Annotated in this window: 50 protein-coding genes and 1 tRNA gene; 24 read left to right on the top strand and 27 right to left on the bottom strand. The window is 60.5% G+C overall.

From position 1 onward, the window contains the following. Window positions 1-313: 313 nt before the first annotated feature. The 6 genes from EI293_RS14585 to EI293_RS14610 form a co-directional block, all read right to left on the bottom strand. On the bottom strand, window positions 314-1,504 hold the full coding sequence (locus EI293_RS14585) for a glutathionylspermidine synthase family protein (protein ID WP_125439100.1): 1,191 nt from the start codon (window positions 1,502-1,504) through the stop codon (window positions 314-316). 63 nt (window positions 1,505-1,567) lie between these two features. Beyond that, a complete protein-coding gene (locus tag EI293_RS14590) occupies window positions 1,568-2,257 on the bottom strand; it encodes a hypothetical protein (protein WP_125439102.1) in 690 nt (229 codons plus the stop codon). Window positions 2,258-2,298: 41 nt separating this feature from the next. Continuing rightward, window positions 2,299-3,135 carry a glutamate racemase gene (murI, locus tag EI293_RS14595; RefSeq protein ID WP_125439104.1) on the bottom strand — a complete coding sequence of 279 codons (837 nt, stop codon included), beginning with the start codon at window positions 3,133-3,135 and terminating at the stop codon, window positions 2,299-2,301. Window positions 3,136-3,318: 183 nt separating this feature from the next. Then, window positions 3,319-5,244: a RecQ family ATP-dependent DNA helicase gene (locus tag EI293_RS14600; RefSeq protein ID WP_125439106.1), complete on the bottom strand. Its 1,926-nt coding sequence runs from the start codon at window positions 5,242-5,244 to the stop codon at window positions 3,319-3,321. Between the two features lie 299 nt (window positions 5,245-5,543). Then, complete coding sequence (locus EI293_RS14605; RefSeq protein ID WP_125439108.1) at window positions 5,544-6,344, bottom strand: hypothetical protein; 801 nt, start codon at window positions 6,342-6,344, stop codon at window positions 5,544-5,546. Window positions 6,345-6,725: 381 nt separating this feature from the next. Beyond that, window positions 6,726-7,382 (bottom strand): ABC transporter ATP-binding protein, encoded by a 657-nt coding sequence (locus EI293_RS14610; RefSeq protein ID WP_110979954.1) that lies wholly within the window; start codon window positions 7,380-7,382, stop codon window positions 6,726-6,728. Window positions 7,383-7,530: 148 nt separating this feature from the next. On the opposite strand from EI293_RS14610, the gene EI293_RS14615 reads away from it, so the two are divergent. The 3 genes from EI293_RS14615 to EI293_RS14625 all read left to right on the top strand — a co-directional run bounded on the left by EI293_RS14615 (window position 7,531) and on the right by EI293_RS14625 (window position 11,034). After that, window positions 7,531-8,637 carry a glycoside hydrolase family 113 gene (locus tag EI293_RS14615; RefSeq protein WP_125439110.1) on the top strand — a complete coding sequence of 369 codons (1,107 nt, stop codon included), beginning with the start codon at window positions 7,531-7,533 and terminating at the stop codon, window positions 8,635-8,637. A gap of 178 nt (window positions 8,638-8,815) precedes the next feature. Continuing rightward, window positions 8,816-10,021, top strand: coding sequence for an ADP-forming succinate--CoA ligase subunit beta (gene sucC, locus EI293_RS14620; RefSeq protein WP_125439111.1), 1,206 nt, complete (start codon window positions 8,816-8,818; stop codon window positions 10,019-10,021). A gap of 128 nt (window positions 10,022-10,149) precedes the next feature. Then, a complete protein-coding gene (locus EI293_RS14625; RefSeq protein ID WP_125439113.1) occupies window positions 10,150-11,034 on the top strand; it encodes a transglutaminase-like domain-containing protein in 885 nt (294 codons plus the stop codon). Between the two features lie 96 nt (window positions 11,035-11,130). Here EI293_RS14625 and EI293_RS14630 read toward each other — a convergent pair whose 3' ends face one another. Beyond that, window positions 11,131-11,619, bottom strand: a complete 489-nt coding sequence (locus EI293_RS14630; RefSeq protein WP_125439115.1) for an organic hydroperoxide resistance protein — start codon at window positions 11,617-11,619, stop codon at window positions 11,131-11,133. 148 nt (window positions 11,620-11,767) lie between these two features. Between EI293_RS14630 and EI293_RS14635 the strand changes: the two genes are divergently transcribed. The 3 genes from EI293_RS14635 (at window position 11,768) to EI293_RS14645 (ending at window position 15,627) form a co-directional block, all read left to right on the top strand. Continuing rightward, window positions 11,768-11,839 (top strand) — tRNA-Arg (locus tag EI293_RS14635). 754 nt (window positions 11,840-12,593) lie between these two features. Next, window positions 12,594-13,085, top strand: coding sequence for a fasciclin domain-containing protein (locus EI293_RS14640; protein ID WP_246010689.1), 492 nt, complete (start codon window positions 12,594-12,596; stop codon window positions 13,083-13,085). A 211-nt stretch (window positions 13,086-13,296) separates the two neighbouring features. Then, a complete protein-coding gene (locus tag EI293_RS14645; RefSeq protein ID WP_125439119.1) occupies window positions 13,297-15,627 on the top strand; it encodes an endonuclease in 2,331 nt (776 codons plus the stop codon). Window positions 15,628-15,805: 178 nt separating this feature from the next. Here the strand turns inward: EI293_RS14645 and EI293_RS14650 are convergent, their stop codons facing one another. Next, on the bottom strand, window positions 15,806-16,693 hold the full coding sequence (locus EI293_RS14650; protein WP_125439121.1) for a universal stress protein: 888 nt from the start codon (window positions 16,691-16,693) through the stop codon (window positions 15,806-15,808). A 104-nt stretch (window positions 16,694-16,797) separates the two neighbouring features. After that, window positions 16,798-17,088 carry a GNAT family N-acetyltransferase gene (locus EI293_RS14655; RefSeq protein ID WP_170170386.1) on the bottom strand — a complete coding sequence of 97 codons (291 nt, stop codon included), beginning with the start codon at window positions 17,086-17,088 and terminating at the stop codon, window positions 16,798-16,800. Window positions 17,089-17,230: 142 nt separating this feature from the next. On the opposite strand from EI293_RS14655, the gene EI293_RS14660 reads away from it, so the two are divergent. The 3 genes from EI293_RS14660 to EI293_RS14670 all read left to right on the top strand — a co-directional run bounded on the left by EI293_RS14660 (window position 17,231) and on the right by EI293_RS14670 (window position 19,162). Next, window positions 17,231-17,695: a hypothetical protein gene (locus tag EI293_RS14660; RefSeq protein ID WP_125439125.1), complete on the top strand. Its 465-nt coding sequence runs from the start codon at window positions 17,231-17,233 to the stop codon at window positions 17,693-17,695. A gap of 46 nt (window positions 17,696-17,741) precedes the next feature. Then, window positions 17,742-18,014, top strand: coding sequence for a hypothetical protein (locus tag EI293_RS14665; RefSeq protein WP_125439127.1), 273 nt, complete (start codon window positions 17,742-17,744; stop codon window positions 18,012-18,014). A gap of 326 nt (window positions 18,015-18,340) precedes the next feature. Continuing rightward, window positions 18,341-19,162 (top strand): universal stress protein, encoded by an 822-nt coding sequence (locus tag EI293_RS14670; protein ID WP_170170387.1) that lies wholly within the window; start codon window positions 18,341-18,343, stop codon window positions 19,160-19,162. Between the two features lie 89 nt (window positions 19,163-19,251). Here EI293_RS14670 and EI293_RS14675 read toward each other — a convergent pair whose 3' ends face one another. Then, a complete protein-coding gene (locus EI293_RS14675; protein WP_125439130.1) occupies window positions 19,252-19,752 on the bottom strand; it encodes a GNAT family N-acetyltransferase in 501 nt (166 codons plus the stop codon). A 106-nt stretch (window positions 19,753-19,858) separates the two neighbouring features. Between EI293_RS14675 and EI293_RS14680 the strand changes: the two genes are divergently transcribed. Further along, complete coding sequence (locus EI293_RS14680) at window positions 19,859-21,016, top strand: Gfo/Idh/MocA family protein (protein WP_125439132.1); 1,158 nt, start codon at window positions 19,859-19,861, stop codon at window positions 21,014-21,016. A 186-nt stretch (window positions 21,017-21,202) separates the two neighbouring features. On the opposite strand, the gene EI293_RS14685 is transcribed toward EI293_RS14680, so the two are convergent. Continuing rightward, the gene (locus tag EI293_RS14685) at window positions 21,203-23,326 is read right to left on the bottom strand and encodes a TonB-dependent receptor family protein (RefSeq protein ID WP_125439133.1); all 2,124 of its coding nucleotides are present in this window, start codon (window positions 23,324-23,326) and stop codon (window positions 21,203-21,205) included. A gap of 136 nt (window positions 23,327-23,462) precedes the next feature. Next, window positions 23,463-23,945, bottom strand: a complete 483-nt coding sequence (locus tag EI293_RS14690; protein WP_125439135.1) for a hypothetical protein — start codon at window positions 23,943-23,945, stop codon at window positions 23,463-23,465. Window positions 23,946-24,192: 247 nt separating this feature from the next. Here EI293_RS14690 and EI293_RS14695 point away from each other — a divergent pair, with 247 nt between their 5' ends. The 3 genes from EI293_RS14695 to EI293_RS14705 are packed head-to-tail and all read left to right on the top strand — an operon-like array spanning window position 24,193 to window position 26,898. Beyond that, window positions 24,193-24,927, top strand: a complete 735-nt coding sequence (locus EI293_RS14695) for a hypothetical protein (RefSeq protein WP_125439137.1) — start codon at window positions 24,193-24,195, stop codon at window positions 24,925-24,927. Window positions 24,928-24,938: 11 nt separating this feature from the next. Continuing rightward, on the top strand, window positions 24,939-25,613 hold the full coding sequence (locus tag EI293_RS14700) for a hypothetical protein (RefSeq protein ID WP_125439139.1): 675 nt from the start codon (window positions 24,939-24,941) through the stop codon (window positions 25,611-25,613). A 58-nt stretch (window positions 25,614-25,671) separates the two neighbouring features. Further along, complete coding sequence (locus EI293_RS14705; protein WP_125439141.1) at window positions 25,672-26,898, top strand: PQQ-dependent sugar dehydrogenase; 1,227 nt, start codon at window positions 25,672-25,674, stop codon at window positions 26,896-26,898. Between the two features lie 207 nt (window positions 26,899-27,105). Here the strand turns inward: EI293_RS14705 and EI293_RS14710 are convergent, their stop codons facing one another. From EI293_RS14710 to EI293_RS14735, 6 genes are all read right to left on the bottom strand, one after another. After that, a complete protein-coding gene (locus EI293_RS14710) occupies window positions 27,106-28,569 on the bottom strand; it encodes a hypothetical protein (protein ID WP_246010657.1) in 1,464 nt (487 codons plus the stop codon). Between the two features lie 205 nt (window positions 28,570-28,774). After that, on the bottom strand, window positions 28,775-30,103 hold the full coding sequence (locus EI293_RS14715) for a dicarboxylate/amino acid:cation symporter (protein WP_125439143.1): 1,329 nt from the start codon (window positions 30,101-30,103) through the stop codon (window positions 28,775-28,777). A 137-nt stretch (window positions 30,104-30,240) separates the two neighbouring features. After that, a complete protein-coding gene (locus tag EI293_RS14720) occupies window positions 30,241-31,617 on the bottom strand; it encodes an MFS transporter (RefSeq protein ID WP_125439145.1) in 1,377 nt (458 codons plus the stop codon). A 314-nt stretch (window positions 31,618-31,931) separates the two neighbouring features. Next, on the bottom strand, window positions 31,932-33,212 hold the full coding sequence (locus EI293_RS14725) for a sensor histidine kinase (RefSeq protein ID WP_125439147.1): 1,281 nt from the start codon (window positions 33,210-33,212) through the stop codon (window positions 31,932-31,934). A gap of 214 nt (window positions 33,213-33,426) precedes the next feature. Beyond that, complete coding sequence (locus EI293_RS14730; RefSeq protein WP_125439149.1) at window positions 33,427-34,107, bottom strand: response regulator transcription factor; 681 nt, start codon at window positions 34,105-34,107, stop codon at window positions 33,427-33,429. A gap of 113 nt (window positions 34,108-34,220) precedes the next feature. Further along, entirely contained in the window at window positions 34,221-35,036 is an 816-nt protein-coding gene (locus EI293_RS14735; protein ID WP_170170388.1) for an energy transducer TonB, read from the bottom strand. 70 nt (window positions 35,037-35,106) lie between these two features. Here EI293_RS14735 and EI293_RS14740 point away from each other — a divergent pair, with 70 nt between their 5' ends. Then, window positions 35,107-35,931, top strand: coding sequence for a hypothetical protein (locus tag EI293_RS14740; protein WP_125439153.1), 825 nt, complete (start codon window positions 35,107-35,109; stop codon window positions 35,929-35,931). A 69-nt stretch (window positions 35,932-36,000) separates the two neighbouring features. Then, window positions 36,001-36,552 (top strand): hypothetical protein, encoded by a 552-nt coding sequence (locus EI293_RS14745; protein WP_125439155.1) that lies wholly within the window; start codon window positions 36,001-36,003, stop codon window positions 36,550-36,552. 26 nt (window positions 36,553-36,578) lie between these two features. Here EI293_RS14745 and EI293_RS14750 read toward each other — a convergent pair whose 3' ends face one another. After that, window positions 36,579-37,031 (bottom strand): energy transducer TonB, encoded by a 453-nt coding sequence (locus EI293_RS14750; protein WP_125439157.1) that lies wholly within the window; start codon window positions 37,029-37,031, stop codon window positions 36,579-36,581. A gap of 183 nt (window positions 37,032-37,214) precedes the next feature. Between EI293_RS14750 and EI293_RS14755 the strand changes: the two genes are divergently transcribed. The 5 genes from EI293_RS14755 (at window position 37,215) to EI293_RS14775 (ending at window position 41,086) form a co-directional block, all read left to right on the top strand. Continuing rightward, on the top strand, window positions 37,215-37,553 hold the full coding sequence (locus EI293_RS14755; RefSeq protein WP_125439159.1) for a hypothetical protein: 339 nt from the start codon (window positions 37,215-37,217) through the stop codon (window positions 37,551-37,553). A gap of 246 nt (window positions 37,554-37,799) precedes the next feature. Then, window positions 37,800-38,744 carry an alpha/beta fold hydrolase gene (locus EI293_RS14760; protein WP_125439161.1) on the top strand — a complete coding sequence of 315 codons (945 nt, stop codon included), beginning with the start codon at window positions 37,800-37,802 and terminating at the stop codon, window positions 38,742-38,744. 52 nt (window positions 38,745-38,796) lie between these two features. After that, window positions 38,797-39,915: a sensor histidine kinase gene (locus tag EI293_RS14765; RefSeq protein ID WP_125439163.1), complete on the top strand. Its 1,119-nt coding sequence runs from the start codon at window positions 38,797-38,799 to the stop codon at window positions 39,913-39,915. Between the two features lie 15 nt (window positions 39,916-39,930). Further along, a complete protein-coding gene (locus tag EI293_RS14770; RefSeq protein ID WP_125439165.1) occupies window positions 39,931-40,680 on the top strand; it encodes a LytR/AlgR family response regulator transcription factor in 750 nt (249 codons plus the stop codon). A gap of 214 nt (window positions 40,681-40,894) precedes the next feature. Further along, entirely contained in the window at window positions 40,895-41,086 is a 192-nt protein-coding gene (locus EI293_RS14775) for a hypothetical protein (RefSeq protein WP_125439166.1), read from the top strand. A 149-nt stretch (window positions 41,087-41,235) separates the two neighbouring features. On the opposite strand, the gene EI293_RS14780 is transcribed toward EI293_RS14775, so the two are convergent. The 3 genes from EI293_RS14780 to EI293_RS14790 form a co-directional block, all read right to left on the bottom strand. Continuing rightward, on the bottom strand, window positions 41,236-41,934 hold the full coding sequence (locus EI293_RS14780; RefSeq protein WP_125439168.1) for an SCO family protein: 699 nt from the start codon (window positions 41,932-41,934) through the stop codon (window positions 41,236-41,238). A 157-nt stretch (window positions 41,935-42,091) separates the two neighbouring features. Further along, on the bottom strand, window positions 42,092-42,610 hold the full coding sequence (locus EI293_RS14785) for a toxin-antitoxin system YwqK family antitoxin (protein ID WP_125439170.1): 519 nt from the start codon (window positions 42,608-42,610) through the stop codon (window positions 42,092-42,094). A 31-nt stretch (window positions 42,611-42,641) separates the two neighbouring features. Beyond that, on the bottom strand, window positions 42,642-43,391 hold the full coding sequence (locus EI293_RS14790) for a YHYH protein (protein ID WP_125439172.1): 750 nt from the start codon (window positions 43,389-43,391) through the stop codon (window positions 42,642-42,644). Between the two features lie 478 nt (window positions 43,392-43,869). Here EI293_RS14790 and EI293_RS14795 point away from each other — a divergent pair, with 478 nt between their 5' ends. Both EI293_RS14795 and EI293_RS14800 read left to right on the top strand, forming a co-directional pair. Then, window positions 43,870-46,698, top strand: coding sequence for a S8 family peptidase (locus EI293_RS14795; protein WP_125439174.1), 2,829 nt, complete (start codon window positions 43,870-43,872; stop codon window positions 46,696-46,698). Between the two features lie 260 nt (window positions 46,699-46,958). Continuing rightward, window positions 46,959-47,207, top strand: coding sequence for a hypothetical protein (locus tag EI293_RS14800; protein WP_125439176.1), 249 nt, complete (start codon window positions 46,959-46,961; stop codon window positions 47,205-47,207). A gap of 174 nt (window positions 47,208-47,381) precedes the next feature. On the opposite strand, the gene EI293_RS14805 is transcribed toward EI293_RS14800, so the two are convergent. Further along, window positions 47,382-48,101, bottom strand: coding sequence for a carbonic anhydrase (locus tag EI293_RS14805; RefSeq protein ID WP_125439178.1), 720 nt, complete (start codon window positions 48,099-48,101; stop codon window positions 47,382-47,384). Between the two features lie 72 nt (window positions 48,102-48,173). After that, window positions 48,174-48,866, bottom strand: a complete 693-nt coding sequence (locus tag EI293_RS14810; RefSeq protein ID WP_125439180.1) for a TIGR02117 family protein — start codon at window positions 48,864-48,866, stop codon at window positions 48,174-48,176. Between the two features lie 152 nt (window positions 48,867-49,018). Between EI293_RS14810 and EI293_RS14815 the strand changes: the two genes are divergently transcribed. Beyond that, on the top strand, window positions 49,019-49,426 hold the full coding sequence (locus EI293_RS14815) for a hypothetical protein (RefSeq protein WP_211339593.1): 408 nt from the start codon (window positions 49,019-49,021) through the stop codon (window positions 49,424-49,426). A 14-nt stretch (window positions 49,427-49,440) separates the two neighbouring features. On the opposite strand, the gene EI293_RS14820 is transcribed toward EI293_RS14815, so the two are convergent. The 3 genes from EI293_RS14820 to EI293_RS14830 form a co-directional block, all read right to left on the bottom strand. Further along, window positions 49,441-52,317, bottom strand: a complete 2,877-nt coding sequence (locus tag EI293_RS14820) for an MSEP-CTERM sorting domain-containing protein (RefSeq protein ID WP_125439182.1) — start codon at window positions 52,315-52,317, stop codon at window positions 49,441-49,443. Between the two features lie 204 nt (window positions 52,318-52,521). Further along, the gene (locus EI293_RS14825; protein WP_125439185.1) at window positions 52,522-52,998 is read right to left on the bottom strand and encodes a hypothetical protein; all 477 of its coding nucleotides are present in this window, start codon (window positions 52,996-52,998) and stop codon (window positions 52,522-52,524) included. A gap of 142 nt (window positions 52,999-53,140) precedes the next feature. Then, window positions 53,141-55,423, bottom strand: coding sequence for an aconitate hydratase (locus tag EI293_RS14830; protein ID WP_125439187.1), 2,283 nt, complete (start codon window positions 55,421-55,423; stop codon window positions 53,141-53,143). A 231-nt stretch (window positions 55,424-55,654) separates the two neighbouring features. Here EI293_RS14830 and EI293_RS14835 point away from each other — a divergent pair, with 231 nt between their 5' ends. Then, the gene (locus EI293_RS14835) at window positions 55,655-56,992 is read left to right on the top strand and encodes a TlpA disulfide reductase family protein (protein ID WP_125439189.1); all 1,338 of its coding nucleotides are present in this window, start codon (window positions 55,655-55,657) and stop codon (window positions 56,990-56,992) included. Window positions 56,993-57,096 lie beyond the last annotated feature (104 nt).

Genomic DNA, 57,096 nt, shown 5'->3' on the forward strand with positions numbered 1-57,096 from the left:
GGCTCGCACGCGAGAGGCGCTGGAAAGCGTCATCCAAACTGCCATCGACTGGATAACCGAACAGGACGCAAAAAACTGGTTTGACCATTGTGGCTACCATGTACACTAACCTGAAATCTGCTCTAGGTCCTATTTCGCTGCCTCAACACCGTAGTTTTTGGGTTGGTATTCGAAACGGTTTTTTGGGAGAGTCCCATACTGGTGACAGCAGGGTAGCTAACCGAAAGACAGCGGGAAATGAATAAACAGGAAAAAGCCCGGTCTCATATCTGGCTAGCGCAGATATGGAGCTATACTTTCTGGTCAGCAGCCCTCATCCTAACAAGTGGGGTACAAACTCTGATAGGTTCGTAATAATGCCCGCCTCGCGCCGAAAACCAATGGCGCAGCCGGAGCCGGCCCAGAACACACCGGCCTGGTAGCGTCGGTGTGCGGTATCGAAGGGCAACTCGGCGAAGCGCTGGTAAATCATCCGTTGCGTGGCGTAGTCGCCTTCAGGAACTGGTGAGCCGGCAGTTTCCCCGCCCAACTCTACTACGTCCTGGCCCTCCCGGCCCAGCACTGGTTTACGCACCTGATGCCCCGGCATCTCTCCCAGACTGGCTTCCAGCAGCAGCGGATGGTGCGGAAAGCATTGCCAGAGCCACGCCAGAATAACTTTGCTTTGAAACAGCAGCGTGTAGGCCGGATTGGCAATAATCAGGTCACGGCTGCGGAGCAATTCCGTCAGGTCGCGGGTGAGGTCGGGTTCCTCTTCGGCCAGTAGTTCCCACGGCACCAGTTTGAACAGGAAACTGAAACGCTGCCACTTCTCGGGCCCCGTTTGTGCCCACGCGCCCCGATCTTCGCCGGTTACAGTTACCTGCATGGCATCCACGGCACATACATGCGTGTACAGGAACCCTGCTTCGCGGGCAGCCTCGGCCAGTATGGCGCAGTTGGTAGCATCTTCGGCGCTGCCAGGCAGATGCGCTAGCAGGAGGCTGGGCTCCAGATCGGGGTTCAATTCCCGCCACTGCGCCAGTTGTGCCTGGAGCCCTTCAAACAGCCCATTGGCCTGCCGGTCATCATCCGCTAAGCCGGCGGCCATCAGGCTGGCCCACTGAATAACGGCCGTTTCGGGGAGGCTGGTGGCGGTGTCGGCGTTGAATTCGAGCAGTTTGGGGCCGTCGGGGGTGGAGGCTAGATCGAAGCGGCCGTAGAGGTGCCAGTGCCGGTCGTCGTTCCAGGAGTGACGGACGGCTTCCCAAAGCAGCTCCGGAATGGCCAGTTCGCGCAGCAGCGTGTCGGGAATGGGGTCCGGAATGCTTTGCACCAGCAGCTCGTAGAGCGTGTCGGCGGCTTGCAGCAACTCGTCGGCGGTGGCTTCGGGCAGCCGAACGGCTTCGCGGGCCACGTAGTTTTCGCAGGCATCTTCCACGGCCCAGTCCCAGCCCAGTTCCCGGATGGCGGGTTCCACGTTGCCGGCCAAAGGTACCAGCTCGATTGTCGGCGGCTGTTTCATATCAGTATGATAATCGGGAACATATGGCAAAAAGGTCCGTCGGAAAAGCTGAACACGCTGTGCTTACCCCCCGAAGCCCCGGCCCCCGTAACCCCGGCTCCCGAAACCCGAGCTACGGCCGGAACTGGGCGCACTGCTGCGGATGCTGCTACGGCCGTAGCCGGTGCTGCGCGTAACGGTGGTACTGGGCCGGATACCAACGGAAGTCGGCGACTGGCGGCTGCCGGTGAAGCCCCGACCAAAGAAGCTGGAGCCACGCTGGCGCTCATCGGCCACCCGGTTGCGCCAGCCCATATTTTGCTGCATCAGGCCGGGGTTGGCGTAGTAGCTGGGCTGGGGCGTGAGGAAGCGGCCGGCCATATACCCGATACCGCTCCACATCAGCACATCCATCATCCCGGTACTCCGGACGCGGTTTTCGGGGTACTGGCGCGAGTAGTCCTGCATCTGACGCTGCAATGCCTGGCCCTGCAGCGTATCCACGCGCCCATCCAGGTGGTGCAGGATAGCGGCTACTTCTTCCTTCCCAGCGGGCCGTTCGGCGGTGATTTTCCAGTCGTCGGGCTTTACCTCCGTCATTTCGGTGATGACACCTTCCGAGTACGAGTCATCGGCCGTCCACTCCTCCCCTGCCGATTCTGCGGTACCGGCGTTATCGGAACAGGCGGGCAGCCCCAGGCCTAAGCTGGCCGCCGCCGTGACCAGTAACACATTGCGACGCCAGTCGCCGAGGCAGTAATAAGGTTTAGCCATTGGGAAAGGAGGTTGCGGGTGGAAAGGAATAAATATAGCGGTTACTCCCATAGCGGGTAATGCTCCAGATGTACCTCCTGCTCAAAGAAGATGCGGGTGCTTTCCTCGAAGGAGCGGGTAAAGTCGGACACGTAAAACTGGTGGCGCGGCGGCAGAGCTGCTTCCGGAGCCAGCAGCAGTTGGTCGGCCAGGTACTGCCGGACGTGCTGGGCCACCACATCGGAGGCGTCCAGCACCTCGGTGTGGCCTTGGTAGAATTCGGCAATCTGCCGTTTGATGAGGGGGTAATGGGTGCAGGCCAGCACCAGTGCCTCGATATCGGCCAGGGCCGGGTTACTCAGGTAGGTTTCAATGACGTTGCCGGAAATGCTGTTGTCGAAGAAGCCTTCCTCAATCATGGGCGCCAGCAGCGGGGTGGCGAGGCTGCGCAGCTCCACCCCGGCGTCGAGGTCGTCGATTTTCTTGCGGTACACGTTGCTGTTCACCGTTTGCTTGGTGCCAATGAGGCCCACCGTCCGGCCCGCGTATTGCTGCCCCACGTGGGCCACAATGGGGTCGATGACGTTCAGGACCCGCGCCTTGGAGCCCACGTACTCGCGCACCAGCTCGTAGGCCGCCGCCGAAGCTGAGTTGCAGGCAATAAGAATCACCTTGCACTGCTGCTTGAGCAGCAGGTCGCATATTTTGACGCTGTAGGCCTGAATGGCGGCTGTGCTTTTGTCGCCGTAGGGCAGGTGGGCCGTGTCGCCGAAATACACCAGCCGCTCTTGGGGCAGCACGCGGCTCACGGCGCGGGCCACGGTGAGGCCGCCAATGCCGCTGTCGAATACGCCAATGGGCCGGGTGGCCGGGTCGGATGCAGAAGGAGTTGGAGCCATGACGGCCCGAAGGTACAAGCTCCGGCGGCTTGGCGCACGTTTGGGCTTTGTCATGCTGAGCATGTGGCGCATTGAGCCAGTGTCCGGAGGCGCAGTCGAAGCATCTCTCCCACTTCGTCGCAATAATATCAGATAGCCGTAGCTAGTCCAGAATCCAGACTCACATCTCCAGCAACCAGACTCTTACCCTACCAGCCGGCCGTCGGGTGCATAGCGCAGCTCGCCAAGCTCCACCAGTTCCCGCAGCAGCTCCGTAATCGGGGTGGCTTGGGCGGGCGTGAAGTGGGTCAGCACTTGCCGGGGCGTTTGGGGGGTAGCCTGCACCAGCGCCAGCAGTTGCGCCCGCAGCTCCGGGGCCGGGGCGGCCGTCTGCCGGGCCTTTTTGCGGGCCAGGCACACGTCGCAGACGCCGCAGGCCGGCGCGTCCAGCTCCCCGAAGTACTCCAGCAGCAGCTGTTGCCGGCAGCGGCTGCCAGCGGCGTACCGGATTACCGAATCGGTTTTGTGCAGGGCCAGGTCGCGCGACTGGAGCAGGTGCTTCTGGTCGAGGGGTAGCTTGTCGGCGTCGTAGCGCGGGGTGGTGAACAGGGCCTGGGGCGACTCGTGGCGGGGCTGGAACTGGATGATGCCCGAACGGTGCAGAAACACCAGCATCTTGCGCAGCTCCACGGCACTCAGGCGCAGGTGCTGGGCCAGGCTGTTCTCCGAAATCCGCTGGAACCCGCTGAACAGCTCGCCCCCATGAAAGCGCAGCAGGCTTTTGATGAGCTTATCGTGCTGGGCATTGGCCACCTGAAACCGGTACAAATCGGTGTGGTCGATGGGGATGTGCACCCGGGCGGGGTTGTTCACGGCCTCGTTCACCTGCACAAATCCCTGCCGCTCCAGGGTGCGCAGGCTGTTGTGCGCGTCGAGCGCCCGGATGCGGTAGGTTTCGGCAAACTGCTGCAAATCGAAGTCGAAGGCTACCAGCTCGCCGCCGCCCACGGCCGTGCGTGAGAAGTTGGCCAAGGCCTGGTAAACCCGGCGCACGGTATCGAGGGGCGGGAAGCTCTGCTGGGTGCGGCGGCGCAGCTCGTCGGCGTCGTTGGGGCCTTGTAGCAGCACGGCAAAGGCGTACTTCTCGTCGCGGCCGGCGCGGCCGGCTTCCTGGTAGTAGGCCTCCAGGTTATCGGGAGCTTCCAAATGCACCACCAACCGCACGTCGGGCTTATCGATGCCCATGCCGAAGGCGTTGGTGGCCACGATGCAGCGCATGCGGTTCTGCATCCAGTCCTGCTGGGTGCGTGTGCGCTGCTCGGCCGGTAAGCCGGCGTGGTAGGGCGCGGCGGCCACGCCCTGCTGCTGCAGGTAAGCGGCCGTGTCCTCGGTCTGGCGGCGGGTGCGGGCGTACACGATGCTGGTTTTATCCTTCCCCACCCCGCGCACCACTTCCAGCAGCCGCCGCAGCTTGTCCTCGGTGCTCAACACCGAGTACGACAGGTTGGGCCGGGCAAAGCTCTGCTGAAATACCCGGTGCGAGGCCCCGAAATGCAGCTTCTCCACAATATCTTGGCGCACCTGCTCGGTGGCGGTGGCCGTGAGGGCCATGCACGGCACCCCAGGCAGCAACTCCCGCAGCTCCTGAATCCGGAGGTAAGGCGGACGGAAATCGTAGCCCCACTGCGAAAGGCAGTGCGCCTCATCAATGGCCAGCAAACTCACCTTCATCTTCCCGACCCTGGCCCGGAACATATCCGTCAGCAGCCGCTCGGGCGACACGTACAGGAACTTCACCGGGCCGTACACGCAGTTGTCCAGCGTCTGGTCGATTTCCTGGTGACTCATGCCAGCATACACCGCCTCAGCCTTGATGCCACGTTTACGCAGGTTTTCCACCTGATCCTTCATCAAGGCAATCAGCGGCGACACCACCAGGCACAGTCCCGGCCGGGCCAGCGCCGGCACCTGGAAGCAGATGCTCTTACCGCCGCCGGTGGGCAGCAGTGCCAGCGTATCCTGCCCGGCCAGCACCGAGCGGATAATATCTTCCTGCAGCGGCCGAAACTGCGCGTGACCCCAGGTCTGGCGGAGTACGTGCAGCAGGTCGTCGGTGGCGTGGTCAGGCATACCGCAAAGGTAGCGGCTGCCCCGCTTCGGCGCACTTCCCCGGAAAGCAGTAGGAGTACCTGGGTCCTGTTTCTCGTGCCTTTCCAAACCACCAAGCTGAACGGCACTGAAGCATCTTTACCGAGGATAGTCAATTACTACCCCAACGAAGCGGTAGAGATGCTTCGACTGCGCTCAGCATGAAGCTCTTTCTACGGACCGCCCACTTACTGCAGGAAGTGACCGGCCAACATTACGGGCAAAAAAAAAGCCCGTTACCATGCGGCAACGGGCTTTTATAGGTAACATGAAGCTAACTGCTAAGCGGCAGCGGCCTGACCGTTTTCCCGGTCGTCGATGGCCTTCTTGAGCTTGGCAATGGCCTGGGTGGCGCGCTCCTCGTCCAGACGGTTGATGTTGAGCAGCATCTTGGTTTTCTCGGGGCGCGAGATAACCGGGTGGTTCAGCAGCCGGATGATTTCTTCCTTCTGCGAGGCCGTAGCGTAAGCCGGGGCTGACACTTCTGGGGCAGGCGCTTCGGCAGGTACAGCTTTCATAGAGGCCGGGGCGGCAGCTACCGGAGCAGGCGTGGCCGTGGGTACGGCCGTCATGGCGGGCTGGGCCACGGTGGGCGTGTTGCCGCCATACTCCATTTCCTCGGCTGGCGTGGGCTCGTAGCCGGCGGCGCGGATAATCCAGGCCAGAATGTTGCGGTAGGCCTTGCCGATGGCCCGCGTCTGGGCCATGCTCATGATGGCAAACTCCTGGTAAAACTTCTTACCCTGCTCCTTATTCGAGCAGATGGCGAAACCCGCCCCCACCGTGTGGCCGCTGCGCATGTCGAACAGCGTCACTTTGGCCTGATACTTAATTTCCTGCTCGTTTGAAACGTTGATGACGTGGTCCACGATGGGCACAATACCCAGGCGGGAGCCGGCGTACTGCCAGCCCTCCACGTTCACAAACTCCTTGCCCTGCACCGTGGTGCTGAGCTTATTATCCTTGATGAACTTCGCCAGGTCCGTCGCCAGATGCAACGTTTCGTCGGAGCGCGAGATGTCGTAGCTCTCAACTTTGGTTTTGCGAACCTGCTCTTTGGTGGTCTTGGTTGCTTCGCTCATGGCGTCTTTCCGTTAATGTCCTGTAGTACCGTATTTGTTTACGCTAATATAACGGACCGACCCCGGAAAAGGTGCAAAAAACACGCGGTTTTTTATCAATTTTTATCATTGATTATCAGGCATTTACAAAATAATATTCCAAAATATTTAGCCAAAATTAATTTTTAGCATTTACTACCCTCCCGTGGCAGCAGCTACGGGCTTTCCTCCCGGCCCCGATACAGAAAACCCGCTACTCCATCTTCAGACGGAGCAGCGGGTTACTTTACACGGCCCGGGGCGGAACGGACGCGTGACCAAGGTCATAACATAAAGAAAGGCATACCCACCGAAGCAGGTATGCCTTATAAACGCGGCGTAGCGGTACTAGGTTCCAGTTGGTTAGCCTTCCCAGATGTTGCCGTCCTTCATGGTAATCTTCCGGTCAGCCATTTCGGCCAGCTGGTCGTTGTGGGTCACAATTACAAAGGTCTGGCCCAGCTCCTTGCGCAGCAGAAAGAAAATCTGGTGCAGCTCCTGAGCGTTCTGCGAGTCGAGGTTGCCCGAGGGCTCATCGGCGAAGATGATTTCGGGGGAGTTAATGAGGGCCCGGGCCACGGCCGTGCGCTGCTGCTCGCCGCCGCTCATTTCCGAGGGCTTGTGGTCGGCGCGGCGCTCCAAGTTCAGCATCCCGAGCAATTCGCGGGCCCGCACCCGGGTTTCCTTTTCCGAGCGCCCCGCCAGATAGGCCGGCAGGCACACGTTTTCGAGGGCCGTAAACTCGGGCAGCAGGTTATGAAATTGGAAAATGAAGCCGATGTGCCGGTTGCGGAACCGCGCCAGATCGGAGCGGCCCAGAGAGCTGACCGATTCGCCATCGAACAGCACCTCCCCCGAATCGGGGTTATCGAGCGTGCCCAGAATGTGCAGCAGCGTGCTTTTCCCGGCCCCGGATGAACCCACGATGGACACGATTTCCGACTTTTCAATGGTCAGGTCGATGCCCTTGAGCACTTCCAGCGTGTTGTATTTTTTGCGGACGTTGATGGCTTGCAGCAAAACGGGACTTGATGTAGTGGGAGCCGGAGTACGGCAAGCAAATCTACGTAAACTCGGGCGTTGCGGTGGTGCCTGCGACACAATACGCGCCGCGCCGCGCCGCAGCGTCCCGAATCAGCCTATCTTTCCGCTTCTTATGGTTGTCTTGATGCCTGCTTTTCGTTCGCGCTTTTTGGTGTGGGGGCTGCTGCCGATGGCCCTAATCTTGGCGGGCATGCTATGGATGCTGCGGCCCCGGCCGGTCGCCTCCCAGCTTCCCCCACTCCCGCCCGCCACTCCCGCCCTCCCCACTGATGACCGCCTGCGCGGCGTCAGCTGGGTAGCCGGTGACTCAGTTTCCTCCCTCGACCTGGAGCCGCTGCGCCGGGCCCACGTCACCTGGATTGCCCAGACGCCCTTCGGGTGGCAGCCCGGCGCGGCCGTGCCCGAGGTGCGCCTGAACACCGGCAGCAACCGCCACTACTGGGGCGAGGGTGACCGGGGCGTGCTCCTGACGGCCCAGCGCGCCCGGCAGCAGGGCATCCGTACTTTGCTCAAGCCCCACCTGTGGCTGCGCAACGGCGGCACCTGGCCCGGCGACATCAACATGACCTCCGCCGCCGACTGGGACGCGTGGTTTGCCAGCTACTCTGTATTTATCCTGCACTACGCCCATCTGGCGGAAACCGGCCACCTCGAAGGCCTGTGCATCGGCACTGAGCTGGAACACGCCAGCGGCCCGGCCCACGAGCAGCAGTGGCGGCAGCTGATCCGCCGGATCCGGGCGGTGTACCACGGCCCGCTCACCTACGCCGCCAACTGGAGCGGAGAGTTTGAGCAGGTGCGCTTCTGGGATGCGCTGGACTTCATCGGGGTACAGGCGTATTTCCCGCTCAGTACCACCAATAGCCCTTCTAAAGATAACCTGCTGCAAGCCTGGCAAGCCCCGCTCCGACGGTTGGAAGCCGTGCAGAAACGTTACCGAAAGCCCGTCGTCTTCACCGAAATCGGCTACAAAACTACCCCCGACGCAGCCATCGAGCCCTGGGCCTGGCCCGACCGCATGGCCGTGCTGACCACTCCCGACGAAGCTACCCAAGCGGCCTGCTACGCTGCCATGTTCGAGACGTTCTGGGGCCGCAAGTGGTTCAAGGGCCTGTTCGTGTGGAAGTGGTACCCCGGCCTGCAGCCCGACGGCTCGGCCCGCCGCCACCTCGACTTCACCCCCCAGCACAAACCCGCCGAGCGCGTCATGGCCGAATGGTACGGGAAGTGAGTTGAGTTGTCCGTTGCGTGTTGCCAGTCTCGGGTTACCTGTTCAGAGAACCATCAACTGACAACGCACAACCGGCAACTGAGAACCGGTAACTGGCAACACATAACTCATATCAACTCATTTCTGCCTACTTTCGCGGCAGCAAACCACCCCCATAACTGACCCTTAACTGACCTCTATGAACATTCACGAGTATCAGGGCAAAGACATTCTGAAGCGCTACGGCGTACGCGTGCAGGAAGGCATCGTGGCCGATACGGCGGAAGAAGCTGTTGAAGCCGCCAAAAAGCTGACTGAGCAGACCGGCACCAGCTGGTATGTGATTAAAGCGCAGATTCACGCCGGCGGGCGCGGCAAAGGGGGCGGGGTGAAACTCGCCAAAAACCTGGAGCAGGTGCAGGAAATTGCCGGGAACATCATCGGCATGCAGCTGGTGACCAAGCAGACCGGTGCCGAAGGCCGCAAAGTACACAAGGTGCTGGTTGCCCAGGACGTGTACTACCCCGGTGAGTCGGAAACCAAGGAATTCTACATGAGCGTCCTGCTGGACCGTGCGACCGGCAAGAACGTTATCATCTATACCACCGAGGGTGGCATGGACATCGAGGAAGTAGCTGAGGCGCATCCCGAGAAAATCCACCGCGAGCATGTGGACCCGCGCGTAGGTCTGCAGGGCTTCCAGGCCCGCAAAATTGCCTTCAACCTGGGCGTTGAGGGCGAGGCCTTTAAGGAGATGGTGAAATTCGTAGCCGCCCTGTACAAGGCCTACGACGACACCGACTCGGCCATGTTCGAAATCAATCCCGTGCTGAAGACGTCGGACAACAAGATCCTGGCCGTTGACGCTAAGGTAACGCTGGACGAAAACGCCCTCTACCGCCACAAGGATTTCGTGGCCCTACGCGACACCAACGAGGAAGACCCGCTGGAAGTAGAAGCTTCGGCCTCGAACCTGAATTACGTGAAGCTCGACGGCAACGTGGGCTGCATGGTGAACGGTGCCGGCCTGGCCATGGCTACCATGGACATCATCAAGCTGAGCGGCGGTGAGCCGGCCAACTTCCTCGACGTAGGGGGTGGAGCCAACGCCCAGACCGTAGAAGCTGGTTTCCGCATCATCCTGAAGGACCCGAACGTGAAAGCCATCCTCATCAACATCTTCGGCGGCATCGTGCGCTGCGACCGGGTGGCGAATGGGGTGGTAGAAGCCTACAAGAACATCGGCGACATTCACGTGCCCATCATCGTGCGTCTGCAGGGCACCAACGCTGAAGAAGGAGCCCGCATCATTGATGAGAGCGGCCTGAAGGTGTACTCGGCCGTATTGCTGAAGGATGCCGCCCAAAAAGTAAAAGAAGTGTTGGCCGAGCAGAATATTGCCTAGCCTTTCCGATCAGGAAACTGTTTATTTGCCAAAACCCGCCCGGTACGTACTGGGCGGGTTTTTGTTTGCCCGATTCCTAAACCTTGGGGGTGAAGCCTGCGTTTAGAGCAATTCACTGGATATATCCTATGATAAATAAGACGTTTACTCTTTTTCTAGCTGCCTTCAGCATTAGTGTCCTCGCGCAGGCGCAAAGCCCGGTTACCGCCCCCGGCGGCCCCGACTACCCTTATCTAACCACGCTGGACCCGGTAGAATACCCGTTTCTGTTCAGTTCCCCCAAGTCGGAGTACCTGACGAAGTTCCGGGAGATGTACGGTCTGACAGCCGTGGTAGAAAAGGAAGCCACCGACCTGGGCCGTGCCCGGGCGTTGTGCCAATGGGTGCACTTCCGGCTGGAGCACGATGGCCACAAAGTGTTTAAGTCGCAGGATCCGTTTGCAATTCTGAAGGCGGCCCAGGCCGGCGAACTGGTGCAGTGCGTAGAGTATGGCCTGGTGCTGGCGGCGGCCTTCAATGCCGTGGGCATTCCGGCTCGGCCCTTGTACCTGAAGGCCGAAAATGTGCAAACCAAATCCTCCGCTGCCGGCCACGCTCTGGCTGAAGCCTGGCTCCCCGATCTGGGCAAGTGGGTAATGGTGGATGCGCAGGCCGATATTATTCCCATGCTCGGCCCTACACCGCTCAACGCGGTAGAGCTCCGGCAGGCGTTGGCTACCGATAACGACGACCTCACCGTACTGACCTCCACGGAGGCCAAGCCGAAGTCGTACTTCAAATGGGTAAACCAGTACCTGTTTTACTTTGATACGGTGATGGACAACCGCTACGGCGTAAAGTCAGCGCGCACCGGCCTGATGCTGGTACCGTTGGGGGCCCATAAACCAGTTATTTTTCAGCGCACCGAGTCTATTCACAATATTCGCTATACCAACTCCGTGGCCACCTTCTATGCCCTTCCGGTTCAGGCCGACTGGCTGACAGCCAAATCGGGCAGCCCACTGGCCCCCTGAAACAGTGTATTGCCTTGCAGATAGGGCACGCGTAAAATAACCGGTCCGGCCACCTACAGGTAGCCGGACCGGTTATTTTGTGCTCACTCGCGGAAACTACGCGTTACTTTTCTCAGCTACTCCGGCGTTTTCCTCGGCATGTACGGGCAGGGGTTCTCCCTGTACCCGTAGCTCTACTTCCATGTTACCACGGGTTCCGACCGAGTACGGGCAAATTTTGTGCGCCTGCCGTACCATATCAATGGTTTTCTCCCGGTCAAATGCTTTCAGGTCCACGTCCAGAATAGCCGACAAGCCGTATCCTTCACCTTCCTGAAACAAAGAAACCGAGCATTTCACCTCGGTCTGCGGATCGAGTTTGTCACCGGCCCGCTGCGCAATGACCAGCAAGGCCTGCTGAAAGCAGGACGAGTAGCCGGCCGCGAATAGCTCCTCAGGGTTGGTAGCGCCCTTTTTGCCGCCCAGCCCTTCCGGCACCGACATATCCAGGTCGATAATGCCGGTGGCAGAACGAACGTGGCCGCTCCGGCCGCCAATGGCCGATGCTTCGGCGGTGTATAACGTCTTCTTTTCGGTGCTTGCCATAAAATGAGGGTCGATGAGAGAATTTACTCCTCTCCTAACTGCCCTGAGCCATGGAAGGTTACCTCCGGCAGGTATAGGATTTTGCAGAAAATGGCATTTCAGGTTTGGCTGCAGCAGGTTTTCTGGCTAGTTTTGCGCCTCACTACCGGGTTGCGTAGTACAACGGATAGTATGGGAGCCTCCGAAGCTCTAGATCTAGGTTCGATTCCTAGCGCGACCACTAAAAGAAAGCGCCTTCGATTCTGCACCAGAGTCGAAGGCGCTTTCTTTGTGGGTGCATCAGTCATTGGGCTCGGGCTTTACAAGGCCAGCCGATCGGCACCGCACGAGGGCAGTAGGCAGCACCGGATATGTTGCCAGCCGCTAGCCAAAGCACTTGGGAAATACTGCATGCTACATGAGACTGCAAGTGCTTCTTCTATCTTCATGCACGCACAAACAGCCGCCAATTATTTCGTCGGGTATCACGCCTGCGTACTGCTGTTCCGGGCTTGAAGCATTACCTGCCATTGTCACGCTTATGGTTGTAGTGGGGCACATCCTGTACCATCCCAACTTGCTGGATCCGAGCTTTACGCTCTAGCCGGGAGAGAAGTGAATGCCGCCTACTCACGTTGCCGTACTTGTTTTCTTCGCCACGCACCCAAGGCCCCACAAGCAGCTACCCATATCCTTTCTGTTGAGGTTAGCGTAGAAGGCGGGCACTCTCTCAATCAGTGTACTCACCCTAACCCTTCGCTGTAATGAATAAGCACTTGCTCTCTACCCTGGCCCTGGCCCTCACGCTCACTACCGGCTCGGCCGTAGCCCAGGGTAAAATGAAAACCAAGTCGGACGACGAGAAGGTCAAGACGAAAGAGGATGGCATGACCACCAAAACCAAGATGGCCGATGATGGAAAAACCAAAATCAAAGGCAAATCGAAGGACGGTGCCAAAATCAAGGCAACCACCAAGCCCCGCGAAGGAGCTGACATGAAAGACATGACCATGACAACCGGCGCAGGCGTTATGGTAGGCGGCGCGATGATGACTCCCGACAAGGACATTGTAGACAACGCCGTCAACTCCACTGACCACACCACGCTGATAGCTGCCGTGAAAGCGGCCGGTCTGGTGGAAACACTCAAAAGCGCGGGTCCTTTCACGGTATTTGCCCCCACCAACGCCGCCTTTGAAAAACTCCCCGCCGGTACCGTTACCACGCTGGTGATGCCCGAGAACAAGCAGAAGCTCACCACCATTCTCACGTACCACGTAGTACCCGGCCGACTGCTGGCGGCCGATCTGAAAGACGGCCAGACCCTGACCACAGTGGAAGGCGAAACGCTGACGGTACACCGCAGCGGCAACATGGTGATGATTCATGATGCCAAAGGCGGTATGGCCAACGTAACCACGGCCGACGCAGTATCGAAAAACGGCGTAACCCACGTCATCGACACGGTGCTGATGCCGACCAAATAAGTTTTTCCGGCACTGTTTGCTGTACATAAGGCCAGCCTCCTCAGGAGGCTGGCCTTTTTGGTATGCGCCCGTCCTGGTACAACTTCCGGCTTTTCGTGCGTATCTGTTATGATTCAATTACGAATCGGGGCCGGCAGTGGCCTGAGTACCTGCGAATACTAAAAGATTGCCGACATTTAAGCCTGTTTTTCCTTTACACACCTTTTCGTTGATGAAACACTTCTTCGCCTGGATGCTGGGGGCGACATTGAGCTTAAGCTCGGTGGCCACTCTGGCGCAAACGCTGCCGCCGGCTCCGGCTACCAACCTGCAGGGACAGGCCCTGAAAGACTGGCTACGCCAGAACTGGTACGATGGCAAACGCGTGGTACTGAGCTACAACGACGCACGCGGCAAGATGTACAACTACATCGACAACCAGAACGGCCGCGTGGTGTGCGTGTATTCCGGTTACACCGAAACGGTGCGGCTGGACTCTTCGAGTACCAGCACCGGGGTAGTCAGCCGCATCAACTGTGAGCATACCGTTCCGCAGTCGTGGTTTAATGAAGCGGTGCGGATGCGCTCCGATATTCACCACCTCTTCCCTACCTACGATACCTGGAACTCGGACCGGGGCTCCGATCCGTTTGCAGAAATTCCGGATGCCCAGACGATGAAGTGGGTGCGCAATACGCAAAGCCAGACCACCATTCCGACCAGCAACATCGACGAGTACAGCGAGGATACCAACTCACTGTTTGAGCCGCGCGAAGACCACAAAGGTAATCTGGCCCGGGCTATCTTCTACTTCTACACCATGCATCAGGGTCAGGCCTTTGACTCGGGCAAAGACGTAATTACGGCTGCCGCCGACCTGAACACGTTGTACCAGTGGCATCTGGCCGACCCGGTGGACGCCCGGGAACGGGAACGGAACCGTCGGGCCGCCAAAAGCCAGGGCAATTTCAACCCCTACATTGCCTACCCCGACCTCGTGGCCCGCGCCTGGGGCTTCCAGATACTGCCTACTTTCGCCTTCTCGACGGCTACTGGTTCTATTCCGGAAGGCAACACGGGCACCAGCACGTACACCGCTACCGTATCGGTTACCCCGGCTCCTACCACCACCCTCACGGTACAGGTTGCCTTTGATGCCGCTAACTCCACGGCCACCCCTGGTCAGGATTTTACGTTTGTTTCGCCTCAAACCCTCACCTTCGCGGCGGGTCAGACTTCACAAACCGTTACCGTAACGGTGAATGGCGACACAACCCCGGAAGCCGATGAAACAGTGGCTCTCAACCTGATCAATCCATCTACCGGCGCGGCCGTGGGTGGCCCGGCCACTCAGGTTCTCACCATTGTGCATGATGATGCCAACCCGGCCCTGCTGCAGTTTTTCACGAGCGTGAGCAGCGGGGTTGAGGGCAATACGGGCGTTACCAACTGGACCATTCCCATCACGCTGAGCGGCGGGGCGGGCACCGTGACGTACCCCATTACCGTGCCCGTGACCATTGAAGCAGCTTCTACCACCGCTACTGATGGTACCGATTATAGCCTGCCAATCGGGAGCGTAACATTCCAGAACGCGGCAGTTACCACCATGTCTTTCTCCCTGGTAGTGAATGGCGACCTGGTGCCGGAACCCAACGAAACAGTACGGCTGCGGCTGGGTACTCCCTCGGACCCGAACGTAGTATTCGGCCCGAATCGGACGTACACCTTCACCATCCTCAACGATGACCAAGCCCCGGCCGGCTCGCCCTGCACCGATCTGTTTTTCTCGGAATACGTGGAAGGCTCGGCCAGCAACACCAAGGTGATTGAAATCTACAACCCTTCTCCGGCTCCCATCAACCTGGCAGGTATTGAGGTGCGCTTGTTTGCCAATGGCAGCACCAGCCCCACTACCACCCAGGCCCTCACCGGCACTATTGCTCCCGGCGACGTGTACGTTATTGCCAACACGGGCGTAGCCTCCACGGTGGTAGCCGCCCAGGCGGATCTGCAGTCGAGCGTGGGGTTCTTCAACGGGGATGACGCCCTGTTGCTGCTGGACGGCACCGATACGCTAGACGTTATTGGGGTGATTGGCCAGCAGCCGGCCGGTGGCTGGCAGCTGCCCGGCGGCGGCAGCACTACCAACGCCACGATGGTACGCAAAACGGCCGTAAATGCCGGTCATAAACGCTGGAGTGCTGCGGCGGCCGAATGGCAGTTTGTGGGCACCGATGTGTTTACCGGCGTGGGCAGCCACACCAGCGGCTGCATCACCACGGGTACTGTTAAGGCAGCCCCGCTAAATGTGGGCATTGAGGTGTACCCGAACCCTACTACCGGCAACGTGCAGGTGCGTCTACCAGAACTGCGTGGCCGCCACGAGGCCATCATCAGCTTCTATAATGCCCTGGGCCAGGAGGTCCTGCGCAGTACGCAGCCGGTTACGGCCGCCGAAGCCACGGCGGTAAATGTGCATACCCTGGCCAACGGCCTGTACACCGTGCGCGCCACCGTGGATGGTGTCCGGTATACCAGCCGTGTAGCGGTACAGCACTAGCATTACGATAAGCAACGACGCAAGTAAATCAACAGCCCGGCTCCTTAGCGAAAGGAGCCGAGCTGTTGACTTTTGATGGAACTGCTACCAAACGAGCCGGCCCGCATTGCAGTGCGGGCCGGCTCTCACATGCAAAATGGTTTTCTCACAAGCTATAATTATAATGTAGTGCAGTAGCTCAGGCCTCCGATATCGTGAGCACCGGAATCCGGCTGTGCGCGAGTAATCCGGCAGTTACGCTTTGCAAAAACTGCCGGCCGGCAAACATGCGTTGCCGCGTTACAAACGTCAGCAAGTCCGCCTGATGCCGGTCAGCCGCGTGCCGAATGCCTTCTTCTACGCACGGGTGCCTAGCCGAGGTAACCGTGTGGGCAACACCTTCCAGCAGCCCCATCTGCCGGATGCGGGAAGCAACGTCCTCCATTGCCGGCGAGGCCTCAGAAGTATATACGTGCAGTCCGATTACCGAGGGAATGATGCGGGTTAGTAAGTCATCCACGTCGCTGGGCAGATGGGTGAGCGTAAGCGGCTCGGGGGAAGTTGTAAGCTGGGCCAGCAGGCCCGTAATGGTTTCGGCGGCCTGGGGCAGCCGTACCGCCCGGCGGTCTGTGTCCAGTACAATCCGTGTTGGAATCCTGCCGGCCCGGTAAGTGTTCGGCACAACCAGCAGCGGCTGGGCCAGAGTTTTAATCAAATGGAGAGCCGTACTGGTCCCCGCGTGGCGCATGGGTTTCACCGGGTTGCCATTGCCCACTACCACTACGTTCCCGGGGCCGGTTCCTATCAGAGTGGCTAGTTTCTGTGTGGGCGTTTCCGTGATGAGAGCTGCTGAGCAGGGTAAATGCTGCTGAATTCTTCCCACCAACTCCTGTAGCAGATGTCGGGCTTCGGCAACGGGGCGAACTTCGCGCAAGCCACCGAAATACGGCGCATCAAAGCCGGCAGCTTCGGGCAAAACGTGCCACAGACGCACCTGTCCTCCCACATGACGCCCCAGCACCACGGCGTAGTGCAGGGCGTTGGTAGCCGCCGCTGAAAAGTCCGTCAGAACGTGGAAAGTAAACATAGGCTATCTGGCCGAAACCCTGCTGGATTGTCTGTTTAGGAAAGGTACTTCATTACACAATGCCTTGAATTAAGATCCTATTAAAAATAACTTAGCTACTACTTTTACCCGGTGGTATCGTCCAGCAACGACTGGTAGCGCGGGTTTTTCTGCACAAAATCACGCATAAAGGCGCAACTGGTGCGTACCCTGAACTTTTGCTGGCGGGCGTAGGCCAGGCCGGCTTTGGCCAGCTCTTCGCCGAGGCCCTTACCGCGTAAGGGCTCATCCACAAACGTGTGCGTAAAATCAATAATATCGGCGGCAGGCAGGCTGTACGCCAGCTCAGCGGCCTGGCCGTCCTGTTCGAGAATGAACTCGTGATCCTTAATGTGATGCGCGACCTGTGTAGCCATAGTGAGTGATGAAAAGATGGAGCGGATCGGCCGGCATAATGTTCCGGGCACCGCCATTTGTCGGGAGTTTACGTATGAGCCAGAGAAGCGGCTACCACGCCGTCATTCTCCTGTACTCTTCCCTCCTACTTTCTTTACCATCATGCAAACCACTCCCGAGAATTCCTCCTTCACGCCCGATGATGCTACTTCCGGTCAGGCCGCCAGCACCCCGCAGTACGGCGAGTTTGGCAAACCCACCACTGCAGAAACCCAGCAAAAGGCCGAAAACGCGCAGAGTGTAACGGAAGGTGGCCAGGTTGCTCCGGCGGTAGCTTTCCCGGAACAGCGTGGCAGCACCCCGCAGAATCTCGACCCGGCCATCGTACGCGAGGTAGAAGAATCGGAATACACGGAGCAGCGCGAAGGATGGGCCAAGGATGATCCGCGCTACGGCGGCGGCACCCGCAACTGGGCCACCAACGAGCCGGCCAATCAAACTACGGAGCCCGCTCCGGAAGATGATGAGCACCCCAAGAACCCGAACGTAGGCACCAACGACAACCCCGACGAGTTCAGCGCACTGCGTCCTGACGAAGGCCGTGGCATCCCCGGCTCAGGCAAATAGGGCTGACTGTCGATTTACTCATACCTCTACTTTCAGCCCCCTTTTTATGGCAACTGATAAAAACCAGGACCCCGCTGCTGCTCTCGAGCCCAACTCGGGCGCACACCTAAGCGAAGAACAGCGCAAACACCGCGAAGAGCTGTACGGCTACAAGCGTGACGAGGAAGGCACGCTGGATACTTCGGACCGCCTAGAGGACGAAACTACCGGCATCCCGACCGGCAGTGCCACCACCGGCCCTGACCCCGACAACTCCAGCATGACTGACGAGATGATGAACCCGGGTTTCAACAACCCCATTGACGACAACAACCGCTAGCGGCCCGCGCTACGGTAGATTTCTAAAGCCCTTCTGCTACGTGCGGAGGGGCTTTTTTCTTAGGCACTTAAATTCATTCGCGGAATTGAAGTGCCGTTTGGTTAACAATGCAGCAAGTTCACAACATTGTTTATACCAACCCTGCTGCCTTACACCAAGTTGACCGAATTCACCGCCGGGTAGCAGCAGTCCAGGCCGGTGCAGGTGGCCGACACAGCTGGTGGATAATGCGGATCTTTTTAGGAATGGAGTGTAGCGTACAGCTGCTTTTCACGTATACTTCCGGTAGTATTCTTCCCGCTCCCATCCCAAACATGCCCTGTGCCATGGCCGCTCCGTTTCTTGTCCTGACCGATTTTACTCCGGCTGCCGACCAGGCACTGCGCTACGCGGCGGCGTTGGCGGCTCCGGTACACGCCTCCCTGATAGTGCTGCATATCCGACGCGAAACACTGCTCGATCCTGACGCCTTCAATGGCAGCATCCGCCACCTGAGCGAAGGGGAAGTAGCCGCTTCACTGCAGGAACGCACGCAGCCGCTGGGCGTCCCCGTCACGGTGGAGTCGGCGGTGGAAGGAGTAGAAGCTGCCGTAGCCGATGCCGTACGACGCTACTCTCCCAGCCTTGTTGTACTGGGCAAGCCCGATACCGAAACCACGCCCGATGAGCTGGTCAGCAGCACTTCGCTGAAGCTGCTACGCGCCACCCGTACGCCGCTGCTGGTGGTGCCCGTGGGTACGCAGGCTGCCGTACCGCCTCTGGCCGTTACTGTGGCCGCCGACAATAGCTCCATCAGCCTCAAAACGCAGTCGGAGGGCATTCGGGAGGTGCTGGCGCACTTAAAGCCGCGCCTGACGGTAGCCCACGTAGCCGAGCCCGAAAACAGCGACACCTGCTCGGCCGCGCTGGACGCCGTCACGGCTAGTGGCATGCTGACCGGCATCGAAACCCGCATTCACACCCACGGCGTCCGGCACCGCCGGGTATCGGCGGGCATTCTGCAAGCCGCCCAGGAAACTCATGCCGACTTACTGGTACTGGTTGCGCGCCGCCGAAGCTTTCTGGGGCAGCTGTTCAACCGCAGCGTTACCTCCCAGGTAGTCCTGCACGGCCGCCTGCCCATGCTCCTGCTGCCCGCTTTGGATTAGGTGAGATGGTGAAATAGTGAGTTAGTGAGTTTGAAGTTCAATCCGCGCAGACGGCACAAGCAGAACGTAAAACTCACTAAATCACCATTTCACTGAATCACCTTGCTACGGCGTTCCAGCAGGCAGACGTTGCGCCACTGGCCGTGAAGCTGGCCCAGCTTTTCACGGACGCCAACCAAGCGGAAACCGGCCTGCTCGTGCAGGCGCAGGCTGGGCAAATTTTCCTCAATAATACCGGCCTGCAGCGTCCAGATACCCTGCTGCTCCGACTGCCGCACCAACTCTCGCAGCAGTTGCAGGCCCACACCCTGGCCCCGGGAATTTGCTCCTACGTACACGCTTACCTCGGCCACACCGCTGTACACGCACCGCCCCGAAACCGGGGTGAGGGCCGCCCAACCGGCTACCTCCCCGGCGGCCGTCAGGACCACTAGGCGGCTGTGGAGCAGATGGGCCGCGTCCCAGGCTTTCCAGTCGGGCACTTCGGTATTGAGCGTGGCCTGGCCGGTGGCAATGCCTTCGGCATAGATGGCTGCTACGGCCGGGTAACGGGCGGCCGTGAGCGGGGCAAGCTGGAGCGTTTCGGTCATGACATCGGGCGCAGGAATAGACTGGCGAAGGTAGAAGAATCGGGCATTCGGTAACAGTATGGCGGTTCTGGCCGTTCAGCAGGGTTCATGTTACGCTATGCTCCCGATGGAATCTACCTCTTCTGCTGACTCGCGACGGCGCTTTCTGCGCCAGGCCGGCCTGAGTGCCGCGCTGGCGGCCGTGGCCGGTCCGGCCGCCGCGCTACCCTTCTCCGAACCTGTTTCCGCTATGCAAAACGACAATCAGAAAAAACTTGGCTTCGCCATCGTAGGCCTCGGCAAGTTTGCCCAGGAACAGATGATGCCTTCCTTCAAAGACTGTAAGCACGCCCGCATCACGGCCCTGGTGAGCGGCTCGCCGGACAAAGCCCAAAAGCTGGCCGCCGAGTACGGCGTGGAGGCCAAGAACATCTACAGCTACGATAATTTCGACTCCATCAAGGACAATCCGGCCGTAGACGTGGTGTACATCGTGCTGCCGGTGGGGCTGCATGCCGAGTATACTGTACGCGCCGCCAAGGCTGGCAAGCACGTGCTTACTGAGAAGCCGATGGCCAACACGCCCGAAGACTGCCAGAAGATGATTGAGGCCTGCAAAAAGGCCAACGTGAAACTGATGGTAGCCTACCGCGCCCAGTATGAGCCGTTCAACCTCGACGCCATTGCCCGCATCCGCAAGGGCGAGTTAGGCAAGGTGATGCAGATTACCGCCGACCACGGCCGCATCGTGGACCCCACCGGCGACAAGGCCGACACTTGGCGGATACAGAAGAAGCTGGCCGGCGGCGGTTCTTTGATGGATCTGGGCATCTACTCGCTCAACGCCGCCCGCTACCTCACCGGCGAAGAGCCCGTGGAAGTAACCGCCCTGGAAATGAGCGACAAAGCCGACCCGCGTTTTAAGGAAGTAGAAGACCGGATTCATTTCACCCTCCGTTTCCCGAGCGGTATTCTGGCCACCTGCACTAGTTCCTACAGCACCGAAGGCGTGAAACGCTACCGCGTGTTCGGCCAGAAAGCTTGGCTCGACCTCGACCCCGCCACTGATTACTACGAGCATAAAATGACCATCGGCGACAAAGACGGGCAGCAGCAACCCAAGATCAAGGAGGGCAACCAGTTTGCCGCTGAGGTGGACCACATGGCTGAGTGCGTACTCCAGAACAAAACGCCCAAAACGCCCGGCGAAGAAGGCCTGAAGGACATCCGCCTAATCATGGCCATCTACGAAGCCGCCCGCACTGGCAAGAAGGTGAAGGTGTAGCCGCGCGTCATTGCGAGGCGAAGCCGAAGCAATCCGTCCTTTACGGGGCACTACTCCCTGACCTATTCAAAAGCCCCTGACGCCAGCACGGACGTCAGGGGCTTTCTGCTTTTTCAGGGCTTTGCGCTCCGGGAAAGGACGGATTGCTTCGCGCTGCTCGCAATGACAGAGCCGCACTTTGACTTTTTACTTTTTCTCTTTTCCCTGCCGCAGGCTCAGGCCGGCGTACCAGTTGCGGGCGGGGGCGGGCTGGAAATAGCGTCCCCCGAAAGCGTTGAGGTCGTTGCCCAGGGAGTAGCGGCGGTCCGTGAGGTTTTCGGCCCCGCCGAACAGGTCTATGGTGAAGCCGCCGAAGCTGCGGCGCCAGCCCCCGCGCGTGCCGAACGTCCAGTAGCCGGGCGCGGCTTCGGTATTGGCGTCGTTCACGAAGATGCGGGCCTGGTGGTTGACGGTGGGGCTCAGGTAGAAGCCCAGCGGAGCTACCAGCTCGAGGCCGGCGGTGAGGGTGTGGGGGGCGGTGCCGGTGAGGCGGTTGCCGCTGAAGTCCTGCCCGCCGCTTTCGTAGCTCCCGAAGCGGTAGTGGTTGTAAGCGTAGCTGACGAAGTAATCCAGGCCCGCGCCAGTGGTTACCACCGTGCATGGCACATCAGGTACTTCTTTCACCTGTTGCCACAGTGTACCCTTCAAAGACACCTCCACCCCGCGCTGGCGGGTGTTGCCGGCGTTGGCGAAAAGCTGGGTACCCAAATCGGTAGTGCGGGTGGTGATAGTCTGGCGCTGGCGCTGGTCGTAGATGGCCACGTCGTAGCGCAGCCGCTCCCGCAGCAGCATGCCGCGCGCGCCCACCTCGTAGCTGGTGCCGCGCTCGGCCTGCAAGGCGCGGTTGATGGAGCCGTCGGAAGGGCGGATTTCTTCTTCGGTGGGCGGCGAGAAGCCGGTGCTTACGCTGCCGTACACCGCCAAGGCCGGGCCAAACTCGCGCAACAGAGCCACGCGCGGCGACACCTCGGGGCGGAAGTTGCGCTCCAACGCGTAGCCTGTGGGGTTGGTAGCGGCGTCGGACAAGCGGCTGATGCGGTAGCGTAGGCGGTTGTAGCTGGCTCCGGCCGTGAGCAGCAGCCCGGCCGGCAACTCGTAATCGGCCTGGGCGAAGGCGAAACCGGTGAGCGTTCGGATTTCATCGTCGTAGCGCAGGGTGCCGGGCTGGCCGGCGCGGTTCTGGTAGTTGCGGGAGCTTTCGAAGCCAGTCTGGGCCTCGGCCCCGGCTTGCAGGCGCAGGGTACGGCCGGCCAGGGCGGTGCGGTAGCTGGCCACCGTGCGCCCGCCACCACCCAGCAGCGTGTTGCGCTCGAAGTCTATCAGGTAGGGCGTGTTGATGCGGCTACCGCTCAGGTAGAGTGTGGTGCGCAGGCTCAGCCGGTCGGTAAAACGGGCTTCGTGGGTGGCCCCGAGCAACGCGGTGCGGGAGGCGTAGTAGGTGCGCTGCGCCACGGTGCCAGGCGCGGTGGCCGTGCCGGGGCGGGCCTGGCGGGGGTCGGTGAGGAACTGGGCGCGGGTGAGGCCGCCGGGCAGCTGGTAGTTGATATCGGCGTACAGCGCGTGCAGGCCCACAGTCTGCTTTTCGGTGAGCTGCCACTCGCCGTCGAGAGCCAGCACGTCGCGGCGCAGGGCACTTTGCTGGCGGTAGCCGTCGAGGCTCTGGCGGGCGTAGGTGGCGCGCAGGTAGCCGGTGGCCGAGCCGGTTTCCACACTTGCCACGTAGCGCCGCAGCCCGAAGCTGCCCGCCGTGAAACCCACCTGGGCGGCGCTGGTACCGGGCGCGGGCCGCCGACCACTCAGCAGCACGGCCCCGCCGGTACCGGCCCCGTACACGCTGGCGGCGGGCCCTTTCACTACTTCCAGCCCGCCCAGCAGCGCGGGGTCGAGCAGGTTGAGGGGGGTGCTGCCGCTGGCCTCGGTGAACGGAATGCCCTGGTAGTACACCTTGGTGTTGCGCACCCCGAACGGGGAGCGGAGCGTGCTGCCCCGCACGCTGAGTCGGTAGCTGCCGCTGGCTCGCTCCTCCAGCCGCACGCCGGGCAGCGTGTTGACGGCCTGGGTGAGGGCGTTCTGCGGAAACCGTTCAAAGTCGCGGGCCGCGAGGGTGCTGACGGCGGCGGCAGTGCGCCGCAGCGGCAGCTGCTGGCCGTAGCCCGTGACGGTGGCCTCGGGCAGGATTACGGCGCGGGTGGTATCGGATGGGGCGGTTTGGGCTTGAGCTGCGAAGGAAAACAGTAGCAGCGGGGCAACGGGACGGTACAGGGGGAGCATGCGGCAGTGTGAGTAGCCTTGCCCGAACGTAGGGGCGAAACCGAAGGTTGGCCGACGCAGCCGGAACCGGCGACAATAGATTGTATCACCTCAGCTGGCCGAAGCCCGCCCCGACGCGCAGCATGCAGCGAGGTAGCTAGTGGGTTTCACCCGGAGTTTGCGCGTACTGGTACAACAGGCCGGCAGCAGCTTGCAGTAAGGGGATATCGGTAGTGCGTTCCTGGCACCGCTGCATATCGTAGTGGCACAGGGTACCGAAGGGCTGGCCCGCCGCATCCCGGATCAGCACGCCGCAGTACGAGACAACCGGCGTATCAATCAGGCCCTGTACCTGGGTATCAGTAGCTGCTTCCTGAATTTCCAGGGGTTGTTGGCGCTGGCCTACCAGGGAGCAGAAGGTAGCTGACATAGGCACCGGCTCGGCCCGCTGCGGCGTGGGCGTGAACTGGTCAAACAGGGCATCGTTCTGCAACACAACGCCCTCAAACCGATATAGGCCGGTGAACCGATGCGGAGTGCGGCTGTTCAGGTATTTCAGGGCGTTGTGCACGCCCTGCTGCTGCAGAATACCGGTAAACTCCGCAATTTCCCGCGACAAGGAATTCTGTTCGTCACTCATGTAGTAGCGTGGTAGTGCAATTAATGCCCGTTAAGCCAGCGGCGCCGGTTTCGGGCACGATAGAAACCCAAGGAATAGCCTGCGGTTTCAGCAAAGGTACAGCTTGCGCTCCAGTGGCCCGGTATTTTTGGCTTGCTGCCCCGGTAGCCTCTACCGCAACCGAGCCCTCCACCACAAAAGGTGGCAAGCCGAAGCGCGGCAGCGGCGGATTCTGTTTATTTTCACCCTCGCTTCATTACTTACCGCTATGCCTGCTGCCCTCTACCTCCCCCGCCGCCACCGCCGACACTTGCTGTTTCCGCCGGGCCTGCTGGCGTTGGCCGGGCTGTTGTGGCTGGGGTGCGTGACTATGGTTAGAATAGTACCGCCGAAGAAAACTGTGCTAGAATTTGCTGCGTGGCCGCCCAAAGTGTGTTCTGTTGATTCCGATGTGCCAGCATTTGTAGCAGAAGCATGGCGAGGCTCACCTGCTTGCCTGCCACTTACAGCATTAGAGAAGTTTCGGCCTTGGTATACTTCCTGGTTTACAGGCAGCGTATTCTCTGATTACTTCGCCTTACAAAACACCCGATTTGTTGCGCGTGATTTAGAGCAAAATCCCGATCTAGATCAAGGATTTCGCGTGCATTTCGCTCCCCAAGCAACGTACAATAACCTAGTTCAGGTGCTGGATTTGTTTAACCAAGAGAATGTTCGCAAGTCCTGGGTTGATTTTTATCATTTACCTGTAACGATGTACAGTTACACCGAAAAGCCCTTATTAGAAGAGCAGAGCTATAGTTCAGGAGATTTTAGATGCTTACTATGCGGTGATGTTATGCCGTATATCCCAACTACTTCAGAAGTAATTAAGCGTTGGCTTGCAGAATACCGGGCCGCTATCCTCTCCCCCGTTTGGCGCAACACCTGGCTCCTACTGCTGCTCCTCAGCGCTCTATCCATCCGGCAACTGACGCGCCTGCGGGCTGCTTACCGCTACTAAACCTTACCGCTATGCCTGCCGCCCTCTACCTCCCCCGTCGCCACCGCCGCCACTTACTGTTTCCGCCAGGCCTGCTGGCGCTGGCGGGGCTGCTGTGGCTGGGGTGTGTGGCGGTACCGAGGATAGTGAGGCCTACTCAATATGTGAAGGAAGTTGTCTTTTTTCCCCTTCATGTACCTGCCGATTCGTTTGGCGGATTCCCCACGCCTCAACAAATTGAGGACCTAGGTACATGGCAAAGCATTACCCTGTCGGGCAACCCGTGGGCTGATTATTTTGACGTGAAAATAGTTGAAAACGCAGGTCTTTTGCTGGCTGAAAAACAGCTTCAGCATCGGGCGCTGCATGTATATCTGAACGCGTCAACTTCCTACAATACATTTATTCAACTGTTGGATATACCTAATCAATTGGGCATTGAGCGGTATTTTATAGACTTACGGAAGATGCCTTACAGTATCAACTTATTGGGTAATATTCCTCACCCAAATTATCCTTCATTTATCTGTGGCACAGAATACATGAAGCCAATAAAACCCTTTTCCGAAATGGCAGAAGAATGGATTACAGAAAGCTGGGCTACCGTATTTGCCCCCGACTGGCGCAACACCACGCTTCTGCTGCTCCTCCTCACCGCCCTGTCCATCCGGCAACTGCGGCGGCAGTGGCGGGCGGTGGCAAGCTAAACCATAACCCCGGGCGGAAAAACGCAGTTAAGCCCAGCGCAACCTATTCACCTGCGTGATGCTTCCGAAACTGACGATACCCCTGGCCACCGCCCTGCTGGCTGGCTTTACGGCCCCGGCCCAGAACGTGCCCCCGGCCGCCACCCCGTTCCAGATGACGGGCAACATCTACCTGCCCAACAAGCTGCCGGCCACGCCCGAGCGCATCGCCAGTCTGAAAGTACCCACCGGCTTCACCATCAGCAAATACGCCGAGGGCCTCGATATGCCCCGCATGCTGGCCGTGGCCCCCAACGGCGACGCCTACGTGAGCAACCGCGTGAAAGGCACTATCATGCTGCTGCGCGACGCCAACAAGGACGGTAAAGTGGAAACCACCCAGCAGGTGGCCCAGAAGCCCCACCTGCACGGCCTGGCCCTCCGGGACGGGAAGCTCTACATTGCCGCCATCCGGGAGGTGTACGTGGCCGACGTGAAGGCCGACGGCACGCTAGGCGAGCTGAAGACTTTGTACAAAGACCTGCCCGACGCCGGTCAGCACGCCAACCGCACGTTGCAATTCGGCCCCGATGGGCTGCTCTACCTCTCGGTGGGCAGCACCTGCAACGCCTGCGACGAGGACAACCCCGAAAGCGCCACCCTGCTCCAGCTGAAACCCGATGGCTCGGGCCGGCGCGTGTACGCCCAGGGCCTGCGCAACACCATCGGCTTCGACTGGCATCCGGTTACCAAACAGCTCTACGGCCTCGACCACGGCATCGACTGGTTGGGCGACGAGGACCAGATGGAGGAGTTCAACCAGATCAAGGACGGCGGCCACTACGGCTGGCCCTCCATCATTGCCGACGGCAAGCATTACCCCGCCAACAAGCCCAAAACCGGGGAAACCTATGAGCAGTTTGATGCCCGCACGGTGCGGCCGTTGCTCACCTACAAGGCCCATTCCGCGCCGCTGGGCATGGTGTTCTACCGGGGGCAGCAGTTTCCGCAGCCGTTCCGGCAGGATGCGTTTGTGACCATGCACGGCTCCTGGAACCGCGCCCAGCCCTCGGGCTACAAAATCGTGCGGGTGAAGTTCAACGAGCAGGGCCAGCCCCAGCAGTTCGAGGACTTCATCACGGGCTGGCTGGTGGAAAACGACAAGTCGGAATTCGGCCGTCCCTGCAGCATTGTGGAGGCCCCGGATGGCTCGTTGCTGGTCTCCGACGACGACAACGGCGTGATTTACCGCGTGGCCTACGCCGCGCCGGGCAAGGAAAGCAAGAAGGCAAAGAAACGCGGGTAATGGCCATTCCGGCGGGTGCCTGCCCGTGAAAGGATAGGTAGCCACCGGAATAACATTTTCCCAGAACGTCATGCTGAGCCTGCCGAAGCATCTCTACCGCAATGGTAAATCCCACGTTTGCCGAGCAGCGCAACGAAGCGGTAGAGATGCTTCGGCAGGCTCAGCATGACGTTCTTCTTTCAGCAGTTTCCCTGCCACACTCCTTCCCTACAAAATCACCTGGAGCTGCATGGTGGCTTCGGGGCGGTAGTTGAGGTTGTTGATGTTGGTAAAATCGGGTCGGGCGCGGTAGTTGAGCGTGATTTTGGCCTGGTGGCCATCGAGTAGCACGTTCACGCCGCCGTCCACGATGTGCACGTCCTGCAGGCGGCCATCGGTGCGGCGCAAACCCTCGTAGCGGCCGTGGATGTATCCCGCGTAGGGCTGCAGGCGCACTTTAGGGCCAAGCAGTTTTTTGGGGAGCAGAAAGCCGGTCTGGATGGTTTGGGCGGTGCCGGTGCCGAGCATGGGCACGGCGTTGCCGCGCAGGGCCGCCGAGCCGGTGCCGGGGTTCAGGGTGCCGCCGTAGCGCACGTAGTTGGGGCCCATGCGGTAGTCGTAGGCGGCGGCGTACACCGTAAAGGCGGTCTGGTTGCGGGCGGTGGTGTCCACGGGCGTATCGAAGAAGATGTCGGCCGAGAGCACGCGCATGTCGTGGCGGTTGTAGGAGATGTCCCAGGCGCGGGCGGGCAGCGTGGCGGGGTTGTCGGTGGGGCGCGAGTAGAGGCCACCGGCGTGGTAGAGGAAGCCCGCCCCGATGTTGAACACGCGTTTGGCCCCCAGGTAATTGCCCACCGCAAACGGCACTAGGTTCAGCTCCTTATCCAGCAGCTCCACATCAAAGTAGCCCTGCCAGATTTTGCCCCGGCTGCGCGGGTTGAACTGCGCCACGTTAGTGGTCAGCGTGGCCGGCGTGCTGCCGGTATTCGTCCGAAACGCGTCATTCACCGACAGCCGGTAATCGAACTTTTTGACCCGCCCGCGCACGTACAGCCCAATGCCCCGGCCGGTCTGGTCGATGGCGTCGAGGGAGGGCGACTGCACGCCGGGCACGTCGAGGGTTATCAGCGAGAAGGCGGCGAAGCTGGTCTGGCGCGAGATGCCGTTGTAGTAGTGCAGGCCGCCGCCGGCGCTCAGGTACTGGCTCACCTTGTACTCCACCAGCGCGTCGTGGATGTAGAACTGCGGCTTCTTGCCGGGGCCGGTGGGCTCGCCGGGCGCGCCGCCCGAAATGGTGCTCTGCCCGTTGATGCCCAGCTGCGTGACCACCAGAAAGCGTGGATTCAGCTGCGCCACCAGCAGCACCCGCGAGCGACGGATACCGAAGTCAATTTGGTCACTCTGCGGCTCTTCCTCGGCCGAGAGCGTGCCGGAGTTGTTCTCATTATAGCGCACCCACAGCTGGTGGGCCGTCATGATGCGCACGTATTTGGAGCCGTCGGGCGAGATACTGATTTTCATGCCGCCCGCGTACGGGGCCGATTTGGCGGGCGCGGGCACCGGGGCCGGAGCAGTAGCCGGGGCCGGATTTGGAGCCTTGCCGGTGGTGGGCGGCACGATAATCTGGGCATGAGTTAGCGGAGCCAGCAGCAGCAAAAGCGCCGCCAGCTTCAGGCGTAGAAAGTTCGTCATGGGGAGTTGTGGCGGGGTCGAAATCGAGCAAGGCGCGGCCCGGCTGCCCTATCAAGGCAGAGAAAATCGGTCAGCAGGAAAGGGAGATGTAGCGCGAACTTTGTAGTTCGCGTCCCCGCGCCGTTCGGGTAGTTGTAGCGGCGCGGGGACGGTTCTGGCGGCAGTAGCGCGAACTACAAAGTTCGCGCTACTGCCGCCTCACAACCTAGGCGTGAATTTCCACGCGGGGAATGAGGGCGGCCGGCTCGGGCTGCAGTTCCTCCGGCACCGAGCGGCCCTGCAGGGCCAACTGGTGGCGGGCTTCGTCGAACTCGCCCTCACTCTTGGCGACCACCAGCGTGGCAATGCCGTTGCCGATGACGTTGGTAATGGCCCGCGCCTCGCTCATAAACCGATCCACGCCCAGCAGCAGGGCCACGCTTTCCACCGGAATAACTTTAGTAGCCGCCAGCGTGGAAGCCAGCACAATAAAGCCCGACCCCGTCACGCCCGCCGCGCCCTTACTCGTCACCACCAGAATGGCAATCAGGGTAAGCTGCTGGGTGAAGGAAAGCGGGATGTTGAACGCCTGGGCCAGGAAAATGACGGCAATGGACAAGTAAATCGAGGTGCCGTCGAGGTTGAAGGAGTAGCCGGTCGGAATCACGAGGCCGGCTACGGAGCGGGAGCAGCCGTAGCGCTCCATCTTGTCAATCATGCGCGGCAGGGCCGACTCCGACGAGGATGTGCCCAGCACCAGCAGGATTTCCTCCTTGATGAAGCGCAGGTAGGGCATCAGGCGCAGGCCGTAGTAGCGCATAATCAGGTTCAGTACCCCAAAAATGAACAGGAACATGGTGGCGTACACCACCAGCATCAGCTTGCCCAGCGGCAGCAGCGTGGCAATACCGTATTTGCCGATGGTGAAAGCCATGCCCCCAAAGGCGCCCAGCGGAGCCAGTTTCATCACCATCGCCAGCACCCCAAACATGGCGTGCGAGAGCCGGTCGAAGGTTTTCATCAGCGGCTGGGCCTGCTGGCCCATGCGGTTGAGGGCCAGCCCGAACAGCACCGAAAATAGCAGCACCTGCAGAATGTCGCCCTTGGCGAAAGCGCCCACCACGTTGTCGGGCACCATGTGGGTGAAGAATTCCACCCAGTTCATCTCGCCGGCCTGGGACGTGAATTTGGACGCTTCCTCGGCCTTTTTCGAGTCCTGCATGACGGCTTGGGCCGTGGCCTGCACGCCCGCGCCGGGCTGGGTCACATTGGCCACCAGCATACCGATAGCCAGGGCCAGCGTCGTCACGATTTCAAAGTACAGCAAGGCCTTACCACCCACGCGGCCCACCTTTTTCATACTGCCCATACCCGCAATACCGATAACCACCGTCAGGAAGATAATGGGCGTTATCAGCATCTTAATCAGGCTGATGAATGTATCGGCCACGGGCTTGAGCGCCGCCCCGAAGGCCGGAAACAAAGCCCCGACGGCAATGCCCAAAGCAATGGCCGTGAGCACCTGCACGGTAAGGTTGGAAAACAGCTTTTTCATGAGGCGGGATTGATGGGGTGGGAAGTCGGTTTAGGGGAAGCAGGCGAGCTGTATCTGTCATCCTGAGCCTGCGAAGGACCTTATCACCTATGAACAACACAGGTGTGATGTAGCCGTGGCAAGGTCATTCGCGCTGCTCAGGATGACAATTTAGCCGGCTGCTCAGCCATCGGAGAATTGTCGAGATGGGACGTTTTGGTGGTTTCAGCCATACCCAGGAACACCAGCAGCGAGACGCCAATGCAGCCGGCGATGTACCAGTAAAAATAGGCCTCGTGCCCCACGCCCTTGCTCCAGAGGGCCAGATACTCGGCCGTGCCGCCGAATACGGCCACCGTCAGGGCGTGCGGCAGCCCGATGCCCAGGGCCCGGATTTCCGTCGGAAACAGCTCGGCTTTTACTATCACATTGATGCCGCTGTACCCGCTCACAATCACCAAAGCCAGCAGCAGCAGCCCGAAAGCGGCCAGCGGCGAGGTGGTGTGACTGAGGGCCGTGAGCAGCGGCACCGTACCCAGCGCCCCGCCCACCCCGAAGAACAGCAGCAAGGGCCGCCGCCCGATGCGGTCCGACAGCGCCCCGAACACCGGCTGTAAGGCAGCAAACACCAGCAGCGACAGAAAGCACACGTTGGTGGCGGCCTCGCGGGTCATGTGGGCAGTGTTCACCAGGAACTTAAGCATGTAGGTGGTGAAGGTGTAGAAGGCCAGTGTACCGCCCATCGTGAGGCCGACCACCGTAAGCACGGCGCGGGGATGCCGCGCCAACACCCGCAGACTGCCGCGCTGGTCCTCGGCAGTTTCGGGCTGGGCCGTGAAGGCGGCGGTTTCGTCGAGGTTGTGGCGCAGGTACAGGGCTACAACCGACAGCAAAGCCCCAATCACGAAGGGAATGCGCCAGCCCCAGGCCAGCAGCTGGGCCGGTTCCAGTACCCGCTGCAGTACCAATTGAATGCCCAAAGCCAGCAGCTGGGCCCCGATAAGGGTGAGGTATAGAAAGCTGGAATAGAAGCCGCGGCGGCGCGAAGTAGCCATTTCGGCCAGGTAAGTGGCCGACACGCCGTATTCGCCGCCCACGCTCAGGCCCTGTAGCAGCCGGGCCGTAAGCAGCATCACCGGCGCCACAATGCCCACGGTCTGGTAAGTCGGCGTGAGGGCAATCAGCAATGAACCGAGCGACATGAGCAGCACCGACAGCGTCATGGACTGCTTACGGCCCACTTTATCGGCAATGCGCCCGAACATCCAGCCCCCGATGGGCCGCATCAGAAAGCCCAGCGCGAAGATGCCGGCCGTCTGGAGCAGCTGGGCCGTAGTGTCGCCGGCCGGGAAGAACGAGGCCGAGAAGTACAGGGAAAACGAGGAGAAAACGTACCAGTCGTACCACTCCACCAGGTTACCCACCGAGCCGCTCAGGATGGCCCGCAGCCGCCGGGGCGACACCCGCTCCCCACGCCCCGCCCCGGCCGGCGGCGCGGCAGTAGCTGAGGGAGCAGGAGAAACGGCGGTAGACATAAGCGAGGCAGTTGTTAGCTAGTGAGTAGTTACTTACTGGTTGGTGTAAGCAAATGACGAACTCAATCTTGAAGGAATTTTGAGGGAATGTTATGGTTTCTATGAAATTTTGCGCCGCTGACAGCAGGGTGCAAGCATTGAAACTGATGCATATTAAGAACGTCATGCTTTATCTGATGTCCGCTTGTCGAAGCATCTCTACCGCTTCGTTGAACGGCACAGACGAAGCGGTAGAGATGCTTCGGCAAGCGGACATCAGATAAAGCATGACGTTCTTTTTACTTGTTCCACTCATCACCACCACCAAACACTAGCTACTGCCCGGCCGGAATCGGCGCGAAATCCAGCCGGATGCGGTGCCAGCCCTCGGCGTAGGTGTAGCTGATGCGGTGACCGTACAACTCGCTGATGCGGCGCACGATGGCCAGTCCGATGCCGATGGAATCGAGGGCGGCGTTGCCTTTTTTGAAGCGACCGAACAGCTCTTCTACCGGCGCGGTGGGCGCGTGGCCGGTATTTTCCAGCAGCAGAAATTCCGGGGTGAGCTGCAGCCGGATTTCGCCGCCGGGCTGGTTGTGGCGGATGGCGTTGCTGAGCAGGTTGTTGAGCAGCAGCCGCGCCAGGGCCTCGTCCAGGGGTACCACTACGCCGGACGCAATGCGCTGGGTGGTGCGCAGGTTCTTCATCTCGGCCAGGTCGGCGAAGGCGGCTTCGGTGGCGGGTACCAGCTGGCTCAAGTTGGTAAAGGTGTCGGGGCGGGTGTCGAAGTGCTCCAGCTTGGCCAGCAGCGTGAGCGAGTGGTTGATGCGGCTGAGGCGCTCCAGCTCGTCGTGCATGGCCGTGAGCAGGCGCAGCTGCGCCTCCGTCAGCTCCGAATCCATGAGCAGCTCCAGCTTCGCCTTGATGGCAGCAATGGGCGTTTGCAGCTCGTGGGAGGCATTTTCGGAGAATTCCTTGAGGCCTTGGTAGTCGCTCTGGGCGCGGGTGGTCATGCGCAGCAGAAACTCGTTGAGCACGTTGAACTCGGTGGTACGGCTGGGCTCCAGGGCAATGCGCTGCTGCTGGCTGAGCTGAAACTGCTGAATGCCGCGCAGCGTCTGGGTGAAGGGCCGCAGAATCCGCCAGGAAATCACCTCGCTAAGAATCACCACCAACGCCAGCAGAAACACAAACGTCCAGGCAAACACCAGCATCAGGCCGGTCAGGTAGGCGTCGCGCGGCTCCACCACGGCCGCCCGGCTGGTCACGCGGTACACCTGCCCGCGCACCACCGGGTAGGTGGTCACACGCACCATCCGCACTTCTGATTGCAATGCCGGCTCCCATTCGTTGCGCAGCCGCACCAGCGGCGCGTGGCGGGCCGTATCGGCGGGCACGCCACGCGCCACCCGCACGTTGGCCCGCGACGGATGCCCCGCGTAGCTGCCCCCGCGCCGCAGTTGCCCCGTCACCACCGCGTTCAGCCCCTCCAGCTTGCCAATCGTGGCCTGCGTGGCGCTGCGTGAAAGGGCCGCGTACACAATGGCAAACCCAATGCTCAGCACGAAAAACGTGATGATGGCGTAGGCCAGCGTGTAGCGGTAATTGAGTTTCACGGCGGTTAGGATGGGTGAATGGGTGGACTGGTGGATGAATGAACGGGTGGAAAAAACGTCATGCTGAGCGGAGTGCAACGAAGCCGAAGCATCTCGCCCGCTTCGCCTAACGATTCACTAGCCCAGGGTTTAAACCCTGGGCTACGGAGCGGATGTTACGGGCTGCTTGCTGTACCGCTTGCCGTCGTCACACGTCAAACTCACCACCTCACCGTCATTCCGGGGCGTTGAATTTGTAGCCGAAGCCGTAGACGGTGCTGATGTAGTCCTGGCCGCCGGCGTCGGTGATTTTCTTGCGCAGGTTTTTGACGTGCTGATACACGAAGTCCACGCTGTCGAGGTTGTCGGTGTAGTCGCCCCAGAGGTGGGCCGCAATGGCCTGGCGGCTCAGCATGCGGCCCTTGTTGTGGATGAAGTAGAGCAGCAGGTTGGTTTCCTTGCGGGTGAGGCTGAGCAGCTTGCCATTCACGCGGCACTCCAGCGAGTCAAGGTCGGCGGTGAGGTCCTGAAACGTGAGGACGTTGTTTTTCTGGGGGCTGCGGCGGCGCATGATGGCCTTGATGCGGGCGTGCAGCTCGGGCAGCGGGAAGGGCTTGGTGATGTAGTCATCGGCCCCTTCGCTGAGGCCGGTGAGCTTGAAATCCAACGCGTTCTGGGCCGAAATAATAATCACGCTGCTGTCCACGCCATCCTTGCGCAGCAGCTTGAGCAGGTTGATGCCGTTGCCGTCGGGCAGCATGATGTCGAGCAGCACCACGTCGTAGGTGAAAAGGATGAGCTTTTCGCGGGCCTCATCGAAGGTGGCGGCCACCTCGCAGATGTAGTGCTCCTGCACCAGGTAGCCGGCAATGCTGCGGGCCAGCTCCGCGTGGTCTTCAACCAAGAGAATTTTCATACGGCGGCAAACGGCGTTACCGGCGCGGAAAAAGCCGGGAGCGGCTGGATACCGGTAAAAGTATCAAAAACCCCTGCCCCGCTCCGCATCTGAAGTGTGCTTGGTGGCACTGCTCACAGAATGTGGAACTCCACGGGCAGCTCATACGGCACCGCCACGGCCCGACCCGCCACTACGGCCGGCTCCCAGACCGGCATGATTTTGAGCAGCCGCAGCACTTCCGTATCAGTACTATTGGTGAGGCCTTTGAGGATTTCCGGGTTTTGGACCTGCCCCCGCTTGTCCAGTACAAACCGCGCCCACATATTGCCTTCTACCTGGTTGCGCAGGTCCATAGCCGGGTAGCGCAGGTTGCGGGCCAGCCACTGTCGCAACGCTTTTTCGCCGCCCACAAACCGGGCGGGCCGCTCGAAGGCAAACCAGGTAGTGTCCCGGCCGGTGCGGGTGTAGCAACGGCCGGTCCGGCGCAGGCCGGCCCGGTAGGTTTCCGTGCGCAGCAGGCGGCCCGAAGGATACCAGGCCCGCAACGCGCCGTGCCGCTGCCCCTGCCGGTACGTCAGCTGCCAGTGCGGCCGGCCGGTAGGGTACCAGGCCTGCACTACTCCGTGGAGCCGGCCGTGGCTGTACGGGTAGCTGGCTACCCGCCGGCCCGTAGCGGCGTGCCATTCGATGCTGAGGCCGTGCCGCTGGCCGGCGCGGAGCTGGCTGTATTGCTCCTGATGCAGGCGCTGGCCGTTGGGCTGGTAGGTGGTGATGGTGCCGCCCGCGCCCTGCCGGCGCACTACGGTATAGGTAGCGGCCGAGTCAGGAAAGGCAGTGCGGCGGCCGGTGCCAGTGTAGTACGTGCGGGCCGAGGGCTGAGCAACTACCTGGGTAACGGCCAGCAGAACCAGTAGGAGGCTACCGGCGAAAAATAGTAGACGAAGCATGTGGAATTGGGTCGAGAGTGGCATCAATACCCGGTAGATGCCCAACCCACGCTTATTCCACACCGAGCCAATGGCAAATGCTGCTTACTACCTCGCCATTCCCCAGCCCTGCCACGAAGACTGGCGGCAGATGACGTCCACCCAGCAGGGCCGCTTCTGCCAGGCCTGCCGCAAGGAGGTGCTGGATTTCACCGACATGGCCCCGGCCGATATTCTCCACGTTATCCGCCAGGCTACGGACGGCAGCGTGTGCGGCCGTATTCCGGCCCAGGTGCTGGAAGAAAGCCGCCGTCAGGCCGAAGCGGCGGTAGCAGGGCCGAACTGGTCACATTGGCCGCAGCTGCGGAGCGCCCGGCGGTGGCTGGCGGCCGTTGGGCTGCCGCTACTGGCCGCTTCCCCCCTGCTGGCCCGCGCTTTACCGCCCGCACCGGCCACCGTGGCGCCGGGGCCCCGTAGCCGGCCAGCTACGCTACGGCTGCGGGTGTATGACCCCGCTACCGGGCAAGGGCTGGGTTTTGCGCAGGTACAGCTGTGGCGGGCCGATGCATTACTCCTCACCACCCAGGCCGAAGCCGATGGCACCGCGCAACTCCCTTTACCCAGTGCCGCCTCCGATTCGCTGCGGCTGGTGGTGCAGGTGCCGGACTACCGCGTGGCGGATGAGCTGCTGGAGGAACATAGCCTTCACGGTACCCTGGCCATCCCAATGCAGCGCGGAGCCATGCAATTACCTGTAGTTCAGAAGGCAGTGGAGGCCCCACAGATGCACCGTATGGAGTGGAGTGGCGGAATCAGCTCCATTGTGATATACGAGCCTACTCCGGTGCAGCGGGTAGCGCAGGCCCCCAAGCGGTTGTTCTGGTGGCTGCGGCAGCGGCTACGGAAGAACCCGTAAAACTCCGGGAGCCAAACGGGCGTTTCTCGCGTTATTACTGCGCTTCCGGTTTCTGCCCCTGCCCTCCCTATGCCCGCTCTTTCCCCCGATCTGCGCAAAGCCCTGCTGGCCCTTCCTGCCAAAGAAAAAGACCAGCTGCTGGCTCGCCTCGTAGCCCAGGATGCTACGCTGGTGGAGCAGCTTACCTTCCGGCTGCTGGAAGACGACGACGCGCTGGAAAACCGTCGTCACCGCCTGCGCCAGCAGGTGGACGACCCCGTGCGCGGCTTCCACCAAACCCCCAACGACCTGCTGCACATCACCCGCCAGCTCCAGCAGCGCTTGGCCTACCACGCCAGAATCACAGGTGATACGCTGGGCGAAATAGAGCTGACGCTACGTCTGCTCACCAACGTGCTGCGCCACCAGCCCGAGGCCACCAGCCGCCTGCACGGCCCCACCCAGCCGCTGCTCCAGCACCTGGCCCGCCGCACCCAGGAAGTACTCAAAGCCATCGGCAAGTTGCATGAGGACTACCGCGTAGAGTTTGCGCCGGCCGTGCGGGAATTGCTGCCGCTGCTCTACGCCTCAGCGGCAGCCCCGCTGGCCCGGGAGTTGGGTATTGCCATGAGTTGGGAGTAAGGGAAATACTACTCCCTCACTCAGATTCAATCCAGCGCCCGGAATACGATGGGCATGGTGTACGATACCCACACGGGTTGCCCGTGCACGCGGCCAGGCGTCCACCAGGGCATAATGCGCACCAGCCGCAGGGCTTCTTCATCCAGGCCGCTGCCCAGTCCTCTCACTATTTCCGCGTCGCGGATGCGGCCCTCATCAGTGACAATAAACCGAATGAAGACCCGCCCCGATATGCCGCGCCGCAGGGCGTCCTCGGGGTACTTCAGCTCCTTGCGCAGAAATTTCTGGAAGGCCTCAGCGCCTCCGGGGAAGGCGGGCATTTCATCGGCCGCGTGATACACGGTGGGCGCCCCAGCCGGGGCCGAGGCAGCAGGGGCTCCAGCGGCCGTCTGGCTACTTTCCGTGAGGGCCACCGCCTGCGCCCATGTAAAACCCGGCAGCAGCAGCAGCGCCAGTAAGGGAAGTAGTTTTGCGAGCATAGCAGCGGCGTATCTGACGGATGACAGACAAAGCTAGGCTACTGCTTTCCGGCCGGAATGAGCGGAGGGTTATGATTATATTGTGGAATTGTTGGTAACATACGTCGCATCCTTTTCCCTCCGGAAGCGGTACAGTTCTCAAGGGCAGTTTCTGCCGCTGCTGGCTTTTTACCCTCTTTTCTTATGGCTACCACTCCCATTCCTGACCACATGCGCGTTCCGGCCAACCTCAGCGCCGAAGCCCTCCAGCACGCCCTGACGGAGCTGGATACCAAAATCCGGACGCTGCACAACCGGGCCAATGCCACCACCGCCGGCTCCTCGGCTACTTACCAGCAGCACGCCGAAGCCCTGGAAGCCAAGCGCGCCCGCCTGGCGGAGCGGCTGCACGCCACCACCAGCCCCGCCGGCACGCTCCCGGCTGCGGCATCTGCTGACGCTCCCAAACAGCACGAATCAACCTGGGAGGAAGTATGGCGGGGCATCGAAACGCTGCGTCAGGACCTGCGCAATATTATCTGAGCGCGGGGTCAGTTCCGGCCCGGCAGGCTGTGCCTGCCGGGCCGGGGCCGGACGCTCCATTGGGGCGTCCTTTTTTTGTATCAGTCGGCGGGCGGACTGTTCGCGGGGTGGCCCTGCCGTTCGGGCGGAAGTTCTGACCACTCGGGCCGGGAATTTACCGCTCCCGGAAAAGTAGTTTCGGAAGGCGGGCGGAGCGGCTAGGTTTGAATCAGAAATCAACCTCTAACCCTCAGCCACTACCTCGCTATGAACCTGACCGCCCGCCTCCGCCCCATTTTCGCTGCCCTGCTGCTGGCCGCCTCCGCTACTTCCGCCACTGTGGCGGCACCCGCCCCGACCGCGCGGCTCACCTTCACCGCCGATACGCCCGCAGCGCACCCCAACTTCACGGTGCGGGTGGTAGGCAAAGGCTGGCCGGTGCTGCTGATTCCGGGCCTGACCTGCCCCGGCGCGGTGTGGGACGAAACGGTGGCTCATTACCAGAAGCAGTACCAGTGCCACATCATCAGCCTGACCGGTTTCGGCGGGGTGCCCGCCCAAGCCAGCACCGACAATATGCTGCTGAACGTGCGCGACCAGTTGCTGGCCTACATCAAAACCCAGAAGCTGACCAAGCCCGTCGTCATCGGCCACAGCCTGGGCGGGTTCATGGCCCTCTGGATGAGCAGCACCCAGCCCGAAGTCGTGGGCCCGTTGGTTATCGTGGATTCGCTGCCCTTTATCGGGGCCATTCAGAACCCGGCGGCCACCGTGGAGCAGGTGCGCCCGATGGCCGAGAACATGCGCCGGCAGGTGGCTGCCGGCCAGCCCAACGCCGCCCAGCAGCGCCAGATGGCCGTTACCATGGTCACCGATACGGCCCGCATCAGTCAGGTCACGCGCTGGGGCGTGCAGTCGGCGCCGGCGGCCGTGGCCCAGGCTATGTACGATATGTACACCACCGATTTGCGCGCCGACCTGGCCCGGATTCAGCAGCCGGTGCTGGTGCTGGGCTCTTGGGCCGCTTACCAGAGCATGGGGGCCACCAAGGAAAGCACTAAGGCCATCTTCACCCGGCAGTACGCCCAACTGCCCCGGCACCAAGTGGAGATGTCGGAAGCCGGCCGGCACTTCCTCATGTACGACGATACACAGTGGTTTTTCCAGCTTTCGGATGCGTTTTTGAAGCAAAACGCAGTGGCCGGTAAGTAGGCATTGCCTTATCCCGGCTAACTTACTCCCGCATTCCTCACTGGCCCCATCTATGTTTTCCTACGCTTCCGTACCTGCTCCCAGCCGTTTGTACTGGCGCGCGCAACTGGTAGGCTGGGCGCTGTACTTCGGCTTCAACGTGGCAATATTCTCGGCCTTTGGTCGGTTTTCCGTTGAGTTACTGCTGATTGTATCGGCCATTGTACTGCCAATGATGGGGCTGACGCACTGGCTGCGCTACCACATCCGGGCCAACGGCTGGGAGCAGCTGGCTCCGCTGCCTCTCACGGGTCGGCTGCTGGTAACGCACGCCGTGCTGTCGGTGCTGAGTCAGGTGGTTATCTGGGCCCTGCTGATCTGGGTGGTGCGGCCGGGGCCCGATGGCAAACCCCACGGCTGGGCGCAATTCATTGGCTACGCCCTCAACGTAAATTTTGTACTCTGGCTGTGGTCAGGCTTTTATTTCGGCTGGCACTTTTTCCACCGCTACAAGCAGGCCGAGGTAAACCAATGGAAGCTGGCCGCCGCCGTGCGCGAGGCCGAGATGCGGACCCTCAAGGCCCAGATCAACCCGCATTTCATGTTCAACGGGCTCAACAACATCCGGGCGCTGGTGATGGAGGACCCTGCCCGCACCCGCGACATGATTACGCATCTTTCCGACCTGCTGCGCTATTCCATTCAGCTGAATTCGGCCGAGCAGGTGCCGCTGCGCCGGGAGCTGGAAATTGTGGAGCATTACCTGCAGCTGGAAGCTTTGCAGCTGGAAGAGCGCCTGCGCTACACCCTCGATGTGGACCCGGCCGCCCTCTACGTGCCCATTCCGCCCATGACGTTGCAGCTGCTGGTGGAAAACGCCATCAAGCACGGCCTCGCGCCCCGGCCGGCGGGCGGCTTTATCCACCTCACAGCCCAGCTCAACGACTCCAACACGCTGCACGTCACGGTGCGCAACACCGGCCGCTACGAGCCCCGCCCCGGCCACGAGGGCGTGGGCGTGCGCAACGCCCGCGAGCGGCTGCAGCTGCTGTTTGGGGCAGCTGCCCACCTGCACCTCACCAACGACCCGCACGCCCCCGATACCGTGGTGGCCCACCTGCAGCTCCCGGTCCGGCTGCCCGCCCCCGATCCGGCATCTGCCCGCGCCCTCGCCTATCCTCCTTCAGCTTAACCCTGCCTCTATCTGATGAATGCTTTGCTCGTTGATGATTCCCGCCTGGCCCGAACCGAGCTGCGTCACCTGCTGCGTGCCTTCCCCGACGTGACCGTAGCAGGCGAAGCCCGCCACGCTGAAGAAGCCCGCACCCAGCTACGCGCCCTGCAGCCCGACGTGCTGTTTCTGGACATCCACATGCCTGGCGAAACCGGCTTTGAGCTGCTGGCATCCCTGGAAACCGCGCCCCACGTCATTTTCACCACCGCCTACGATGAGTACGCGCTGCGGGCTTTTGAGGTAAACGCGCTGGATTATCTGCTCAAGCCCATTCAGGAAAACCGGCTGGCGGCGGCCCTGGCCAAAGCCCGGGCCAAGCTCACCGCGCCGGTGCCCGCCCTGGCCCCGGCGGCCGGCCCCGAGCCGGACGAGCCCGCGCCTACCCCGCTCACCGAGCAGGACCAAGTATTTGTGAAGGATGGGGAGCGGTGCTGGTTTGTGCGCCTGGCGGATATCCGGCTGTTTGAAATCAACGGCAGCTACACCCAGATCTACTTCGAGCAGCACCGGCCTCTCATTCCGCGCACGTTGCAGCACCTGGAGCAGCGGCTGGATAACCGCGTGTTTTTTCGGGCCAACCGACAGCAGATTATTAACCTAAAATGGGTGGAAAGCATTGAGCCCTGGTTCAGCAATACGCTTAAAATCAAGCTACGCGGCGGGCCCGAGGTGGAGGTTTCGCGGCAGCAGTCGGTGCGGTTCCGGGAAATGCTGAGTTTGTGAGGCAGACTCGAAAACCGAGTCTAACATCGGACGGGATTATTCCGTTCTGGGTGAATCCTTTTGAGTTTTATCGGAGTACACGGATGAGTAAGTAGCTGATTCCCGGTTGAATCGGCCTCCATTCCACTCGCCACCGTTCTGTATGAAATACGTCCTACTTACCTCTGCCTTTGCACTGCTGCTGCTCGGAACTTCCTGTTCCAGTGAAGATAAAATGTTGGAACGTCCCAGCCGCTACGGCTCCGTTTCGATGGACCGCGCCAAGCGAGACAACAACAAAGCCCGCTTCCGCAAGGAGCGCAAACCGATTGGTCTGGGCCTCAACGTAGACCCCAACGCCAAAAACCCCTATAAGTACCGCACCGTGGATGCCCCGAAAAAGTACAAATACGCCAAGCCCCGGTAGCACTTGATGCGCCAGCCAAACCCCATCGTTTGTCCCGTGTTGCCACGGCCCGACGATGGGGTTTGGCTTTTGGCGACACTTGATAAATAGCTACTGCTTGTTTCGCGCGGCGCTGGAGGTGGCACAGCCATTTCCAGCTTATGGGCCGTTCATTTTTCCTTCAGCAGCAGGGCAATGTCCTCTTGCATGCGCTCGGCATCCAGGAGCAGAGTGCCGTTGTAGAGGCCACGCAGGTGACCGTTGCGGTCTACTAGCACAACATGCTCAGTATGCAGAAAGCGACTGGTATCAGCGGCCGGCGTCAGGCTCTGGTCGGCGAAGTACTGAGCGCGGGCCAGCTGGTAGATGGCCGTTTTGCGGCCCGTCAGCAGGTGCCAGCGCGTCCCATCAATGCGCCGGCTTCCGGCGTAGGCCCGCAACACCGACTCTTGGTCATGTTCCGGCATGACGGAATAGGATACGATCCTCAGACCGGATTCAGGGGCAAAATGGCGCAGCACCTGGGCCAGGTTATCGTTCATGCGCGGACAGATACCGGGACATTCGGTAAAGAAAAAATTAGCCAGGTACACATGGCCGGCCAAAGTGGCATTGGTCACGGTCTGCCCGCGCTGGTCAGTGAACCGGAACGGCCCGACTACGTGCAGGGTGTCGGCAGGCGGTTGCCCGGGCGCGTACCAGTGCGGCGTAAAGGTGGCATCGTGGTAAAAAGGCAGCCGCATGACGGCCTCTTCCTGCCGGGCCGGGGCGCTGGGAGCTGCGGAAGCGGAAGGCGCATCGGAGCGGCAGCCAGCTAGCAGCAGCAGCCCCGCGAGGCCGCCCGGTAAACAATAGATAGAGGAAAGCATGCGCAACGGGCAAAAAGAAGATAGTTCAGGCTGTACCGAGCTGATTATGTAGCCAGCCAATGGAGTATTCCTGGGCAAAAGGAAGACAGTTCAGGCTGCACCCGCCTGTACCTTGCGGATGCGGCCCTGTGGTCCGGCCAAGTTGCCGGATTGGCCGCTACAACTTATCGGTGGCGCAGTGCTTGGCTCCGATAAAGCCGTATTGGCGGCCGTTGCGGGCTTCGTAGTTGGCCCGCAACGTACCATCGGGGAGCCAGAGTTGCTGCCGGCCCGCTTCCTGGCCGCTGGCGTAGTGGCCGCGCCGGCCGGGCTGCCCATTGGCGTACCACTCTTCCACCAGCCCCTCGTACTGCCCGGCCCGGAAGTGGCGCCGGAAGCGCGGGCGGCCATCGGGCCACCAGCCTTCCACAAGGCCGTCTTCCCGACCACCCACGTACTGCCGCTGCTCCTGGCGCTGCCCCCGGCCGTACCATTGCCGAGCTACACCGTGCAGGCGGCCGGCTTGGTAGGGCTTCGTGGCCAGCGTGTCGCCGGCCGGGCTCAGCTCGAAAAGGGTGCCCGTGTACAGCTTTCCCTGGTAGGTGAGGGTTTCGGCGGTCAGTTGCAGGCCCGGAGCCTGCACTGGCAGCCGGGCCGGGGAGCCGCCGCAACCAGCCAGCAGGCAGGTCAGCAGCACTGCCCCGCCAACCGCCCGGGCACACCGGCCGCTACTGCGTGATGGTGCCGGGCGTTCCGAAGAAACCGTCGCCGTTGAGGTAAGGATCGGCATTGGTGATGTGGTAGTGGTAGATACCGGTGGGGTAGTCGGTGGTAGCATGCGCGTGCCCGTGATAGGCGTCGAGGCGGGTGTTGAGCACGGCCACGCCGTTTTCGATGGGACCGTACACCGGGAAGCCATCCAGCAGGAAACCCAGCAGCACGTCGCGGCCCTTGAGCACAGTGAGGAAGGTAGGCTCCACATGGTAGTGGTACGCGCCGTTGGCTTGCGGATGCCCGTTATACTGATCAAACGAGTTGATTTCGTTGGTCAGCGGCTGGGCTGGCCCGGCATACTGGTTGAAGAAAGCCACCCCGTTCAGGGAAACGCCAATGCTACCCAGCGGCGTAGCCGATTTCCGGGCAGCCTCCTGCGGGTTCAGCGGTATGCGGTACGTGTAATTCTGCGCCGTAATCCGATTCGGATTCGCGCGGTAGTCGGCATTGGATCCGTTGTAGGCCTCGTAGTTCGCTCCCGTGTAATAGGGACTCTTGTGGTCGGGTAGGTTGTTGGTTTTGATTACCACGAAGCTGCCGTCCAGCGTGATAGAGGCGGCACCGTAGATCTTCTTGTACACGGCTGGCACAGCCGGATCTACCGTGACGGGCGAGGTGGCCGGAGCAGTGTCGTCGGATTTGGAGCAGGCCAACAGGCTCAGCACGCACATGGGGGGCAGCAGCAGGAGCAAAAACGGGCGCATAGGGCAAGGAATAAAAAGAGGGCCAGATGGAGTAGCAGCGTCACCTGAGCTGAACCGTAGAGCCCGGATATAGGCTGGGGTTTAACTGCCCCTTTCAAAATATAGCCTTTTTATTGTAGTCGTTGCCGGAACACCGAATCGTCCTGGCAGCGATTCAATGTCCGCCCCCGATATTCAAAACCGCCGCAGTCGGTCCGGAAACCGGAAGCGCCATTTTGCGTGTGACTAGCGGAACCCGACTGCGCAGACGCCCCGCGTTTTCAACTCGAACCGGCAAACGGCACCCGCATAGACCGCGCCACTGCTTTAGTGACATAAATGCACGTCAGTTACCGCCGCAACAGCAGTCGAAAAGAAAGCCTTTTCCGTAGGAATACGGTACCAGAGGCCGTAGCTTCATCTACTTTCCGCAGGCTGAATCCGCTGCTACGGAGCAGTACGTTTACTTTAGCTGAACCCCACCTTTACACTGGCTTCTATGCAGCTTCCGCTACCCGCCCTGCTCCTACGCTGTCTGCTGATTGCAGGTGTACTGAATATTTACAGATTACCAGCTTCCGCCCAGACAACCTCACCGCCCGCGCCCGTTAAAACGGTACTGGCCGGCCGGTTGGTATTCAAACTGAAAGCGGCACCCACCCTGCGGCACTCTGCATCCGGCCAAACCGGTAATGCGGCACTGGATGCGGCGCTGGCGCGGGTGCAGGCCCAGAATGTGCAGCCCAAATTCCCGCACGCCCAGCTGCCGGGCCCCGACCAGCCCGGGGCCGTTGACCTGGGGCTGGTGTACCAAGTCACGGTGCCGGCCACGGCTTCCGTGGAAGCGGCCTGCCAGGCCCTGCGCAAAACCGGCACCGTGGAGTACGCTGAGCCGGTGTATTACTATCCGCCCCTGCTGCAAACTTCCGACCCATTAGCCGATTCCACGCGGGCCGGAGGGCAGTATCACCTGAAAAATATCCGCGCCTACCGGGCCTGGGACGTTACGCAGGGCGATACCAGCCTCGTCATTGGCATTGTTGATGGTGGCACCCGACTTACCCACGAAGACCTGGCTTCGCAGATTCAGGTGAACCGCCTGGACCCGATTGACGGAATCGACAACGACCAGGATGGCTACGTGGACAATTATTACGGCTGGGATTTTGCCGACAACGACAACGACCCCACCCGCGAGGCCAACAGCGTGCACGGCATTCTGGTGGCCGGCTGCGCTTCAGCGGCAACCAACAATGGCAAAGGCATAGCCGGGGTAGGCTTCAAGTGCCGGTTCATGCCGCTGAAAATCTATTCCAGCAACATTACGGGCTCTTTTGCGGGCTACGAGGCCATTGTATATGCCGCCGACCACGGCTGCCGGGTTATCAACCTTTCCTGGGGCGCGGCGGGCGGCCGTTCCCAGTATGAGCAGGATATCATCACCTACGCCGCCATCAACCGCGACGCGGTGGTGATAGCCGCCGCCGGCAATACGCCCGCCGACCTCGACTTCTACCCCGCCAGCTACCAGCACGTGCTGTCGGTAGCCACCACTACGCCTACGGATGAGCGAAGCACCAACGCCACGTTTAGCCGCCGCGTGGACGTGTCGGCGCCCGGCACCCAGATTCTGACTACCCTGGGCAACTCGGATACCGACTATTTCGCGGTGGGTGGTTCCTCGTTTGCGGCCCCGTTGGTGGCCGGGGCGGCCGGTCTTGTACGCACCCGGTTTCCGCAGTACAATGCCGCTCAGGTAGCGGCCCAGCTGCGTCGCACTACTGATAACATTGATGCCCTTCCCGGCAATGCCGCCTACGCCGGCCGCATCGGGTCGGGTCGGCTCAACGTGCTGCGGGCCGTCACGGAAACCCGTCAGCATTCCGCCCGATTGGTAACGCGCACATTCGCTCCCAACCGCCGGGCCTATGCCCCCGGCGACACATTGCGGCTGACCGTGCAGGTCCAGAATTTGCTGCAGCCCGTAAGCAACCTGACCGTCACGCTTTCTTCTCTGTCGCCTTATTTGCTGGTGCGGCAAAGCACTTTTGCGGCGGGGGGCTTGGTTACGCTGGAGCAACGCGCCAATGCGGCGGCTCCTTTCCGGCTGGCAGTAGCGGCGACGGTTCCGCTCAACACCAAAGCAGTAGTGCGCTACCGGTTTCAGGACGCGGCTACCGGGTACCAGGAAGACCAATACGAAACCATCCTGCTGAATCCTGATTACGTGGTGCTGGATGCCGGCAATCTGGCCCTGACGCTCACCAGCCGGGGCAATATCGGCTACGATGGTTTGGGCTCCGAGGCAGGCGAAGGAGTGAACTACCGGCAGGGCGCACCCTTGTTATCGGAAGGCGGCTTGCTGCTGGCCACTTCTGCCACCCGCGTATCGGATAACGTGCGCAACGACCGGCGTGGGGCCGATGCAGACTTCTTGGCCCTAAGCCGGGCGTATCTGCTGGCCCAGCCCATGCGCGCAACCCAGGAAGCAGCCGGTATCTTCCGCGACTCTCTCCTTGGCCTCACGCAGGGCCGCACCGTGGGGGTACGGGTCCGGCAGCACGCCTACGCCGAAGCCACGGCCCCGCACCGCGACTATGTTGTTCTGGAATACCAGCTCACCAACCTCACCGCCGACACCCTGAAACCGTTGCACGTCGGGCTGTTTATGGACTGGGACCTGCCCGGGGAAGCCGGCCGTAACGTGGTAGAGTGGGATGCCGCCCGACGGCTGCAGTACCTGTTCGATCCGTCGGCTGCTCAACTTTTCACTGGTCTGCGGCACCTATCCGGCGGCCAGACCAGTGCGTACGCCATTAATAACCAAGCCCCCACCGCCGCCGTGCGCCTTGCCGATGGCTTTAGCGCGGCCGAAAAGTTCATCACCCTCAGTACGGGCACCCAGAACGCCCGCCTCCTAACGCCCACCGACGCCTCCCAGGTCACCGGCGCCGCTCTCCCGTTCCTGGCCCCCGCCGATTCCGTCATGGTAGCGTTTGCCGTGCTGGCCGCTCCCAGCCTCAGCCAGCTGCAGACTGCTGCTGATGCCGCTGCCACCCGTTACCAGCAGTTGCTGCCCACCCGTGCGCCACAGCTGGCGGGCGTGGCCCTGTACCCGAACCCCACCACCGGCCGCACCCAACTTACTCTCCCGGCAGGCCCCGCCACAGTACAGCTGTTTTCAGGACTGGGGCAATTGCTAAGCACCTGGCACGTCACTACCGGCGCCACCGTACTGGACCTGAGCCACTATGCTCCGGGTATGTACCTGATACGCGTTCAAACCCGTACCGACAGCATTACGCTTCGTGTGTTGCGGCAACCGTAAGCAACTCAGTAGTGTCATTGAACGCAGACTCAACTCCATCACCCGTCTTAACAAGTAGCAGAGCGTTTCATACCAAGAAAATTAGCAATAAAGTATTCTCATAGAGGATTTGCGCCACCATCTACTGTCATTACTTTAGGTGCTTTCTTTAAAAAAAGTCAATTTATCATTGCTTTAACGCAAACAACAAATCAACAGTAGGCAATATTTTATACACTAATTTTTTTAGCTTATCTGTATCAATATTCTTATCTTTGGATATGTCGAAAACGAAGCTTCCCCATCCTCTTCCCTTGCAACAATACGCTCGTTGTATTGATGCCAGCCAACGTCCTGCCGACCATATCGGTGACTGGCCGGCCTCCGGGCAAGTGTACCCTGTTCAGATGCGGCGCAATGCCCGCACAGGCACTGTTCAAGTGCATGTGCTTGGGTTCTACGCGGAACGCCCTTATGGAGCATTCGCCCAGCACCGCTTCGAGCCGGTGGCTCAGATCTGGCTTAACTAATCTTTCTCTCCACCTTCTTATCGGCTGTTTTCGGAAAATGCTCCGGAAGCAGCCGTTTTTGTTTCGGAAACTCGCGTAGGTAACGCCTTATATTTTCCGAACAAAAACCGCCCCCCGGGTTCAAGGAGTTAACTCCTTGAACCCGGGGGCCGGTTGGCTTACGCAGAGCATAGGTTATACCCGCTCCGATTCTTCTTTGGCTTGCTTGGCAATTTCCTCGGCGGGGTTTTCCTGGTCCTGCTCATAGGTGAACAGGGGCTCGTCGCCCAGATTATAAATAGCCTGGATATCATGAAGCATCTTCTCGTAGTCGAGTTTCAGATCCTTCAGCAGGCCGGTTTTCAGATCAAATACCCAGCCATGCACGATGGGCGTCTGGCGCTTGAGGTAGCTTTTCTGCACCACGGCCGTTTTAATTACGTTGGCGCACTGCTCCTGCACGTTCAGCTCCACGAGGCGGTCATAGCGGGCATCGGCGTCTTCAATGGCGTCCAGTTCAACGTGGTGCAGGCGGTATACGTCCCGAATGTTACGCAGCCAGGGATTCATAATTCCCAGGTCCTTTGACTGCATGGCGGCCTTCACGCCGCCACAGCCGTAGTGGCCACACACCACAATGTGTTTCACATGCAGGTGCGCCACGGCGTATTCCACCACCGACATGGCGTTGAGGTCGAGGTTATTGACTAGGTTGGCCACGTTCCGGTGCACAAATACTTCCCCCGGAGCCACGCCCATTAGCTCTTCCGCCGTTACGCGCGAGTCGCTGCACCCAATGTAGAGGTAATCAGGCTTCTGGTCGGAGGCCAGATGCTCAAGGAAATTGGCGTTGGAACCGGTGTTGGTGGCTACCCACTTGCGGTTGTTGTCGAAGATTTCGTCGTACGTCGTCATAGTAGGTTCATACGTTTTTTGGATTGCCAAGATACATGACCGGCGTAAATTTATGGTCGAGCTTGGGGCCGGCTACCGGTAGTGCCAGAAAATCCCGAAGTCGAAGGGCGTCCATAAAGCCGCCTTCTGGCCGGCTTTTTTCAGGCCTTCATTAGCCCAGCTGTTGCAGGTATAGAACAGGTTGTAGGTGCGTTTGGCCTCGTAAAAAGCATCGTGCTGCCCGTAGCTATGGCCCGCAATGTGCTGCACGCGGCCCTGCGCGTCATGGGCGAAGCTGCTTTCGATGAACTGAATCAGTCGGGCATATTCGGCGCGGCTTAGGTGTAGCGGCACGCAGTCGGGGCCCAGGGTGGGGCGATGGTGGAAGGTGGTGTGCATGGCGGTGGTGCTCATCCAGAACATGGCTTTCACGGCAGTGCTGGGCTTCAGCTCAGCCCAGGTGGGCGTATCGAGGTAGAAGCCTTTATCTCCCCAGCCAAAGCCCACGAACTGCATAGAGGTGTCGGCGGCGGGTGTGTGGGCGTAGGATACCAGCCGGGTCCAGTCCATCTGGGGGCTGCGCACGGGCACTACCAGGTCGGTATGCACGCCATTGGAAAGCAGGTAGGCCTCCACTTCATCCGGGGCGGCATCCGGGTTTTCAGCGGCTACCGGAACGGCTGATAATCCGGCGGCGGCCACCAGATACAAAGCCACCGCGCCCAGGATGCCGCCGCCCGTCCAGGCAACTCCTTTGGCTATTTTTCGAACTACCGGCGTTATCATAAGGCAAACTGAAAAGGTGGAAAGCTGCCCCTCATACGCGGCCCAGCCAAAAAAGCTGAACCAGACTATGGGCCGGTCCGGCCTTGGGATGCACAAACAGGTAACGCCCGGCGGGCACCGGCCGTTACCTTTGGGGCTTTCTCCTTTCTGCCATGCCCGCGCCCGACGACCACCTCTACACCATCCCGGCCCCGTATCGGCGCATGGAAAACCTGCACATCCTGTTCTGGCTGCTCAAGGATATCGGGTGGTGCATGCTCTGGAAACCGCTGGGCATCAGCATGATTTTCCCGACGCTGGCCATTGCCCTCATAATCACCTGGCGTACCCGCCATATAGCTGCCGAGCTGGCCCACAACTTGGCCATCGTGTTCTGGATTTCGGCTAACTCCTACTGGATGATCAGCGAGTTTCTGGAATTCGATACCGCACGGATATGGGGCAACGTCACGGGCAAGCATCTGGCGCTGCTGCCGTTCCTGACGGGCCTCCTGATTCTGCTGTATTATTATCTGGTGCAGCGGCCCCGGGAAAGCCAGGCGGAGCAGATTCCGGCGTAGTTGCTGGTCCGGCGCTACGCCGGCTGCAGCCGCAGCAGATACCGTAGGGCCAGCCCCACGGCCGCCAGCACCAAAAATCCGATGTAATCATCCAGCGGTACGGCCGTCGGCTGGTTCGATTCGCCTTCATCCACATCGAGGGCAGCTTTTCCACTGAGGACTTGCTCCTGTTTTTGTTTCAGGGCGGCTTTTTGGGCCGGATTTTCGAGGGCCAGATACGCCGTAAAAGGCGTCAGGATGCCAGCCTGAAAGCTGGCTCGCACGAATGGAACGCGCTGGGCTTCGGCGGCCTCCGGGTGAAACGCCTGCCACTGCTGGTAGCCGTGCAGCAGCAGGCCCGTTTGCCACCGCCCCGAAGCTGCCAACGTGGGCCGCAGCGCGGCGGCAGGTTGCGTCAGCACTATTTCGGCCAGCGTATCATCGGCCAGATACGCCCGGGGCCGGACCGCCGTAGGCCAGGCGCGGACCGGCGGAGCCTGGGCCAGCAAGGAAGTGCCCGCCGCCACCTCAAAAAGTGCCCGGCTGGCTTCGTGGCGAAGCGAGTGAGCCGTCAGGTGGCCGTTGGCATCGAGCACGTAGAACCGGTCAGATTCCGGGTAGGCGGCCCGGAGTTCGGCGAGGTCCGTCTCCAGCACGGCGGCGGCCAGGTCATCGGTAACTACCACGGGGATTGGGTAAGCGGCACGGGGGCGCAGGAAACCCTGCACCAATAGCTGACGCAAAGCGCCATCCAGGTAGAAGCCGCCGGTATTCTCGTGGCTCGCCAGCTCCTGCTGCCAATTGGCGCCAGCCGCTACCGGGGTAGCATAGGCATCTACCAACGTAAAGCGGGTGGTTGTATCCGCCAGAACGCTGGCTCCGAACTGCTGCTCCAGACGGCGGGCATACGCCTGCTTGTGCTGCTGCTGGCGCGCCGAAACATCCAGCAGAAAGTGGTAGTACGGCCGGCGCTGCACCAGCGGCAGGCGCTGTTTGGCTATGCCGCTCATATAGGCTACTTCTCCCCCATTGGCCACGACCGGCACCGTAACCGGCACTTTGGCGTCTGTACCCAACCGGACTTTGCGGCCATCCAGTAGTAACGTAACCGGTTCTTTGTGCAGCAGCTGGAAGCCGGTTACGCGGGACGCGCGCCCCACCACGGGGTACACCCGCAAACTCAGCTGGTGATTGTTCTGGTAAGCCAGCAGGCCCGGGTCGCGCACTTGGGTTTCGTTGAGAATCTGGGCGTAGACCCACGCGGCGGCCTTTTTCTCGGCCAGAATGCCATGCTCCCGCCGGCCATTCATATCCAGGTAATAGTCGCCCACCCAGCAGCCGGCGGGCAAGTTCAGCAAGGTGGTGTACTCGCCGGCACGCTGGGTGGTATCGGTGTTGGCCACGCGCAATTCTACCTCGCTTACCCAGGCCTGCTGGCGGGCATCGTAGATGCTTTTGGTGGTGACATCGGTCAGGGTCGGAACGGTGGGCGGCGGTAGGTCGAAAGTGCGGGCGGCGGTTTCTGTGTCTTCGGGCAGCACGCCCAGGAACACCTGCTCCAGGTCGGCTATTTTGGTATCCGACAGCGTGAGGTTATCCAGCACCAGCCAGTTGAAATACAACGACAGGTACGGGACATGCGAACCAAACGGACCACCTCCACTGCTACGGTCCTTGTGCTGCTTCACCACCGCCAACGTGCGGGCCAGGGCCGGCTCATCCAAATCGTACCGACGACTATAGTCAGGGGCGTAGCGGTAGTCGAGGGCCTGGTGCAGGGTATGGCGGTCAGACAGGTAATGGGCCGTGATGAGCAGCGGCAGCGTACCGATTCCGCCCAGCAATACCAGCAGTAGCACTCGTCCCGAAAACACGGGCCGCAGCCGCTGCCAGTCGGCGGCCAGTTCGCGCACGTGCACCAGCAGCAGCACCAGCGGCGTGAGCATCAGAAACCCCGTCCCGATCAGGATAACGGCCAGCAACGACAGCGGCAGGAACGGCAGAAACACCAGAAAGAAATAGAACGTGTAGCCCAGCAGCACGCTGCGCCCGAACAGCAGCAGCAAGTGCAGCCACCGGTTTAGGCTGGCCGGCAGACACAGCAGCACTCCGTTCAGCACCGCCAGCCCATAAAACCACGGGCTGCTGAAGTTGCCGAAAATGCCGGCTTCCGTGCCACCGAAACTACCCCAGAACAGCCCGTTGTTTACCATCAGACCCAGCAGCGGCAGCACAATACCCAGCAGTATTTTCCAGAGCAGACTAAACTCGCGCCCATATTCGCCGCGCCGCAGTTCCAGAATGTATACTACCCGCACCAGATAAAACAGAAACATCACGGTACCCACTACCAAGCCCGTCACCAGCAGGCTGCTACCGAGCCAGTCGGGCAAAATACTACCCAGCAGCAAGCCGCCTGGCAGCATAATCAGCACGAGCCAGCTCAACGGTGCGGCCAGGGCCAGCCCCACGTTGGTCAGTACTGAGTAGTCCTTTCCTGCCGGCGTGAGGCGCACCACCAGTGCGTAGCCGGCGTGAGCCAGAGTGGGCATCAGAAACGTGATGAGGTATACCAGCGGATCGGTGGGCACCATCCAGCGCGGCACGTCCCGGGGTAACAGTTCAGTATCCAGGCTCACGCCAGTGCAGATCAGGGCCGAGTATACCACGAGCGTCAGCAGGCAATACAGCGTACTCACCTCGCGCTGCCGCCGCCATTGCCTCAGTGCGTAGCCCAGCGTACTCAGTGCTACCGCGGCCAATGCGCCGCCCAGCCAGCTCCAGGTGCTTACACTACCCGCCGGTAACAGGCTGTGGATAACCGAAAACTGCCCGTAGCACAGTAGGGCCAGCACTACAATGGCCGTCGTATTGAGCAGCAACAGCCACTTGGGGTGCAATAGATTACGCATAAAGCAAAGCGAATAAGACTACGGACCAAGCCCGGCTACCTGCCCGGCTACCTAAGTCGGACAAACATAACATAAAGTACTTTGTATTTCAAAGTATTAATCAATAAACTATTTCATGTAGGGGCTGCGGAGTCGACTGTAACGCAAAAAAGCGGCCTCGCTCCCTTCCCGGGAACGAAGCCGCTGTCTGTTCATCATACAAGTTTACTGCCCGCTTTTCATCTCTACCTCCACGCGTACGGTTTCAGCAGGAGCTAGCTTGGGAACCAGGGCGTGATACGTCAGGATGGGCGCGTCATTGGTCATGCCTGCCTGAAATATTACTTTCAGAAACGACTGGCCGGTTTCACATTCCCGCTGGTAAGCATACGTGATGGTAGAGCTGCCACTGCTGGAGCCTTTGTTGCCAATCACCAAGTCGTACTTCGTGAAGTCCACCTGCGGATGGCAGTCACCGGTTACCTGCTGATCGAACTCCGCCTGGGAACGGATGACAGTGTAGGTCTGAGGCAGATTCACGCTCAGCTGCCGTGGCGTGTTTGTGCAGCCGTATTCCTTTTCCAGGCTGGTAATTGATATGGGGGCACTTACACAAGGTTCTACGTCGCCGCCACAAGTGGTGCAGCCGGTAAACAGCAACGCATACACTGCGCTTGTTCCCAAAGTAAAAAGCTGTTTCATACCTGTTTACTAACTGAGGTTGATTGCGTTATTCAACTTACAGAGCTTGTCTTTACTCCAAACGTTGCACTTCATACAGGCAAAAAAACGGCCGCCTCCCCTATCCGGGAAGGCGGCCGTTTTTACTTGGGCTACCGGCTGCTTACGCTACCTGACCCGACTCTTTCAAGCGAATCAGATTCAGAGCCGAACCGGCTTTGAACCACTCAATCTGGCCTTCATTGTAGGTGTGGTTCACCGTAATGAGGTCCGTGTCGCCATCGGAGTGGTGCAGACGCACTTCCAGCGGCTTGCCGGGAGCAAACGTGGTCAGGCCGAGGATGTCGATGGTGTCGTCCTCCTCAATCAGGTCGTAGTCGGCCTTGTTGGCGAAGGTCAGGGCCAGCATGCCCTGCTTCTTGAGGTTGGTTTCGTGGATACGGGCGAAGGATTTCACCAGCACGGCGCGCACGCCGAGGTGGCGGGGCTCCATAGCAGCGTGCTCCCGCGAGGAGCCTTCCCCGTAGTTCTCGTCACCTACTACCACCGAGCCGATGCCCTGGGCTTTGTAGTTCCGGGCTACCTGCGGTACCGTGCCGTGGGGCGTACCCGAGGTCAGCAGGTCCTTAACCGAGTTAGCCTCGCCGTTGAAGGCGTTGGTAGCCCCGATGAGCATGTTGTTGCTGATGTTGTCCAGGTGGCCACGGTATTTCAACCACGGGCCGGCCATCGAAATGTGGTCGGTGGTGCATTTGCCCTGAGCTTTGATAAGCAGACGCAACCCTTTCAGGTCGGTGCCTTCCCAGGCTTTGAACGGGTCAAGCAGCTGCAGACGGTCCGAAGCCTCATCTACCAGCACCTGCACACCCGAGCCATCTTCAGCGGGTGCCTGGAAACCGGCGTCTTCCACGGCAAAGCCACGGGGCGGCAGCTCAATGCCTACCGGCTCATCAAACTTCACCTGCTGGCCGTCCTTGGTGGTCAGCGTGTCGGTGAGGGGGTTGAAGGTCAGGTCGCCGGCAATGGCGAAGGCCGTCACGATTTCGGGCGAAGCCACGAAAGCGTGGGTGTTCGGGTTGCCGTCGTTGCGCTTGGCAAAGTTACGGTTGAAGCTCGTGATGATGGAGTTGCGGCGTTTGGGGTCGTCGGTGTGACGGGCCCATTGGCCGATGCACGGACCGCAGGCGTTGGCCAGCACCACGCCGCCCATCTGGGCGAAGGTGTCCAGCAAACCGTCGCGCTCCACGGTGTAACGCACCAGCTCCGAGCCGGGCGTTACGGTGTACTCCGCCTGTACGGTCAGGCCCTTGTCGGCAGCCTGCTTGGCAATGCTGGCGGCGCGGGTGATGTCCTCGTACGAGGAGTTGGTGCAGGACCCGATCAGGCCTACTTCCAGCTTCTCGGGCCAGCCGTGCTCTTTTACGGCGGCGGCGAACTGCGAAATCGGCCAGGCGGCGTCCGGCGTGAACGGGCCGTTCACGTAAGGCTCCAGCTCCGACAGGTTGATTTCGATCAGCTGGTCATAAAACTCAGCGGGGTTAGCCAGCACTTCGTCGTCGGCGCGCAGATGCGCAGCTACGCCAGCGGCGAGGTCGGCAATTTCGGCCCGGCCAGTGCCGCGCAGATAGTCGCCCATCTTCTCATCGTAGCTGAACACCGAGGTGGTTGCCCCGATTTCCGCGCCCATGTTGCAGATGGTGCCTTTGCCGGTAGCCGACAAGTTGTTGGCTCCTTCACCGAAGTATTCCACGATGGCACCGGTACCGCCTTTCACGGTCAGGATGCCGGCTACTTTCAGGATAACGTCTTTGGCCGACGTCCAGCCCGAGAGCTTACCGGTCAGCTTCACGCCGATTACCTTCGGGAACTTCAGCTCCCAGGCCATGCCCGACATTACGTCCACGGCATCGGCGCCACCCACACCAATGGCAATCATGCCAAGTCCACCCGCGTTGGGCGTGTGCGAGTCCGTTCCGATCATCATGCCGCCGGGGAAGGCGTAGTTTTCGAGTACCACTTGGTGGATGATACCAGCACCGGGCTTCCAGAAGCCGATGCCATATTTGTTGGAAACCGAAGCCAGGAAGTCATACACCTCTTTGTTCTCGGAGTTGGCAATGGCCAAGTCTTCGGTAGCGCCTTCTTTGGCCTGAATCAGGTGGTCGCAATGCACGGTGCTGGGAACGGCAGCCTGGGGCTTGCCGGCCTGCATAAACTGGAGCAGCGCCATCTGGGCGGTAGCATCCTGCATGGCCACACGGTCGGGAGCGAAATCGACGTAGGAAACGCCCCGCTCAAACGCCTGCGAAACCGTGCCGCCGTAGAGGTGAGCGTACAGGATTTTCTCCGTCAGGGTAAGCGGGCGGCCAACGGCGGTACGGGCGGCCTCAATGCGGGAGCCCATGCCAGCGTACACAGCCTTGATCATTTCTAAGTCAAACGCCATAATTCAAAAGGGAAAAAGTGGAGAGAACGTGCCTATCATAGACAGGTACGCAAATATAGGTACCGGTCGTTGCGTAGCCCAACTTTTCGGGGCCCGGAAGCCGGGCCAGGGCCGCATTTAGAATGATTCTAACGGCTGGCGGCAAAAGTTGGCCTACATTCGCGGCCTTCAGAGGTAAACTAATATGCCCCGGCCGTAGTTTAGCCCCGAATCAACTTAACCCTACTTTGTATGCCCGTTGCCATTGAATTTCGCAAGGCAGTACTCGGGGCCGGACTCGCGCTGGCCGCGGTGGCCTGTCAGTCCAACTCTCCTTCCACCGAAACCCCGGCCGCCGGTGAGGCGGCAGCCGGTTCTACGACCCTCTCGGCCGGCACCTGGCGGGGCGTGCTTTCGGCCCAGGGCCAGGAAATTCCGTTTCTATTTGATGTAAACACTGACGGCGGCAAGCCCACCGTGACACTGCGCAACGGTGAGGAGCGCCTGAAGCTCGATGAAATCAGCTCGGCCGGTGACTCCACCACCATCCGCCTGGGCGTGTTCGATGCCGCGCTGGTGGTCCAGACCGATGGGGCTGATAAGCTGAAAGGAACTTGGGTGAAGTACGACGGCAAGGAGCCATACCGCGTGCCGTTTGCGGCGACCAAAGGCGGAGCGGAAACTACTTTGTTTGCTGGTTCAACTCAGAACAAGTCGGTTTTCGGTGACCTGAAAAAGGGTGCTACGTTCCGAACGGTTTTCAAAGGAGCTGATGGCGACACGACACCCGCGGTAGGTATTATCACGCAGGATTCCGTGAATCCGACTCGGTTGACCGGCACGTTTCTGACCAGCACCGGCGACTACCGCTACTTGGCGGGCAACCTCGTGACACTGGCCGATGGGCAGCATATTATGCTATCCACCTTCGATGGCAGCCACGGCTTCCTGTTTGATGGCAAGCTTGACAAACCCGAAAACATCAACAACATTACCGGCCACTTCTACAGCGGCAAATCCGGCCACGAAACCTGGACCGCTGTGCTCGACCCCAACGCCAAACTGCCCGACGCCAACGCCCTGACCGGCATGAAGCCCGGCCAGAAAAAGCTGAACTTCAAGTTCCCCAGCATCTACGAAGGCGGCAGCATCTCCCCTTCTGACCCCAAGTACAAGGGCAAAGTGGTGGTGCTACAGGTGCTGGGCTCGTGGTGCCCGAACTGCATGGACGAAACCAACTTCCTAGCCCCCTGGTACGAGAAGAACAAGCAGCGCGGCGTGGAAATCATCGGGCTGGGCTACGAGCGTACCACCGACCAGAAAGTGGCGTCGCAGAAACTGTTGAAGATGAAGCAGCGCATGAACATCGGCTACGATCTGGCCGTGGCCGGACAGGCTTCGTCGGCGGAAGCCAGCAAGTCACTGCCGCAACTGCAGAAGGTCCTGGCCTTCCCCACCACCATTTTCCTGGATAAGAAGGGCGAGGTGCGCAAGATTCACACCGGTTACTCGGGCCCCGGTACCGGCAAGTACTACGAGCAGGAAGTAGCCGAATTCAACAAAACCATCGACCAGCTGCTGGCGGAGTAATTCCAACTACATTGCGTTAATTGAAAGGGCCGTTTTCATGATGAAAACGGCCCTTTCAATTAACGCAACATCATGCTTCAACTGCGGCTGCGCGCAGCATGACG

The sequence above is a fragment of the Hymenobacter perfusus genome, from assembly GCF_003944765.1.
In the GTDB taxonomy this organism is placed as follows: domain Bacteria; phylum Bacteroidota; class Bacteroidia; order Cytophagales; family Hymenobacteraceae; genus Hymenobacter; species Hymenobacter perfusus.

Bases quoted from the DNA above. Each gene is read 5' to 3' on its own strand.
- EI293_RS14585 (WP_125439100.1), bottom strand. From the start codon at position 1,504: ATGAAACAGCCGCCGACAATCGAGCTGGTACCTTTGGCCGGCAACGTG.
- EI293_RS14590 (WP_125439102.1), bottom strand. From the start codon at position 2,257: ATGGCTAAACCTTATTACTGCCTCGGCGACTGGCGTCGCAATGTGTTA.
- murI (WP_125439104.1), bottom strand. From the start codon at position 3,135: ATGGCTCCAACTCCTTCTGCATCCGACCCGGCCACCCGGCCCATTGGC.
- EI293_RS14600 (WP_125439106.1), bottom strand. From the start codon at position 5,244: ATGCCTGACCACGCCACCGACGACCTGCTGCACGTACTCCGCCAGACC.
- EI293_RS14605 (WP_125439108.1), bottom strand. From the start codon at position 6,344: ATGAGCGAAGCAACCAAGACCACCAAAGAGCAGGTTCGCAAAACCAAA.
- EI293_RS14615 (WP_125439110.1), top strand. From the start codon at position 7,531: ATGCCTGCTTTTCGTTCGCGCTTTTTGGTGTGGGGGCTGCTGCCGATG.
- sucC (WP_125439111.1), top strand. From the start codon at position 8,816: ATGAACATTCACGAGTATCAGGGCAAAGACATTCTGAAGCGCTACGGC.
- EI293_RS14625 (WP_125439113.1), top strand. From the start codon at position 10,150: ATGATAAATAAGACGTTTACTCTTTTTCTAGCTGCCTTCAGCATTAGT.
- EI293_RS14630 (WP_125439115.1), bottom strand. From the start codon at position 11,619: ATGGCAAGCACCGAAAAGAAGACGTTATACACCGCCGAAGCATCGGCC.
- EI293_RS14640 (WP_246010689.1), top strand. From the start codon at position 12,594: ATGAAAGACATGACCATGACAACCGGCGCAGGCGTTATGGTAGGCGGC.
- EI293_RS14645 (WP_125439119.1), top strand. From the start codon at position 13,297: ATGAAACACTTCTTCGCCTGGATGCTGGGGGCGACATTGAGCTTAAGC.
- EI293_RS14650 (WP_125439121.1), bottom strand. From the start codon at position 16,693: ATGTTTACTTTCCACGTTCTGACGGACTTTTCAGCGGCGGCTACCAAC.
- EI293_RS14655 (WP_170170386.1), bottom strand. From the start codon at position 17,088: ATGGCTACACAGGTCGCGCATCACATTAAGGATCACGAGTTCATTCTC.
- EI293_RS14660 (WP_125439125.1), top strand. From the start codon at position 17,231: ATGCAAACCACTCCCGAGAATTCCTCCTTCACGCCCGATGATGCTACT.
- EI293_RS14665 (WP_125439127.1), top strand. From the start codon at position 17,742: ATGGCAACTGATAAAAACCAGGACCCCGCTGCTGCTCTCGAGCCCAAC.
- EI293_RS14670 (WP_170170387.1), top strand. From the start codon at position 18,341: ATGGCCGCTCCGTTTCTTGTCCTGACCGATTTTACTCCGGCTGCCGAC.
- EI293_RS14675 (WP_125439130.1), bottom strand. From the start codon at position 19,752: ATGACCGAAACGCTCCAGCTTGCCCCGCTCACGGCCGCCCGTTACCCG.
- EI293_RS14680 (WP_125439132.1), top strand. From the start codon at position 19,859: ATGGAATCTACCTCTTCTGCTGACTCGCGACGGCGCTTTCTGCGCCAG.
- EI293_RS14685 (WP_125439133.1), bottom strand. From the start codon at position 23,326: ATGCTCCCCCTGTACCGTCCCGTTGCCCCGCTGCTACTGTTTTCCTTC.
- EI293_RS14690 (WP_125439135.1), bottom strand. From the start codon at position 23,945: ATGAGTGACGAACAGAATTCCTTGTCGCGGGAAATTGCGGAGTTTACC.
- EI293_RS14695 (WP_125439137.1), top strand. From the start codon at position 24,193: ATGCCTGCTGCCCTCTACCTCCCCCGCCGCCACCGCCGACACTTGCTG.
- EI293_RS14700 (WP_125439139.1), top strand. From the start codon at position 24,939: ATGCCTGCCGCCCTCTACCTCCCCCGTCGCCACCGCCGCCACTTACTG.
- EI293_RS14705 (WP_125439141.1), top strand. From the start codon at position 25,672: ATGCTTCCGAAACTGACGATACCCCTGGCCACCGCCCTGCTGGCTGGC.
- EI293_RS14710 (WP_246010657.1), bottom strand. From the start codon at position 28,569: ATGACGAACTTTCTACGCCTGAAGCTGGCGGCGCTTTTGCTGCTGCTG.
- EI293_RS14715 (WP_125439143.1), bottom strand. From the start codon at position 30,103: ATGAAAAAGCTGTTTTCCAACCTTACCGTGCAGGTGCTCACGGCCATT.
- EI293_RS14720 (WP_125439145.1), bottom strand. From the start codon at position 31,617: ATGTCTACCGCCGTTTCTCCTGCTCCCTCAGCTACTGCCGCGCCGCCG.
- EI293_RS14730 (WP_125439149.1), bottom strand. From the start codon at position 34,107: ATGAAAATTCTCTTGGTTGAAGACCACGCGGAGCTGGCCCGCAGCATT.
- EI293_RS14735 (WP_170170388.1), bottom strand. From the start codon at position 35,036: ATGCTTCGTCTACTATTTTTCGCCGGTAGCCTCCTACTGGTTCTGCTG.
- EI293_RS14740 (WP_125439153.1), top strand. From the start codon at position 35,107: ATGGCAAATGCTGCTTACTACCTCGCCATTCCCCAGCCCTGCCACGAA.
- EI293_RS14745 (WP_125439155.1), top strand. From the start codon at position 36,001: ATGCCCGCTCTTTCCCCCGATCTGCGCAAAGCCCTGCTGGCCCTTCCT.
- EI293_RS14750 (WP_125439157.1), bottom strand. From the start codon at position 37,031: ATGCTCGCAAAACTACTTCCCTTACTGGCGCTGCTGCTGCTGCCGGGT.
- EI293_RS14755 (WP_125439159.1), top strand. From the start codon at position 37,215: ATGGCTACCACTCCCATTCCTGACCACATGCGCGTTCCGGCCAACCTC.
- EI293_RS14760 (WP_125439161.1), top strand. From the start codon at position 37,800: ATGAACCTGACCGCCCGCCTCCGCCCCATTTTCGCTGCCCTGCTGCTG.
- EI293_RS14765 (WP_125439163.1), top strand. From the start codon at position 38,797: ATGTTTTCCTACGCTTCCGTACCTGCTCCCAGCCGTTTGTACTGGCGC.
- EI293_RS14770 (WP_125439165.1), top strand. From the start codon at position 39,931: ATGAATGCTTTGCTCGTTGATGATTCCCGCCTGGCCCGAACCGAGCTG.
- EI293_RS14775 (WP_125439166.1), top strand. From the start codon at position 40,895: ATGTTGGAACGTCCCAGCCGCTACGGCTCCGTTTCGATGGACCGCGCC.
- EI293_RS14780 (WP_125439168.1), bottom strand. From the start codon at position 41,934: ATGCTTTCCTCTATCTATTGTTTACCGGGCGGCCTCGCGGGGCTGCTG.
- EI293_RS14790 (WP_125439172.1), bottom strand. From the start codon at position 43,391: ATGCGCCCGTTTTTGCTCCTGCTGCTGCCCCCCATGTGCGTGCTGAGC.
- EI293_RS14795 (WP_125439174.1), top strand. From the start codon at position 43,870: ATGCAGCTTCCGCTACCCGCCCTGCTCCTACGCTGTCTGCTGATTGCA.
- EI293_RS14800 (WP_125439176.1), top strand. From the start codon at position 46,959: ATGTCGAAAACGAAGCTTCCCCATCCTCTTCCCTTGCAACAATACGCT.
- EI293_RS14805 (WP_125439178.1), bottom strand. From the start codon at position 48,101: ATGACGACGTACGACGAAATCTTCGACAACAACCGCAAGTGGGTAGCC.
- EI293_RS14810 (WP_125439180.1), bottom strand. From the start codon at position 48,866: ATGATAACGCCGGTAGTTCGAAAAATAGCCAAAGGAGTTGCCTGGACG.
- EI293_RS14815 (WP_211339593.1), top strand. From the start codon at position 49,019: ATGCCCGCGCCCGACGACCACCTCTACACCATCCCGGCCCCGTATCGG.
- EI293_RS14820 (WP_125439182.1), bottom strand. From the start codon at position 52,317: ATGCGTAATCTATTGCACCCCAAGTGGCTGTTGCTGCTCAATACGACG.
- EI293_RS14825 (WP_125439185.1), bottom strand. From the start codon at position 52,998: ATGAAACAGCTTTTTACTTTGGGAACAAGCGCAGTGTATGCGTTGCTG.
- EI293_RS14830 (WP_125439187.1), bottom strand. From the start codon at position 55,423: ATGGCGTTTGACTTAGAAATGATCAAGGCTGTGTACGCTGGCATGGGC.
- EI293_RS14835 (WP_125439189.1), top strand. From the start codon at position 55,655: ATGCCCGTTGCCATTGAATTTCGCAAGGCAGTACTCGGGGCCGGACTC.